The sequence below is a fragment of the Micromonospora fiedleri genome (genome assembly GCF_016774385.1).
Taxonomy (GTDB): Bacteria; Actinomycetota; Actinomycetes; order Mycobacteriales; family Micromonosporaceae; genus Micromonospora; species Micromonospora gifhornensis.
In genome coordinates, this window is record NZ_JAETXL010000005.1 from 1 (window position 1) to 56,484 (window position 56,484).

At 70.5% G+C, this 56,484-nt stretch carries 55 protein-coding genes and 2 tRNA genes (1 of these 57 only partly in view); 16 read left to right on the forward strand and 41 right to left on the reverse strand.

What is annotated here, in order from left to right; genetic code table 11:
- Positions 1-682: 682 nt before the first annotated feature.
- Positions 683-910: a hypothetical protein gene (locus JMF97_RS14080; RefSeq protein WP_043721719.1), complete on the forward strand. Its 228-nt coding sequence runs from the start codon at positions 683-685 to the stop codon at positions 908-910.
- A gap of 6 nt (positions 911-916) precedes the next feature.
- Here the strand turns inward: JMF97_RS14080 and JMF97_RS14085 are convergent, their stop codons facing one another.
- The 6 genes from JMF97_RS14085 to JMF97_RS14110 all read right to left on the reverse strand — a co-directional run bounded on the left by JMF97_RS14085 (position 917) and on the right by JMF97_RS14110 (position 6,345).
- Positions 917-1,714 (reverse strand): carbon-nitrogen hydrolase family protein, encoded by a 798-nt coding sequence (locus JMF97_RS14085; protein ID WP_203222012.1) that lies wholly within the window; start codon positions 1,712-1,714, stop codon positions 917-919.
- 59 nt (positions 1,715-1,773) lie between these two features.
- Complete coding sequence (clpX, locus tag JMF97_RS14090; RefSeq protein WP_102660822.1) at positions 1,774-3,069, reverse strand: ATP-dependent Clp protease ATP-binding subunit ClpX; 1,296 nt, start codon at positions 3,067-3,069, stop codon at positions 1,774-1,776.
- 208 nt (positions 3,070-3,277) lie between these two features.
- The gene (locus JMF97_RS14095) at positions 3,278-3,940 is read right to left on the reverse strand and encodes an ATP-dependent Clp protease proteolytic subunit (protein WP_013735441.1); all 663 of its coding nucleotides are present in this window, start codon (positions 3,938-3,940) and stop codon (positions 3,278-3,280) included.
- A gap of 14 nt (positions 3,941-3,954) precedes the next feature.
- Complete coding sequence (locus tag JMF97_RS14100) at positions 3,955-4,593, reverse strand: ATP-dependent Clp protease proteolytic subunit (protein ID WP_013735442.1); 639 nt, start codon at positions 4,591-4,593, stop codon at positions 3,955-3,957.
- Between the two features lie 172 nt (positions 4,594-4,765).
- Positions 4,766-6,112 (reverse strand): trigger factor, encoded by a 1,347-nt coding sequence (gene tig / locus JMF97_RS14105; protein ID WP_203222013.1) that lies wholly within the window; start codon positions 6,110-6,112, stop codon positions 4,766-4,768.
- Positions 6,113-6,271: 159 nt separating this feature from the next.
- Positions 6,272-6,345: transfer RNA gene (locus tag JMF97_RS14110), tRNA-Pro, on the reverse strand.
- 290 nt (positions 6,346-6,635) lie between these two features.
- On the opposite strand from JMF97_RS14110, the gene JMF97_RS14115 reads away from it, so the two are divergent.
- A tRNA-Gly gene (locus JMF97_RS14115) sits at positions 6,636-6,709 on the forward strand.
- A gap of 108 nt (positions 6,710-6,817) precedes the next feature.
- On the opposite strand, the gene JMF97_RS14120 is transcribed toward JMF97_RS14115, so the two are convergent.
- The 3 genes from JMF97_RS14120 to JMF97_RS14130 form a co-directional block, all read right to left on the reverse strand.
- Positions 6,818-7,033, reverse strand: a complete 216-nt coding sequence (locus JMF97_RS14120) for a hypothetical protein (protein WP_238359419.1) — start codon at positions 7,031-7,033, stop codon at positions 6,818-6,820.
- A gap of 135 nt (positions 7,034-7,168) precedes the next feature.
- Positions 7,169-7,450 carry a PIN domain-containing protein gene (locus tag JMF97_RS14125; protein ID WP_238359420.1) on the reverse strand — a complete coding sequence of 94 codons (282 nt, stop codon included), beginning with the start codon at positions 7,448-7,450 and terminating at the stop codon, positions 7,169-7,171.
- 118 nt (positions 7,451-7,568) lie between these two features.
- Positions 7,569-7,769: a hypothetical protein gene (locus JMF97_RS14130; RefSeq protein ID WP_238359421.1), complete on the reverse strand. Its 201-nt coding sequence runs from the start codon at positions 7,767-7,769 to the stop codon at positions 7,569-7,571.
- Positions 7,770-7,929: 160 nt separating this feature from the next.
- Between JMF97_RS14130 and JMF97_RS14135 the strand changes: the two genes are divergently transcribed.
- Complete coding sequence (locus JMF97_RS14135) at positions 7,930-8,793, forward strand: alpha/beta fold hydrolase (RefSeq protein ID WP_203222015.1); 864 nt, start codon at positions 7,930-7,932, stop codon at positions 8,791-8,793.
- A gap of 173 nt (positions 8,794-8,966) precedes the next feature.
- Here JMF97_RS14135 and JMF97_RS14140 read toward each other — a convergent pair whose 3' ends face one another.
- The 3 genes from JMF97_RS14140 to JMF97_RS14150 form a co-directional block, all read right to left on the reverse strand.
- Positions 8,967-9,584, reverse strand: coding sequence for a hypothetical protein (locus tag JMF97_RS14140; RefSeq protein ID WP_203222016.1), 618 nt, complete (start codon positions 9,582-9,584; stop codon positions 8,967-8,969).
- A gap of 136 nt (positions 9,585-9,720) precedes the next feature.
- Positions 9,721-10,104, reverse strand: coding sequence for a hypothetical protein (locus JMF97_RS14145; RefSeq protein WP_203222017.1), 384 nt, complete (start codon positions 10,102-10,104; stop codon positions 9,721-9,723).
- Between the two features lie 8 nt (positions 10,105-10,112).
- Positions 10,113-10,799, reverse strand: coding sequence for an MOSC domain-containing protein (locus JMF97_RS14150; RefSeq protein WP_203222018.1), 687 nt, complete (start codon positions 10,797-10,799; stop codon positions 10,113-10,115).
- Positions 10,800-11,047: 248 nt separating this feature from the next.
- Between JMF97_RS14150 and JMF97_RS14155 the strand changes: the two genes are divergently transcribed.
- Positions 11,048-12,262, forward strand: a complete 1,215-nt coding sequence (locus JMF97_RS14155; RefSeq protein ID WP_203222019.1) for a S8 family peptidase — start codon at positions 11,048-11,050, stop codon at positions 12,260-12,262.
- An 8-nt stretch (positions 12,263-12,270) separates the two neighbouring features.
- Here JMF97_RS14155 and JMF97_RS14160 read toward each other — a convergent pair whose 3' ends face one another.
- The 6 genes from JMF97_RS14160 to JMF97_RS14185 all read right to left on the reverse strand — a co-directional run bounded on the left by JMF97_RS14160 (position 12,271) and on the right by JMF97_RS14185 (position 17,689).
- Complete coding sequence (locus JMF97_RS14160; RefSeq protein ID WP_203222020.1) at positions 12,271-14,088, reverse strand: ABC transporter ATP-binding protein; 1,818 nt, start codon at positions 14,086-14,088, stop codon at positions 12,271-12,273.
- Complete coding sequence (locus JMF97_RS14165) at positions 14,085-15,107, reverse strand: peroxiredoxin family protein (protein ID WP_203222021.1); 1,023 nt, start codon at positions 15,105-15,107, stop codon at positions 14,085-14,087. Before JMF97_RS14165 ends, JMF97_RS14160 begins: the two co-directional genes overlap by 4 nt.
- A 1-nt stretch (position 15,108) precedes the next feature.
- Positions 15,109-16,125, reverse strand: coding sequence for an MvdC/MvdD family ATP grasp protein (locus JMF97_RS14170; RefSeq protein WP_203222022.1), 1,017 nt, complete (start codon positions 16,123-16,125; stop codon positions 15,109-15,111).
- A 9-nt stretch (positions 16,126-16,134) separates the two neighbouring features.
- Complete coding sequence (locus JMF97_RS14175) at positions 16,135-16,425, reverse strand: hypothetical protein (protein WP_013735452.1); 291 nt, start codon at positions 16,423-16,425, stop codon at positions 16,135-16,137.
- Entirely contained in the window at positions 16,422-16,784 is a 363-nt protein-coding gene (locus JMF97_RS14180; RefSeq protein ID WP_203222023.1) for a hypothetical protein, read from the reverse strand. Before JMF97_RS14180 ends, JMF97_RS14175 begins: the two co-directional genes overlap by 4 nt.
- A 365-nt stretch (positions 16,785-17,149) precedes the next feature.
- On the reverse strand, positions 17,150-17,689 hold the full coding sequence (locus JMF97_RS14185; protein ID WP_013735455.1) for a hypothetical protein: 540 nt from the start codon (positions 17,687-17,689) through the stop codon (positions 17,150-17,152).
- A gap of 114 nt (positions 17,690-17,803) precedes the next feature.
- Between JMF97_RS14185 and JMF97_RS14190 the strand changes: the two genes are divergently transcribed.
- Both JMF97_RS14190 and JMF97_RS32020 read left to right on the forward strand, forming a co-directional pair.
- On the forward strand, positions 17,804-19,036 hold the full coding sequence (locus JMF97_RS14190; protein ID WP_203222024.1) for a GNAT family N-acetyltransferase: 1,233 nt from the start codon (positions 17,804-17,806) through the stop codon (positions 19,034-19,036).
- Between the two features lie 350 nt (positions 19,037-19,386).
- Positions 19,387-19,710, forward strand: a complete 324-nt coding sequence (locus tag JMF97_RS32020; protein ID WP_203222025.1) for a hypothetical protein — start codon at positions 19,387-19,389, stop codon at positions 19,708-19,710.
- Positions 19,711-19,906: 196 nt separating this feature from the next.
- Here the strand turns inward: JMF97_RS32020 and JMF97_RS14200 are convergent, their stop codons facing one another.
- The 3 genes from JMF97_RS14200 to JMF97_RS14210 form a co-directional block, all read right to left on the reverse strand.
- Positions 19,907-20,374 (reverse strand): ribose-5-phosphate isomerase, encoded by a 468-nt coding sequence (locus JMF97_RS14200; protein WP_102660837.1) that lies wholly within the window; start codon positions 20,372-20,374, stop codon positions 19,907-19,909.
- A gap of 159 nt (positions 20,375-20,533) precedes the next feature.
- The gene (locus tag JMF97_RS14205) at positions 20,534-21,739 is read right to left on the reverse strand and encodes a DUF1015 family protein (RefSeq protein ID WP_203222026.1); all 1,206 of its coding nucleotides are present in this window, start codon (positions 21,737-21,739) and stop codon (positions 20,534-20,536) included.
- Positions 21,740-22,518: 779 nt separating this feature from the next.
- A complete protein-coding gene (locus tag JMF97_RS14210; protein ID WP_203222027.1) occupies positions 22,519-23,142 on the reverse strand; it encodes a mycothiol-dependent nitroreductase Rv2466c family protein in 624 nt (207 codons plus the stop codon).
- Positions 23,143-23,358: 216 nt separating this feature from the next.
- Between JMF97_RS14210 and pepN the strand changes: the two genes are divergently transcribed.
- A complete protein-coding gene (gene pepN / locus JMF97_RS14215; RefSeq protein WP_203222413.1) occupies positions 23,359-25,908 on the forward strand; it encodes an aminopeptidase N in 2,550 nt (849 codons plus the stop codon).
- A 67-nt stretch (positions 25,909-25,975) separates the two neighbouring features.
- Here the strand turns inward: pepN and JMF97_RS14220 are convergent, their stop codons facing one another.
- From JMF97_RS14220 to JMF97_RS14285, 14 genes are all read right to left on the reverse strand, one after another.
- A complete protein-coding gene (locus JMF97_RS14220; protein WP_203222028.1) occupies positions 25,976-26,389 on the reverse strand; it encodes a DUF5130 family protein in 414 nt (137 codons plus the stop codon).
- Complete coding sequence (gene ctaJ / locus JMF97_RS14225; RefSeq protein WP_438803755.1) at positions 26,376-26,687, reverse strand: aa3-type cytochrome oxidase subunit CtaJ; 312 nt, start codon at positions 26,685-26,687, stop codon at positions 26,376-26,378. Before ctaJ ends, JMF97_RS14220 begins: the two co-directional genes overlap by 14 nt.
- Positions 26,688-26,733: 46 nt before the next feature.
- Entirely contained in the window at positions 26,734-28,197 is a 1,464-nt protein-coding gene (locus JMF97_RS14230; protein WP_203222029.1) for an amidase, read from the reverse strand.
- 109 nt (positions 28,198-28,306) lie between these two features.
- On the reverse strand, positions 28,307-29,308 hold the full coding sequence (locus tag JMF97_RS14235; RefSeq protein WP_203222414.1) for an amidohydrolase family protein: 1,002 nt from the start codon (positions 29,306-29,308) through the stop codon (positions 28,307-28,309).
- Between the two features lie 11 nt (positions 29,309-29,319).
- Positions 29,320-29,844, reverse strand: coding sequence for a 3-hydroxyanthranilate 3,4-dioxygenase (locus JMF97_RS14240; protein WP_102660843.1), 525 nt, complete (start codon positions 29,842-29,844; stop codon positions 29,320-29,322).
- Positions 29,841-30,272 carry a RidA family protein gene (locus tag JMF97_RS14245; RefSeq protein ID WP_013735467.1) on the reverse strand — a complete coding sequence of 144 codons (432 nt, stop codon included), beginning with the start codon at positions 30,270-30,272 and terminating at the stop codon, positions 29,841-29,843. Before JMF97_RS14245 ends, JMF97_RS14240 begins: the two co-directional genes overlap by 4 nt.
- Positions 30,269-31,042 (reverse strand): 2-keto-4-pentenoate hydratase, encoded by a 774-nt coding sequence (locus JMF97_RS14250; RefSeq protein WP_203222030.1) that lies wholly within the window; start codon positions 31,040-31,042, stop codon positions 30,269-30,271. The genes JMF97_RS14245 and JMF97_RS14250 overlap by 4 nt, the downstream gene beginning before the upstream one ends.
- Positions 31,039-32,157, reverse strand: coding sequence for a 4-hydroxy-2-oxovalerate aldolase (gene dmpG / locus JMF97_RS14255; protein WP_203222031.1), 1,119 nt, complete (start codon positions 32,155-32,157; stop codon positions 31,039-31,041). The genes JMF97_RS14250 and dmpG overlap by 4 nt, the downstream gene beginning before the upstream one ends.
- The gene (locus JMF97_RS14260; RefSeq protein WP_203222032.1) at positions 32,154-33,083 is read right to left on the reverse strand and encodes an acetaldehyde dehydrogenase (acetylating); all 930 of its coding nucleotides are present in this window, start codon (positions 33,081-33,083) and stop codon (positions 32,154-32,156) included. The genes dmpG and JMF97_RS14260 overlap by 4 nt, the downstream gene beginning before the upstream one ends.
- A 58-nt stretch (positions 33,084-33,141) precedes the next feature.
- Positions 33,142-33,933 (reverse strand): 2-keto-4-pentenoate hydratase, encoded by a 792-nt coding sequence (locus tag JMF97_RS14265; RefSeq protein ID WP_203222033.1) that lies wholly within the window; start codon positions 33,931-33,933, stop codon positions 33,142-33,144.
- Entirely contained in the window at positions 33,930-35,411 is a 1,482-nt protein-coding gene (locus tag JMF97_RS14270) for a 2-hydroxymuconic semialdehyde dehydrogenase (RefSeq protein WP_203222415.1), read from the reverse strand. The genes JMF97_RS14265 and JMF97_RS14270 overlap by 4 nt, the downstream gene beginning before the upstream one ends.
- Before the next feature lie 20 nt (positions 35,412-35,431).
- Positions 35,432-36,766, reverse strand: a complete 1,335-nt coding sequence (locus tag JMF97_RS14275; RefSeq protein WP_203222034.1) for an FAD-dependent oxidoreductase — start codon at positions 36,764-36,766, stop codon at positions 35,432-35,434.
- Complete coding sequence (kynU, locus tag JMF97_RS14280; protein ID WP_203222416.1) at positions 36,763-38,040, reverse strand: kynureninase; 1,278 nt, start codon at positions 38,038-38,040, stop codon at positions 36,763-36,765. The genes JMF97_RS14275 and kynU overlap by 4 nt, the downstream gene beginning before the upstream one ends.
- A 25-nt stretch (positions 38,041-38,065) precedes the next feature.
- A complete protein-coding gene (locus tag JMF97_RS14285; protein ID WP_203222035.1) occupies positions 38,066-38,965 on the reverse strand; it encodes a tryptophan 2,3-dioxygenase in 900 nt (299 codons plus the stop codon).
- A 148-nt stretch (positions 38,966-39,113) separates the two neighbouring features.
- On the opposite strand from JMF97_RS14285, the gene JMF97_RS14290 reads away from it, so the two are divergent.
- The 3 genes from JMF97_RS14290 (at position 39,114) to JMF97_RS14300 (ending at position 41,097) form a co-directional block, all read left to right on the forward strand.
- Positions 39,114-39,593 (forward strand): Lrp/AsnC family transcriptional regulator, encoded by a 480-nt coding sequence (locus tag JMF97_RS14290; protein ID WP_203222036.1) that lies wholly within the window; start codon positions 39,114-39,116, stop codon positions 39,591-39,593.
- Positions 39,594-39,780: 187 nt separating this feature from the next.
- Complete coding sequence (locus tag JMF97_RS14295; protein WP_043725536.1) at positions 39,781-40,245, forward strand: hypothetical protein; 465 nt, start codon at positions 39,781-39,783, stop codon at positions 40,243-40,245.
- 15 nt (positions 40,246-40,260) lie between these two features.
- Positions 40,261-41,097: a class F sortase gene (locus JMF97_RS14300; RefSeq protein ID WP_203222037.1), complete on the forward strand. Its 837-nt coding sequence runs from the start codon at positions 40,261-40,263 to the stop codon at positions 41,095-41,097.
- A gap of 15 nt (positions 41,098-41,112) precedes the next feature.
- Here the strand turns inward: JMF97_RS14300 and JMF97_RS14305 are convergent, their stop codons facing one another.
- Positions 41,113-41,646: an HNH endonuclease gene (locus tag JMF97_RS14305; protein ID WP_043725542.1), complete on the reverse strand. Its 534-nt coding sequence runs from the start codon at positions 41,644-41,646 to the stop codon at positions 41,113-41,115.
- 268 nt (positions 41,647-41,914) lie between these two features.
- Here JMF97_RS14305 and JMF97_RS14310 point away from each other — a divergent pair, with 268 nt between their 5' ends.
- The 3 genes from JMF97_RS14310 to JMF97_RS14320 all read left to right on the forward strand — a co-directional run bounded on the left by JMF97_RS14310 (position 41,915) and on the right by JMF97_RS14320 (position 45,007).
- Complete coding sequence (locus JMF97_RS14310; RefSeq protein WP_203222038.1) at positions 41,915-42,952, forward strand: mechanosensitive ion channel family protein; 1,038 nt, start codon at positions 41,915-41,917, stop codon at positions 42,950-42,952.
- Positions 42,953-43,176: 224 nt separating this feature from the next.
- Positions 43,177-44,517, forward strand: coding sequence for an MFS transporter (locus JMF97_RS14315; RefSeq protein WP_203222039.1), 1,341 nt, complete (start codon positions 43,177-43,179; stop codon positions 44,515-44,517).
- A gap of 61 nt (positions 44,518-44,578) precedes the next feature.
- Positions 44,579-45,007 carry a globin gene (locus tag JMF97_RS14320; RefSeq protein ID WP_203222040.1) on the forward strand — a complete coding sequence of 143 codons (429 nt, stop codon included), beginning with the start codon at positions 44,579-44,581 and terminating at the stop codon, positions 45,005-45,007.
- 24 nt (positions 45,008-45,031) lie between these two features.
- Here the strand turns inward: JMF97_RS14320 and JMF97_RS14325 are convergent, their stop codons facing one another.
- From JMF97_RS14325 to ettA, 4 genes are all read right to left on the reverse strand, one after another.
- On the reverse strand, positions 45,032-45,616 hold the full coding sequence (locus tag JMF97_RS14325; protein ID WP_043721735.1) for a type III secretion system chaperone family protein: 585 nt from the start codon (positions 45,614-45,616) through the stop codon (positions 45,032-45,034).
- Positions 45,617-45,747: 131 nt separating this feature from the next.
- The gene (locus tag JMF97_RS14330) at positions 45,748-46,470 is read right to left on the reverse strand and encodes a DUF8185 domain-containing protein (RefSeq protein WP_203222041.1); all 723 of its coding nucleotides are present in this window, start codon (positions 46,468-46,470) and stop codon (positions 45,748-45,750) included.
- Entirely contained in the window at positions 46,467-46,913 is a 447-nt protein-coding gene (locus JMF97_RS14335) for an acyl-CoA thioesterase (protein ID WP_013735485.1), read from the reverse strand. Before JMF97_RS14335 ends, JMF97_RS14330 begins: the two co-directional genes overlap by 4 nt.
- 4 nt (positions 46,914-46,917) lie before the next feature.
- On the reverse strand, positions 46,918-48,594 hold the full coding sequence (gene ettA / locus JMF97_RS14340) for an energy-dependent translational throttle protein EttA (protein WP_203222042.1): 1,677 nt from the start codon (positions 48,592-48,594) through the stop codon (positions 46,918-46,920).
- Between the two features lie 333 nt (positions 48,595-48,927).
- Between ettA and JMF97_RS14345 the strand changes: the two genes are divergently transcribed.
- The 3 genes from JMF97_RS14345 (at position 48,928) to JMF97_RS14355 (ending at position 54,931) form a co-directional block, all read left to right on the forward strand.
- Positions 48,928-50,328, forward strand: coding sequence for an alpha,alpha-trehalose-phosphate synthase (UDP-forming) (locus JMF97_RS14345; RefSeq protein ID WP_013735487.1), 1,401 nt, complete (start codon positions 48,928-48,930; stop codon positions 50,326-50,328).
- A 23-nt stretch (positions 50,329-50,351) separates the two neighbouring features.
- Entirely contained in the window at positions 50,352-52,931 is a 2,580-nt protein-coding gene (otsB, locus tag JMF97_RS14350; RefSeq protein ID WP_203222417.1) for a trehalose-phosphatase, read from the forward strand.
- 1,415 nt (positions 52,932-54,346) lie between these two features.
- Positions 54,347-54,931, forward strand: coding sequence for a hypothetical protein (locus JMF97_RS14355; RefSeq protein WP_203222043.1), 585 nt, complete (start codon positions 54,347-54,349; stop codon positions 54,929-54,931).
- A gap of 504 nt (positions 54,932-55,435) precedes the next feature.
- Here JMF97_RS14355 and cobA read toward each other — a convergent pair.
- A protein-coding gene (gene cobA, locus JMF97_RS14360; protein WP_203222044.1) for a uroporphyrinogen-III C-methyltransferase crosses the window boundary here: on the reverse strand, positions 55,436-56,484 show its 3' portion. It continues 193 nt past the right edge of the window; only the last 1,049 of its 1,242 coding nucleotides appear in the window; its start codon lies beyond the right edge, outside the window; its stop codon occupies positions 55,436-55,438.

Genomic DNA, 56,484 nt, shown 5'->3' on the forward strand with positions numbered 1-56,484 from the left:
CAAAATGTTGCCAAAGGAATCCCAACCAGACCAGACCACAAAGGCCCAACCCAGTCCGGGGTATCAAACTACTTGGCACTGGCTTATCAAGCACCCTGTTGAGTTCTCAAAGAACAACCACACACCAAACCCCGGCCTCAATCAGAAACCGTGTCTGGGGCAACCGCTCCAAACTATCCGAATCACGCTCAGCAGATCAACCTGATGATCAGGAAGGATCCTTGAGGATCATTCGGGGCCCACGTTGGCGCACGCCTTTCGGCGGTCGCTTCTTCCGTGGAGAACCGCAGACCGGCCAGTCACTCTCAGAGGACTCGCCCGGCTCCTGCCGGCTCCAGAACTCTACCCGGTCGGCTTCGCAATCGCAACTCCAACTTTCGGAGCCTCGCACCGCCCAGTCTCGGCCTTGCGACCACCTTCATCGCAGGACCGGCGCCCGTTCTCGGCCGGTTTGCCCGGCCTCCCTCGTGCAGAGAGAAAGTTACGCGTACGCACCGCAGAAGGCAAATCAGCGACTGTCGATGATGCTCTTCCGAGCCGGAACTCCGTCATCGGGGTAGGGGCGAGGTGAGCAGTAGCGAGTGGCGGCGCACCACGTGACCGACGACTCAGGTCGGCATCTTGGCGGCTTCGTACTCGCGCCGACATCCGAGGAGGGCATCGGCGTGCCAGAGTGTCTGGCATGGATGACGTGTCCCGGCCAACCAGCCCGGTCCTCGCCGAGGACGCGCTGCTCGGCCTCTTACTCCCGTTCTGGCAACTGATCATCGGAGCGTTCGTGCTCTTCGCCGTAGTGGTGTCGATCGGACGGCTGGTCCGGCGCGGCCCGTCACGGATGAGCACCGCGCTCCTCGTGACCGCTGCTGCCATCGCCGGCTTCGCGGTGGTGGGCGTACTGCTTCAGGGGTAGCGGAGCTCAGAGTCGGCGGTTGGCCAGGCTGGGCAGTTCCGCACGGATGCGGGTCAGCCGGTCCAGGTCGACGTCGGCGATCGCGAACCCGGGGCCGTCCGCCACCTGGGAAAGCACCGTCCCCCACGGGTCGACGACCATGCTGCGGCCGTAGCAGGTCCGGCCCGGTTCGTGGTCACCGGTCTGTCCGGCGGCCGCGACGAAGCACTGGTTCTCGATCGCCCGGGCGCGCAGCAGGACCTCCCAGTGGTCACGCCCGGTGTGCATCATGAACGCCGCAGGCACCACGAGCAGGTGGGCGCCGCCGTCGGTGGCAAGTCGGCGGTACAGCTCGGGGAAGCGCAGGTCGTAACAGATCGACAAGCCCACCCGCAGCCCTTCGATCTCCACCACCACCGGCTGGTCGCCCGGGGCCACCGTGGCGGACTCCTGGTACGAGACCCGGCCCGGGATCTCCACGTCGTACAGATGGATCTTGCGGTAGCTGGCGGCGAGCGCGCCGACGCGGTCGAAGACCAGCATGGTGTTCCAGGTGTGCTCGGGGTCGGGGCCGGCCTCGTGGAACGAACCGGCGATCACCCAGATCCCCCGTCGACGCGCGACCGCCGCGAAGAACTGCCCGACCTCACCATCGATCGGCTCCGGCGCGGGCATCCCGGCACCGGGCCCCAGATAGTCGACGTACTCGGGCAGGAGCACCAGGTCCGCGCCGGCGTCGGCCGCGCGGTCGATCAGGGCCTCCGCGGCGACCAGGTTCGCCTTCCGGTCGTCGCGGGAGTTCAGCTGGCAGACGGCGACGCGCATGATCCCAGCGTACGGGCGAACTGCCGCACGCGGCAGGGCGAAAAGGCCGCCCCGGTGGATCAGGCGGACTTCTCCTCGCGCTCACGCCGGGCCCGGCGGCCGGTGAACTCGCGCGGAACGATTGTCGGGTTGACGTTCTCCAGGACCACCTCACGGGTGATGAGCACCCGGGCGGCGTCGGGGTTGCTGGGCACCTCGTACATCACGGAGAGCAGGACCTCTTCCATGATGGCGCGAAGACCACGGGCACCGGTGCCGCGCAGCATGGCCTGGTCGGCGATGGCCTCCAGGGCCGGCCGCTCGAACTCCAGCTCCACGCCGTCGAGCTCGAAGAGACGCTGGTACTGCCGGACCAGGGCGTTGCGCGGCTCGGTGAGGATGCGCACCAGAGCCGACCGGTCGAGGCTGCGGACGCTGGTGATCACCGGCAGCCGGCCGATGAACTCCGGGATCAGCCCGAACTTGAGCATGTCCTCCGGCATCACCTGGCTGAAGATGTCGTCGGTGGAACGCTCGGAGACGGCCCGCAGCCGGGCACCGAAGCCGGTGCCGCCGTGGCCCGTACGCGCCTCGATGATCTGGTCCAGGCCGGCGAAGGCGCCACCACAGATGAACAGCACGTTCGTGGTGTCGATCTGGATGAACTCCTGGTGCGGGTGTTTGCGGCCGCCCTGCGGTGGCACGTTCGCCACGGTGCCTTCGAGCATCTTCAGCAGGGCCTGCTGGACGCCCTCACCGGAGACGTCGCGGGTGATCGACGGGTTCTCCGACTTACGGGCGATCTTGTCGACCTCGTCGATGTAGATGATGCCGGTCTCGGCGCGCTTGATGTCGTAGTCAGCGGCCTGGATCAGCTTGAGGAGGATGTTCTCCACGTCCTCGCCGACGTAGCCGGCCTCGGTGAGTGCGGTGGCGTCGGCGATGGCGAACGGCACGTTGAGCATCCGCGCCAGGGTCTGCGCCAGGTGGGTCTTGCCACACCCGGTCGGGCCCAGCAGCAGGATGTTCGACTTGGCCAGCTCGACGCCGTCGTTACCGGCGCCCGGCGCGTTGGCCGCCTCGGCCTGGATCCGCTTGTAGTGGTTGTAGACCGCGACGGCGAGCGCCTTCTTGGCCTGCTCCTGCCCCACCACGTAGGTGTCGAGGAACTGGCAGATCTCCATCGGCTTGGGAAGCTCTTCCCACTTCACCTCGCCGGTCTCGGCCAACTCCTCTTCGATGATCTCGTTACAGAGATCGATGCACTCGTCGCAGATGTAGACCCCGGGGCCCGCGATGAGCTTCTTGACCTGCTTCTGCGACTTGCCGCAGAAGGAGCATTTGAGTAGGTCGCCGCCGTCACCGATCCGTGCCACCTACGTTCTCCCTGCACTCATCGGCCGGAGCCCCGGCCACGACCTGCGGACGCTACGCTCCGCCCGTCTCTACCCCCACCGCGCCGGTCGCCCGACGAAGCGGTACGGACCCGACGTTACCCGCTGCGGGAGCATTCTCCGACCCCCAAAACGGGTGTGTCAGAGGCCGGCGGACAACAGGCCCGTCCGGCCTCTGACTCCGTGCCGGTCAGCTGGCCGCGTTGGCGGCCAGCAGTCCCTTCTTGCGGCTGCTGAGGATCGTGTCGACCAACCCGTACTCGCGGGACTCCTCGGCCGTCATGATCTTGTCCCGGTCGATGTCCTTGCGAACCTTCTCGATCGGCCGGTTGCAGTGCCGGGAAAGCATCTCCTCCAGCTGGGTCCGCATCCGCAGGATCTCCCGGGCCTGGATCTCGATGTCCGAGCCCTGCCCGTAACCGCCCTCGGTGGCCGGCTGGTGGATGATGATCCGCGAGTTCGGCAGCGCCATCCGCTTGCCCGGCGTGCCCGCCGCCAGCAGCACCGCCGCAGCGGAGGCCGCCTGGCCCAGGCAGACGGTCTGGATGTCCGGCCGGACGTACTGCATGGTGTCGTAGATCGCCGTCATGGCGGTGAACGAACCACCCGGCGAGTTGATGTACATGATGATGTCCCGGTCGGGGTCCGTCCCCTCCAGGGTGAGCAGCTGGGCCATCACGTCGTTGGCCGAGGCGTCGTCGACCTGGACACCGAGGAAGATGATCCGGTCCTCGAAGAGCTTGTTGTACGGGTTGGATTCCTTGACCCCGTACGACGTGCGCTCGACGAACGACGGCAGGACGTAGCGGTTGTGCACGGCCGCGAACTGGGGCGGCAGGCTGAGGTCGGTCATCGTCTGCTCCTCGATCAGCTCAGGGTCCCGGCGCCCTCGGGAACCTGAGCGGCCCCGATGATCACCTTGTCGATGAAGCCGTAGTCCATGGCCTCCTGGGCGGTGAACCAGCGGTCGCGGTCCGAGTCCGCCTCGATCTGCGCCTGGGACTGACCGGTGTGGTGCGCGACCCGCTCCTGGAACATCCGCTTGGTGTAGAGCATCTGCTCGGCCTGGATCGCGATGTCCGACGCGGTGCCGCCGAGGCCACCCGAGGGCTGGTGCATCATGATCCGCGCGTGCGGCAGGGCGTACCGCTTGCCCTTGGTGCCCGCGCAGAGCAGCAGCTGGCCCATCGAGGCCGCCATGCCCATCGCCACGGTCGACACGTCGTTGTCGATGTACTGCATGGTGTCGTAGATCGCCATGCCGGAGTAGACCGAGCCACCCGGCGAGTTGATCCAGAGGAAGATGTCCCGGTCCGGGTCCTCCGCCGCGAGCAGCAGCAGCTGCGCGCAGATGCGGTTGGCCACCTGGTCGTTGACCTCGCTGCCGAGGAAGATGATGCGTTCCTTGAGCAACCGGTTGTAGACCGAGTCGTCGAGGTTGCCAATTGAGTCGCCGCCTCGGGCGTCGAGCGCCCGCGGCTTCGCTGGGATGTGCATGTCGGTCATGGCAGCCCTTCGCTCTCCGTACCGTCCTGTCCGACACTAACCGCTCAGCCGGGCGGCAGAGTCCCGCTCCGGGCACTGTTCGCTCTCAGCGCAGGGGCCCCGGGACTCGTACCCGGAAAAGGGGTCGGGCCACCACCCACCGCAACCGGCGGATGGTGGCCCCACCCGACGATCAGTGCTCGTGCCCGTGCTCCGCCTCGCTGGCCTCGCGCAGCGCGTCCAGGCTGATCTCGTTGCCGGCGGTGTCCTTGATCGTGATGCGCTCCATGACCGAGGCGAGCGCCTTGCCCCGGCGGACGTCGCCGAAGACCGCGCCGGCCGCGCCGGAACGAACCAGCTGGTCGTAGTACTGCTGCGGGGCCATGCCGGCCCGCTGGGCGCGGTGGACGATCTCGTGGCCGAACTCGTCGTCGGAGACCTGCACGTCCTCGACGTCGGCGAGGGTGTCGAGCAGCAGCTGGACCTTGACGCCCTGAGTGGCGGCCTCGGTCAGCTCGGCGTCGATCTGCTCCTCGGTCTTCTCCTCGGCGGCGAGGTAGTCCTCCATCGAGGCGCCGATGCGCTCCAGCTGGTCGACCATCGCCTGCTTGCGGCTCTCCACCTCGTCGCGGATGACGCCTTCCGGCGCCGGCACCTCGGCGGCCTCGACGAGCTGCTCCAGGGCCTTGTCCCGGGCGGCGTAGATCTGCTCGACCCGCTTGCCCCGGGTGACCCGCTCACGCAGGTCGTTGCGCAGCTCCTCGATGGTGTCGAACTCGCTGGCCAGCTGCGCGAACTCGTCGTTCAGCTCGGGCAGCTCCTTCTCCTTGACCGTACGCACGGTCACCAGGACCTCGGCGTCGCGGCCGGCGAAGTCGCCGCCGACGAGCTGGGTGGTGAAGGTGACGTCCTCACCGGCGGCGAGGCCGACCACGGCCTCGTCCAGGCCCGGCAGCAGCTGCTTGCTGCCCACCTCGTGGGAGATGTTGCTGGCCGAGCCGCCCGGCACCTCCTCGCCGTCGACGGTGGCCCGCAGGTCGATCTGGACGTAGTCGCCCTCGGCCGCGGCCCGCTCGACCGTCTTGAGGGTGGCGAACCGCTCGCGCAGGTTCTTCACCTGCTCGTCGATCTCGCTGTCGTCGACCTGCAGCTCGTCGACCACGACCTCGAGGGAGGCCAGGTCGGGCACGGTGATCTCCGGCCGGACGTCCACCTCGGCGGTGAAGCTCAGCGAGTCACCGTCGTTGAACTCGGTGATGTCGACCTCGGGACGACCGAGGGTCTTCAGGTCGTGCTCGCGGACCGCAGCGAGGATGTTCTGCGGGATGGCCTCCTGCACCGCCTCGTTGAGCACGGTGCCCCGACCCACCCGCTGGTCGATGATCGCCGGCGGGACCTTCCCCTTACGGAAGCCGGGGATCTGGATCTGCTGGCCGATCTCCCGGTACGCCTTCTTGAGGCTCGGCTCGAGCTCGACGAACGGCACCTCGATGGCGAGCCGCACGCGCGTCGGGCTCAGAGTCTCGACGGTGCTCTTCACAGGCGTACTCCTTGACGGATCTCGGTTGATTCTGGGCGCACTTCGGCCCATCGAGTGTAGGCGAACCGGCGTGGCCGACCGGCAGCGCCCAGGGACCCCGGCGGCGAAGCATCCCGCTCGCCCACCGTCCCGGGTGCACCGGCCCCACGCTGGAGGCAGTCGGGGTGGCGGGATTTGAACCCACGGCCCCTCGCTCCCAAAGCGAGTGCGCTACCAAGCTGCGCCACACCCCGTGGCGACGAGCAGTCTATGCCTTCCGCACGACACCCGGATGCCGGGGCGTCCCCCAACGCGCCGAACATGCCGCTTCCCCAACCGGGCCGCGCCGTAGTCGCGCCGATGTTGCGGCATCCGCCCGCTGGGTGGCAGCGGTTTCGCTGATGTTGCGGCATCGGTGGGGGCCGGATACCCCCAGATCCCCGAACCGGCGGGATCGATGGAGCGGCGCGGCGGCGGGATACGGCCGCGCGCTCGCCGCAGGCATTGGGTAGGCTGTCGGGCGCGTCCGGTTTTCCGGGCGTACGCGGGCGTAGCTCAATGGCAGAGCTTCAGTCTTCCAAACTGACGGTGCGGGTTCGATTCCCGTCGCCCGCTCCACATCCCCCGGCCCAGGTCAGCGGCGCAATCGCCGAGCCTGGGCCGTTTCCGTTCTAGCCCTCTTTGATCTTGCGGCCATTGGTGCCCGCCGTGCCGTCCGATGCCGCCTCACCAACCGCCCGTCCGGTCGTCCTGCCCTTGGCCGGCTTCCGCTTCGTCGGCTCGTTCTCTGATCGCGGCTTCGATGCGCAAGCCGATCCCGGTGGCGACGAGGAAACCCGCCAGGACGTGTGGCTCGGCCGACCCGGCGTCGCTCGACAGCGTGATGACGGAGACCAGCAGTCCGGCGGCCAGGGCGACGTTGCCGATGATGCGAACGGTCAAGGTGCGCCTCCCAGCAGGGTTCATCCGGCGGACCGCCCCGGAGGCTCACCCGCAGCGCTGTCCTGATTTGTACTCCACGGCGCGGAGGCACGATCGCGGTGGTGGTCGGCCGCCGCCGGAGTCAGGGCGGTGGAGCTACGAGACGTCGAACAGGCGTAGACCGTCGTACTCGGCGAAGTCGGCGTAGTCCTTGCCGTTGAAGGTCGCCAGCGGCAGCCGGTCGACCAGGCAGCAGGCCGGGATCCAGGAGTCATTCGTCGGTCGGGGACGGCCCCGATGCTGCGCCCGCGCCTGGAGATGCCCCCATGTGGTCGCCACCGACTCATCGAAGGGCAGAACCACCACGCCGGATCGCCACTGTGCGAGGTCGGCCAGCTTGCGTGGCCCACAGTCCCGCAGCGCCGTCCACTTGGTCAACTCCCCGAGCGTGACGAACGTGATGCACAGGTCTTGCCCGCCAACCGGGCACGAAGCCGGTCATGCAGCCAACCCCTCAGGATCGCCGACGCAACGTCGGTGTCCAGGACGACCGGGCTCACGCCGCGCTGGCCCGCCGAGCGGCGTACAGGTCGGTCAGGAATTCGTCCAACTCGTCGTCGGACTCGAACAGGTCCGGCCGAGCCAGGTCGTCGACGGAGGCAACCGGCCGCACACCCTGACGACGGGTCAACTCCTCCACCGGCACGTGTTCAGCGGTCGGCCACTCGGGCATCCGCTCCGCATTGCTCGACATCATGACTCACCTCCTCCATCACACCGCCACTCATTGTCACACCGTCAGCACCAACACCATCCTTGCTCCGACGCGCTGCCGTGTCACTAACCCGTGTCCCAGGCGGTCAACAGCGGTCATGAGAGGACGTTTGTCCGACAAGCCGTCTGGACACCTCTCCGCCATGTTCGATGACTTCACGGACGAGCGGATCGACGTCGGGGAGGTGGAGCTACGGGTTCGGCATGCCGGGCGAGGCCTCCCGGTTCTTCTCGTTCACGGACATCCGCGTACCGGATCGACGTGGCATCGGGTCGCTCCGCAGCTGGTTGAACGCGGGTTCACCGTCGTCTGTCCGGACATGCGGGGCTACGGGCAGTCGGGGAAAGCGCGCATCCTTCCCGGCCACTCACAGCAGTCCAAGCGTGCAGTGGCAGCGGATCTCGTCCGGCTGATGGACGCGCTGGGTCATTCGAGGTTCGCCGTGGTCGGGCACGACCGCGGTTCCTACGTTGCGCTACGCCTGGCGCTGGATCATCCTGACGCCGTCAGCCACCTGGTCGTACTTGACGGCGTGCCGATCAGTGAGGCCCTCGCCCGGTGTGACGCCGCGTTCGCCCGCGACTGGTACCACTGGTTCTTCTTCGCTCAGCCCGACACGCCAGAACGGGTGATCAATGCCGATCCCGACGCCTGGTACGCCAGTAAGGCACGGCCCGAGAGCATGGGAGCCGAGAACTACCAGGAATTCCGGCAGGCCATTCACGACCCGTCCACGGTGCGGGCGATGCTGGAGGACTACCGCGCCGGCCTCGGAGTCGACCGGGAGCACGAGGAAGCCGACCGGCGCGCTGGTCGTACCGTCGGCTGCCCGACGCTCTTCCTCTGGTCGACGCGGGACGACATGGAGAGCCTGTACGGTGACCCGCTCGCTGTCTGGGCCGCGTGGGCCGACGATCTCCGTGGCCATCCGATCGAGTCCGGCCACCACGTCGCCGAGGAGAATCCCGACGACCTGACGGCAGCCCTGCACGCCTTTCTCGCCTGACAGTTCCGCTCCGCCCATCGTCCGCTCACGCCGCAGCCAGCGCGCGGAGGTGCCGCAGCCAGTTGGCGGACGAGTGCCACGCACCAGACGACGGATCACACTGCCGGAGCCCATGGCTCTATCGCCAGGAACCTCACCACCTGGCTGGCCTGCCACCACCACCCCCGCCGTACCTAGCCTTGGAGTCGCTGCGCCCAGTACACCTGGCCGTCCTCACCCATGTAGACCAGGGCCAGCAGCAGGTCGGACATCGCCACCGGCGCGGTTGCCCTCGGAAGCTCCGGATCCGGCTCCTCGACGTACGGAAAGAGCGCGACGAAGGTGAGCGGTGTGGCCTTCTGGTCTGCCACGTGGAGTCTGTTGCCGTTGCTCTGGTACCCGTCGTCCCCGAAGGTGGCGTCACCCGCGCCGCGGAGCCAGGAGTAGCGCTCGGCGATCCGGTTGTCGGTGCCCGCGCTCCCGATGCCGACTGCCGCCTGTGGGGCGGCCACGCTGAAGACCTCCGGCTTGTGGTTGGTCCGCGTATCGATGAGGAAGATCGCGAAGTAGCCGCCGTCGAATGGCTCGGGCGGGGCGTGCCAGGAGACCCGGCCGAGCACCAACTGATCGCGGTCGTAGGTGACCGGGGCATGTGCCGTCCCGCCGAGCGCAGCCTCAGCCTCGTCGTAGCTCACGAAACGGAGCGATGACGTGACGGCCAGCGCTTCCGGACCGTACGGCGGATGGTTGTGCCACCACCGCCAGCCCACCACGGAGAGGGCCGCCAGGATGACGGCCGAGGTGGCTGCCATCAGCCGGATCCTCCGCGGCGTCATGCTCCACAGTGAACCATGCAAGCACCGGATGCCGGAGTGGCCGAACCGACAGTCGGATGTGCGATCCGTAGCGGCGACACCACGTTTCGTTTGCCTGTCTGACGGCGAAGGCCTACCGGGGTCGCTTGTCCTCGACGTGTACGACGTCGAGCTCATGGCCGTCCCGGTCCCGCTTGCGGCGTCCGTACAGGCCGATGGCCAGGTCGCTGCTGTCCGAGATCTCGTCGGGTCCCACGTAGGTCAGCACGTCGTCGTGGTGGCCGTAGACCACCCAGCCGGGATCGGGGTCGAGGGTGACGGTGCCGAAGTCTGCAGCAGGTGTGCCGGCGTGGACGGGGCCGTACTCGCGGAGGATGTCGACGGCCTGCGCGGCGAGGTCGACGCCGGGTTCGGGTTCCGGCAGCACGACGCAGGTGCCGTGGGCGAACACCACCCAGGACTTGCCGTCCCCTTCGATGATGCGACGCCAGGTTCCGGCCAGATCGTGCTCCGACATGAGGGGGATCATTCCGGAGCCGGTGGATCGGCGCTACCCGCGGCGGGGGCCCGGGGTGTGCGCCGGCGGACCGTGTCCCGGGCCTCCTCGGGCAGGGCCTCGGCGGCCAGCAGTTGCGGCAGCAGGTCCGGTTCGAGGGTCAGGGCACGGAAGGCGAGTTCGATGGTCACCTGGTGGTCGGGCCGGTGCACGATCTCGATCGGGTCGCCGCCGCGAAGCTCGCCCGGTTCGATCACCCGCAGGTACGCCCCGGGCACGGCGGCCTGGGTGAACCGCTTGATCCAGCCGCGCTGTTGCAGCCAGTGCTGGAACGTCGAGCAGGGGATCCGTGGCGAGGACACCTCCAATACGACGTCGGAACCGATCCGCCAGCGTTCCCCGATCAGGGCGGCGTTGACGTCGAGGCCGGCGGTGGTCAGGTTCTCTCCGAATCCGCCGTTGTCGAGCGGGACGTCCAACTCGGCCGCCCAGCGGTCCAGGTCCTCCCGGGCGTAGGCGTACACGGCCTGGTCGGTGCCGCCGTGGTGCTTGACGTCGTAGACGCGGTCGCCCGCCAGACCGACCTCGCCGGTGCCCTTGGGGCCTGGCGCTGCGACGGCGACCGGGCCGTCGACCGGCCGCTTGTCGATGCCGGTCAGCCCACCCTTGGCCGGGTTGGGTCGGGGCCGGCCCACGTTGACGGAAAGCACTCGCATCCGCTGACAGTACGACGGGTCAGCCGCGCGCGACGATTCGTTTCCACCTCGGTGAGGCCGGTGGGCATGTCGTGTCGACGCTGACCGCCGAGCGTCCGGTCCGCTGGCCTATCACCATGGCACGGCGCCAGGACGGCCACCCGGAGCCAAGTATATTCATCACGGTAAATCTGTCGGTACCATCCCGGCATCCATCGAGGTCCTGCCGAGGGCTACCGCCCAATCAGGGCCGCCAGGAGGAGGAACCGATGCCACTGCCCCGTCTGTACCAGCGAGGGCCGGTCGCCACCCGCGGGCCGCTCGCCGCACTGCTCACCGCCGCCGTCCTGGTCGCCCTGACCGGCGGCCCGGCCGCCGCCGCGCCGGCCACCGGCGAGATCCGGTATGCCGACGCACCGACCGCGCTCGCCGGCAGCTACGTCGTGGTGCTCCGCGACGACGCCACCGGCAGCCGGGCCACGGCCGACCGGCTCGCCACCCGGTACGGCGGCCACGTCGACCAGGTGTTCACCGACGCGCTGCGCGGATTCGAGGTACGCCTGACCGAGCGCGCCGCCCGACGGATGGCCGCCGACCCGGCGGTCGCCTACGTCGAGCAGAACCGGACCGTGACGCTGACGGTGCCCGGGGTGCAGTTCAACCCGCCGTCGTGGGGGCTGGACCGGATCGACCAGCGCCACCTGCCCCTCGACGGCCGGTACGCGTACCCGAACACCGCGCCGAACGTCAATGCGTACGTGATCGACACGGGTGTGCGGGGCAGCCACGGTGACTTCGGCGGCCGGGTCGGCACCGGTGTGGACCTGGTCGACGCCCTGCCGGCGGCCGACTGCAACGGGCACGGCACCCACCTGGCCGGCACCGTCGGCGGTGCCCTGCACGGGGTGGCCAAGCGGGTACGGCTGCACCCGGTACGGGTGCTCAACTGCGCCGGCAGCGGCAGCGTCGCTCAGGTGATCGCCGGAGTGGACTGGGTGCGGGCCAACGCGGTCCGCCCGGCGGTGGCGCTGATGGCCCTCGGCGGCACCGCGAGCGCCGCACTGGACGCGGCGGTGACCAACTCGATCAACGCGGGCGTCAGCTACGTGGTGGTCGCCGGCAGCTCGAACGGAGACGCCTGCAGCGGCTCCCCCGCCCGGGTTCCGGCCGCGCTCACCGTCGCCGGCACCACGCAGACCGACGCCCGGATGCCCTCCGGGAACTACGGATCCTGCCTGGACCTGTACGCGCCGGGTGCGAACATCACCTCGACCTGGCACACCACCGACACGGCGACAACGACCCTGAGCGGCGGCTCGATGGCCGCCGCGCACGTCGCCGGCTGTGTCGCGCTCGCCCTGCAGACCAACCCCAGCTGGACCCCGGCCCAGGTCGCCGCGTACCTGATCGGTCGGGCCACCGTCGGGGTGGTCTCCGGAGTGCCCAGCACCACCGCCAACCGTCTGCTCTACTGCGGCCCCTGACCGCCGGGTCAGGTCGCGGGTTGCGGATCCTGGTAGCCGGCGGCCTGACGGCGGAACAGTCGGGCGTACGTGCCGTCCAGGTCGATCAGCTCCTGGTGGTTGCCGCGTTCGGTGATCGTGCCGTCGGAGAGTACGACGATCAGGTCGGCGTCGCGGACGGTGTTCATCCGGTGTGAGATCAGCAGGCTGGTCCGGCCGGCGCGGTGTGCGGCGAGGCGTCGGCTGATCTCGTACTCGGCCTCGGCGTCGAGGCCGGCGCTGGGTTCGTCGAGCACGAGCAGGTCGGCGTCCTCGCGCATCAGGGCCCGGGCCAGCGCGACCCGCTGCCACTGCCCGCCGGAGAGCACCACTCCCGTGGTGGGGTCGTCGCGGTCCTCGGCGTTCATGTAGACCCGGGTGAGCAGGGTGTCGTAGCCGCGGGGCAGCGTCGACAGGATGTCGTCGACGCCGGCCAGTTGGGCCGCCGCCCGGATCCGGGCCGGTTCGTCGAGGGCGGCCACCTCGCCGAGGCCGATGTTGTCGGCGGCACTGAGGTCGTACGCCATGAAGTCCTGGAACAGCACGCCGATCCGCGCCCGCAGCTCGGCCGGGGGCAGGTCACGCAGGTCCACCCCGTCCCAGCGGATGCTGCCGCGGGTCGGGTCGTAGAACCGGCACAGCAGTTTGACCAGGGAACTCTTGCCGGCGCCGTTGCGCCCGACCAGGGCGACCGACGAGCCGGCGGGGATGTGCAGGCTCACCCCGCGCAGCACCCAGGGCAGGTCGTCGCCGTAGCGGAACCACACGTCGTCGAACTCGATGCCGTGCCGCAGTGGTGGCACCGCCGGTAGCGCCGTGGCGCGGGCGGGCAGGTCGGGTGGGGCCTCCACGACGAAGCGGTAGTGCCCGAACAGCAGCATCGCCTCGTGCAGCCGGCCGGCGTTGACGAAGGCGGTGCTCAGCCCGCCCTGCACGCCGGCGACGGCGGCCACGAAGACGGACACATCGCCGATGGTGAGCGCGCCGGACCGGGCGGCGGCGACCGCCCAGATCAGCCCGAGCCCGGCCACCACCGCGCCGAGCAGCCCCTGCACGGACTGCACGAGCAGCTCGCGCCGGTCCATCCGGCGTTGGCCGGCCTGGATGCCGCGCAGTTCGGTGAGCATCCGGGCGCCGAACAGCCCGCCGAGGCCATACAGGCGGACCTCCTTCGCGGCGGTGACGCTTGTCATCAGCTGGGCGTAGAAGAACTCCCGCCGGGCGGCGTGCCCGTACTCCCAGAGCAGCGCGGCGCGCTGCCGGCCGAGCCGCAGCTCCGCCCGCAGGGTGGGTACGGCGGCGACCGCCACCACCAGCACCATCCACGGGTTGATCGCGGCCAGGGTGGTGAGGAAGGCGAGCATGGTGATGAGCCCCTGTGCGGCGCCGAGGAAGCCGCTGACCACCTCCGGTGGCCCGGCGGGGCCGGTCTCCGCGGCAATGCTGAGCCGGTCGTGGAAGGCCGGGTCCTCGAACCGGCGCAGCCCGAGCATCCGGCCGACGGCAGCGAACAGCCGATGCCGTGCGGCCAGCCCGACCGACCGTTGCAGCTCGGCGTCGACGTAGCGGCCCAGTTCGGGCAGGAGCACGGCGGCGGCGCCCGCGCCGGCCAGCAGCAGCACCGGTCCGGTGAGCCGGTCGTCGCCGGCGGCCAGCCGGTCCAGTACGACCTTCATCAGCCAGGCGACGGCAATGGGCACCATGCCCCCGACGACGGTGAGCAGCACCCGGGCGATGAGCCAGCGGCGGGATGCGGCCCACGCCATCCGGGTCGCCTCGATCAGCGAGCCGCCTGCTTGTCTGATCACGGGGCGCTGGTGGCGGGCACCCGGTCGAGCACGAAGTGGCTGGCGATCACGGTGTCGTCGGAGAGCAGACCGAAAGCGGGGTAGCCGTCCACTCCGAAGGCGCGGGCCACGGGACCACGTTCGGGCTCGTTGACCACGCGGGCCACCGGCGTGAGTCGTTCGCAGAGTTGGGTGGCGGCCTCGCCGGCGCCCAACACGACGGCCAGCGCCTGTGCCCGCCCGCCGGGGATCGCCTCGGCCCGGGCGACGAAGCCGGGCAGGCTCTCCGCGCACGCCGGGCAGCTCGGCGAGAGGAACGCCACTAGGGTTTCGCCCCGCAGCCCGGCCCGGGACACCGGCGTGCCGTCGACCGTGGTGGCGGTGAAGTCGCCGATCGTGGCACCGGCGGTGAGCATGATCGGCTCGGGGTTCTCCACCCCCTCGATGCTGACCTTCAGCAGGGTGGACTGCCGCCGCAACTGCGCGAGCACGACCAGCAGGACGGTGGTGTTGACCAGACACAGCACCGTGACCACCAGCAGCAGGACGGTCGTGAGGGTCATGTCACCTCCGGTCGGGTCAGCGGTGAGGGTGGGTGGTGACGGTGGCCGGACGCCGCCGAAGGCCAGCGCCGCCCCGCCGAGGGCGACCGCCGTCAGCAGCAGGTTGCGGATGACGTGGGCGGGGCCGGGGGGGCGTTCGGTGACGCCGAAGCAGCGGCAGGGCTCGCGGACGCCCCGGCGGACCATCCCGGCCACGGCCACGGTGAAGGCGGCGAACAGGCCGGTGGCCAGCGCGAAGGCCGTCGGCGCGAGGGCCGGCACGGTGACGGCGGCGAGCAGCGCCGCGACGGTCAGCGCCTCGGCCGCCAGCACCGCCACGGCGAGCGCGCCCGCCCGTGCCGCCGGCACCCCGACGGTACGGGGCAGCGAGGCGCGGAAGGTCGCGAAGGCGGCCCGGTTGCGCACCTTGCCGGCCAGCGCCCAGCCGAGCGTGCCGCCCAGGGCCAACTGGGCGGCAAGCAGCAGCGCCCCGGTCATCTCAGTAGCCGACCTGGGTGACCTCGCCCCGCCGGAAGGGGCCGCCGGCCAGCAGCAGGTCGGCGATGGTCTCGTCCATCGGCAGACCCAGATCGTGCTGCAGCCACATGAACTGGCCGCCCGGGTTCACCTCCAGGAAGACGTACTCCCCGTCGGGGGTGACGATGAAGTCGATGGCCGCGTAGACGAGGCCGAGGTGGTCGAGCAGGCGTTGGGTCTTCGCCACCACCTCGTCGGGCAGCGGCTTGTACGGCCCGTACGGCAGGTGGTTCTCGCCCCGCCAGTCCACCGAGGTGGTGGGCAGCGCCTGCGAGTCGATGACCACCGGGAACCAGGTGTTCCCGACGACGGTCAGTCGGACCTCGTACGCCTTCTCGATGTATTCCTGGAACATGCAGATCGTGTGCTGGACCCGGTCGGCGTTGGCCAGCACCTCATCGCCCACCACCGTGGTGTAGAGGCCGCTCGGGAAGGCGCCCGGGTAGTGGATGACCCCACCGGTGAGTGCCTTGTAGACGACGGGTTTGTCGGCGGCGCCGACCAGGGCGCGTACCTCGTCGGGGTCGTTGGTGAGCAGGGTGCGGGGCACCCGCATGCCGACCTGCTTTGCCAACTGGAGTTGGTAGGGCTTGAGTTCGGCGACGGCGTCGACGTCGGGGCGGTTGACCCAGAGGCAGTCGGTGCTGCGCAGGATGCCGCCGATGCCGTGCAGCGCCTCGTTGCGGGCGAACTGCTGCTCGGCCTCACTCATCTGTTCGTGGAAGCGGAAGGCTGTGGGGCGGCGGTACCACACCCCGGAGAGCCGATCGAGATCGACCTCCCGCCCGCGGTGCAGCAGCCGCCGCCGCTCGCCATCGAAATCCGAGGTGGTGAACGTCAGCGTCTGCGGGAAGTAGCTCAGGTCGACGCGGACGATGTCGGCGCCCCGCGCGGTGAGGGTCCGCACGACGGGGTCGACCGTGGGATCGAAGTCCTGGGTGAAGATCAGGATCCCGCGATCAGATGGCGAGGTGGTCATGCGTCGTCCTTACGCGCAGGCGTCGTCGGTCACGCAGTCCCCGCAGTTGGAGCCGGAGGTGCGGGTCTTGGTGTAGACACCGGCGGTGATGGCGCCGTCCGGGGTGACCCAGACCTGCTGGTCGGCGTCGTAGTAGCCGAGCTCGGTCTCGGTCTCCGCCGGAGTGCCCGGCTCCCAGTTGGCGAAGAGGTAGCCGAAGGGCTGGCGGTCGTGGTCGGCGGGCAGCGGCTGGCTGAAGTCGTGCCCACTGGTCATCGACAGCGAGGTGCGCAGGGGGTTGCGCGTCAGGGTGGCCGTCACGTCTGGTCTCCTTCTTTTCCGACTCTTTCGGCTGGCGGGTTGTCAGCCGACGACAGCGGCTCGGTAAGGCCGATAATCCCGGGGACCTCGGCGGAAAATGACCAGGTCTGGTCACCCGCGTCGTAGTGCCCGGCGTCAAGGATGAGATCGGATTCCAATTCGTCGTGGTCGGCGCGGTCGTAGAGGTATCCCAGTGGTGCGAGGTGGTGCCCGCGACGACGTTCACGCAGCTCGACATCGACGGCCCGCACGACGAGACGGGTGCCATCGAGCTCGGGACGGTCCAGCCGGAGGACGGTGACCGGGACGCTCGTACCCCCCGGAAATCCGTCACCCGTGACCTGTACCCCGTTACTCACAGGGCTCATCCTATAGACGCATTCACGTTTAGGAAGACCTGCGTACATGGAAATTTCACGAGCCGGGGAAGCTTGCGGCTGCAATATCTCACCCGCCAGCCGACCACTTTCCCCTTTGCCGGAAAATATGTCCGCGCAGCCAAAATACGGTGACGGTCATAAATTTGCCAGCAATCCGGACAGGTGCCGTCATGTCCGGAGTGTGGCGGGTCGAGCACGCGCCGTACCCGACCGGGGGATGAACCGGCTCCGTCCGGGTATGCAGCGGCCGTCCTGGTGGAGTGACGACCTTCCGGTCGCGATGCCCGCGACCGGTTCCGTCGGGCGGGTCGGCGCGTCATGCCGACCCGCCCGACGACGCGACCTCAGGTGGTCAGCCAGTTCCAGGCGTCCATGACCCACTGGGTCTGTTGCAGGTAGGCGATGCCCAGTCCGGTCAGGAAGAGCGCGGTGACCAGGTGCGCGCCACGGGCGCTGCGCCGTACCCGACCCAACTGCCGTTCCAGCACCAACCGGCCCAGCAGCCGGGTCAGCGCGAAGAGCCCCGCCGCCACCAGCAGGCTCAGCACGAAGATCAGGAACGGTCCGGCGAGGTCACCCCCGCCGGAGATCGCCCAGATTCCCCAGCACACGAAAGCGAACAGCGCGCCTGCGGCGCTCCACTCGCCACCCTTGCGCAACTGCGCCATGTGCCAGCTCAACGGCCGGCGCGGCGCGGGCTCGCCCGGCCAGCCGGTGCCGGTCGGCACCTGGTCCACCGCCGTGAACGGCTCGGTACGCGCCGCGTTGGCCCCCACCGAGGCCACGCCACGCCGGTACGGATCACGCTGCGGCGGAATGCCGCCACCGGGCTGCGGCGGCACCTCCACGGTCCGCTCCGCCCACGGCTGCGTCTGGTCGGCCATGTCGTTCCCTCCCCCTCGGCTGGCGGCGAACTTGATCACCGCCGGGCCCTGCTTCGAGGGTAGCCAGCCGACAAATAGGTCGCCGCACCCGCACCGATCCGATACACACAATCAGTGACCAGCACTTCCCTGCCGATCAGCAGCGCCCGCGCCGAAGACTTCGACGAGATGGGCCGTTTCCTCAACTTCCTGTTCCACCACGGCCTCGAACCCGAAGCCCACGAGACCGAGCGTGTGATCTTCGAACCGCAACGTGCCCTGCTGGTACGCGACGGTCCCGAAGTGGTCGGCACCACGACCGCGTTCACCCGAGCGCTGGGGGTGCCCGGCGGCGAGGTGGCGGCCGCACACGTCAGCATGGTCGGGGTGGCGCCCACCCATCGGCGGCGAGGTCTGCTCACCGCGCTGATGCGCCGACAACTACGCGAGGTCCATGAGGCCGGCCGGGAACCGGTCACGGTGCTCTGGGCCAGCGAGGGGCGGATCTACCCCCGCTTCGGCTACGGGCTGGCGGCGCAGCGCCTGCAACTCACCGGCGACACCAACGAACTGCGGCTACCGCCGCCGACCGCCGACGAGGGCCGGCTACGCCTGGACCGTCCGGCCAATCGCCTGGCCGACCTCTCCCGGGTGTACGACACCGTACGCGCGGGCCGGCCGGGCTGGTCCGCCCGCGACGACCGGTGGTGGCGCTACGTCCTGCTCGATCCGGAGGCCCACCGGGGCGGCGCCACCGAACGACGGGTGGTGCTGCACGAAGGACCTGACGGCGTCGACGGGTACGGCCTGTTCCGCACCAAGTCCGACTGGGACGGCACCGGCCCGAAGTGCCAGACCAGCGTCGACGAGGTGGTGGCGACCAGTGTCGCCGGGTACCGGGCGATCTGGCGGATGCTGCTCTCGATCGACCTGACCCGCCAGGTGAGCCTCCTCCGGGCTGCCGTGGACGAGCCCTTGCTGCGGCTGGTCGACGAACCACGCCGGCTCAACCCGCGCCTGGTCGACGCCCTGTGGGTACGCGTGGTGGACGTACCGGCCGCGATGGCCGCCCGCCGCTACGCCACCGACGTCGACGTGGTCATCGAGGTGACCGACGACCTGCTGCCGGAGAACACCGGCCGGTGGCGGCTACAGGGTGGCCCGAAGACGGCCAGTTGCGTACCGGCGAACGGTCCGGCCGACCTGGCCTGCGACATCAGCTGCCTGGGCGAACTCTTCCTCGGGGGTAGCACGCTGACCGCCCTGGCCGACGCCGGCCGGGTACGCGAACTGCGGCCCGGTGCGCTGGCCGCCGCCGACCCCGCGTTCATCTGGCACCGCGCCCCCTCGGCCCTGGAAGTCTTCTGACCCCGGGTCCCCCGAGGTCCGCTACCCCTTCTCATGACTCTTGCTGATCCTGATCAGCAAGACTCCGATCACACCGGCCGTCGGGGTCTTGCTGATCATCATGAGCAAGACCCCGATCACATCGACCGCCGGAGTCTTGCTGATCCTGATGAGCAGACCTCGATCACACCGACCGCCGGTCGGGAGCAGGGCCGGTTCCTGACCGGTGGCACAGTGTCGCGTCCGACCCCACGTCGCACCGCTGACAGCGACGATTGCTGTGCCCGTGTGTGCTTTCAGTGTCAAATATCGGGGGTGCGGAAGGCCCCGAGACCGTGATCGACAACCGTCAGCCCAGGTAGGGTCGGGGGGTGGCGGACGAGGCACGACGGCGACGACGACACCGGCACCAGGGCGGAGCACAGGGGACCGCTGATTCCAGCGCCGCAGCGACCACAGCAGGGGCGCACGACAGCGCGGAGCCGCCTCGCGGACGACGCGCCGGCGGGGGCGAGGAAAACGAGCGCGGGCTACGCGGCCTGGTCGGCTCGGGCTCGTCACAGGTGAGCGTGACAGCGGCCATGCGGGCCCGAGACGCCGCCCGCCCCACCGACGAGGACCTCGCCGCCGCCGAAGCCGAGATCGTCATCGTGCGCCGGAACTGGACCCCCCGCGACGAACTCCCCCGCCGCTGACCCCGGCCGACAGCCTGACCGACCAGCCCCACCTGTCCAGACGCCGATGCACCGGGCACCGGGCGGTTCTAGATCGTGCTCGATCCGGGATTGAGTGGTGTCCCGACAACGGGGAGACCACTCGATCCCGGATCGAGGCGCGATGCGACTCCGAGCGGACCCCGACGGATCGAGGCGCAGCGCGGGCGCGGAGAGGTCAGGGCAGGTCGGGCAGTTTGCGGGTCTGCTCGTAGTCGGCGACCTGGGCGATGCGGCGGGCGTGCCGCTCGCTGCCGGAGAAGGCGGTGGTCAGGAACGCCTCGACGATGGCGGTCGCCTCGTCGAGGGTGTGCTGGCGGGCACCGACCGCGACCACGTTGGCGTCGTTGTGCTGCCGGCCGAGCTGGGCCGTCTCGACGCTCCAGGCCAGCGCCGCACGGACCCCGGCGACCTTGTTGGCGGCGATCTGCTCGCCGTTGCCGGAGCCACCGATGACCACACCCAGGCTGCCCGGGTCGGCCACCACGCGGGTGCCGGCGTGCAGGCAGAAGGCCGGGTAGTCGTCGTCCGGGTCGAAGACGTGCGGGCCGACGTCGACCACCTCGTACCCCTGCTTGGCGAGGTGGTTGGCCAGGTGCACCTTCAACTCGAAACCGGCGTGATCGGATCCCAGGTAGACGCGCATACCGGGCAGTCTGTCAGGCCCGCCGGACCGGACACCGCCGGGGCAGGGCCGGGCGCGACAGACGCCACCTTCCGCAGGGTCGGCAGCATCACGTCACACCCGGCCCACCCGGCATCCGTACCGACCGGGATCGGCGTCCCGACCGGGTGGATCGAGGCCTTACGCGGGGTCCGGCAACTCGGCGACCACCAGGCCACCGCGTGCCTTGGGGGTGAACCAGGTGCTCTTGCGCGGCATCTTCTCCCGGGCCAGGTTCACCGCGACGAAGTCGTCCACGGTCACCGGCGCGATGAGGATGGCCAGCTCGGCTCGGCCGGCCTCGACCTCGCCGGTCAGCCAGCTCGCCGGGTAGTCGCCACCGACGTAGGTGATCCGCTTGTCGCCCGGGTCCAGTCCGAGTGCCTCACGCAGCAGCAGCCGCTCGACCAGGGCGTGGTCGAGGTTCTCCAACCGGTTCGCGCCGGTATGCGGCAGCGTCACGTCGTACGCCTGGCCGGGAAGCTGGAGCACGACGCTGCCGCCGGTCGCCGGGACCTGCGCCGGGCCGTCGACGGCGGTGATCTGTGCACCGGCGGCGCGCAGCCGGTCGAGCAGTTCGTCCGGCGTGGTCGGCAGCTCGCTGATCAGGCGGTTGTACGGCTGGATGGCCACCGAGGCGGGCGTGGTGACCACCGCGAGGAAGCGGCGGAATCCGCCGGTCTGGGCGGCGAGGCTGCGATGGTTGCCGTCGGCGACGACCAGTTCGCCACCGCTGGCGAGCGAGGTCAGCTCGTCCTGCTCCGGGCCCGGGCCGAGCAGCCAGATGGCGTGCGTACGCCCGGCCTGGTCGATGTCGGTGGCGGCGGGTGCGCCGGCGGCGTCGGTGGCGGTGGCGAGCGCGGCGTGCAGTTCGTCACCGCGCCCGGTCTGCAGCAGCAGTACGGGCGAGAGCAGGTGACCCAGCGCCTCGGCCAGGGCGACCCGCTCGCGCACCTTGGCGATGAAGACGTCCTCGTTGCGGATGACCAGGCCCGGCTCGTCGGCCCGGGTGGAGATCTGATCGGTGTCGACCATGGCGAAGATGCCGTACGCCGGCTCCTCGCCGGGTGCGGTGATCCGGTACAGCACCACCACCTGCTCGGCGGGGGTGTAGCTGCCGTCGGCCTTCGCCTCGGCGAGCCGGGTCACGGCGTCCGGCAGGGCGTCGCCGAAGGTCTTGCCGAGGCTGTCCGGAGCCCGGTGCGGCATCTCGATGCCGAGGGCGCTGTGCGGATTCGCCTCGATGATCGCGGTGATCTCCGCGTCGTCGGCGAACTCGTCATAGTTCTGCGCTCCGGTGCCGCCAGTGGTGATCCAAGCCCGGGTGATCGGGTGCACGACCGTCATGACCCATGACGCTACCGTCGCCACTTCCCGCCCCGACGCCGGACCCACACCCCGCCCACCAGGTGAAAGGAGGGGCCCCGGCTTAACGCCTCAGGTAGAGCAGGGGGCCCTTGTTAACACTCCGACTCGCCCGCGCGACGATGCCGGCCGGCGGGGGCCGGCAGCACCGCCGGCCGCCGCACCGGACGCGGGCCCTGGTTGCGGATCTCCCGGCCGGGCGGCGTCAATCGTGAGGTGGCTGGAACACGGGCAACGCCCACCACCGGGGTACGACCCAGCACTCCCGCCGCGTTGAGCGGGTGCTCCTGCTGCGGCACCGGCCAGCCGTCGGGACTGTGTGGAGGTGGGCTCGGCCACATCTCGCCGCGCTCCTGCCACAGCCTCGACCAGCCCTCAGCGCGGTCCTGCCGAGGTGCCGACCGGTCATCAGCGCGCTCTTGCCGGGGCGCCGACCAGCTCTCGACGACATCCTGCCGGGGCACCGGCCAGCGCAGGTTCGCCGTGGGAGAGGGCGCGGCGCTGCCAATCCCCTCCCTACGGCTCCGACGGTCATCGACCGGGGCACGGTGTTTGGCCATCTGACGCCTCCACGAGCGGCGGCCGACGGGCACAGGTACGGCCCGCCAGCACTCTGCGGACACCCGGTCAAACGAGTCCGCGAAGGCAGCGGTGACGCCGCACCCGGCACGCGAGGCGGCTTCGGAGGCAAAGTAAGGTGTGGTGTTAACAAGGGGCCCGGGCTATGCACGAGGCGTTAATAAGGTGCCCTTCCTTACACCTCAGTCGAAGATGGGTTCGAGGTCGCGGCTGCGCTTGAGTTCGAAGAAGCCGGGCGTGCCGGAGACCAGCAGCACACCGTCCCAGAGCCGGCCGGCGGCCTCGCCCTTCGGTGCCGGGGTGACCACCGGGCCGAAGAAGGCCACCTGCCGTCCGTCCGGGCCGGGCGCGTGGATGACCGGGGTGCCGACGTCGTAGCCGACCGGCCGCATGCCCTCCTCGTGGCTCTCCCGCAGGGCCGTGTCGAGCGTGCTGTCCTCGGCGGCGGCGGCGAGTTGCGGGTCCAGGCCGGCGTCGGTGAGGGCGGCGGCGAACAACTCCGGGCCGACGCGCTCCTTGCCCAGGTGGATGCGGGTGCCCAGGGCGGTGTAGAGGGCACCGAGCACCGCCGGCCCGTACCGCTGCTGGGCGGCGATGCAGACCCGCACCGGCCCCCACCCGGTACGCATCGCCTCCTGGTACTGCTCGGGCAGTTCGCGGCCCTCGTTGAGCACCGACAGGCTCATCACGTGGAAGCGGACCTCGATGTCGCGGACCTGCTCCACCTCCAGCAGCCAGCGGGAAGTGATCCACGCCCAGGGGCAGATCGGATCGAACCACATGTCGACGCTGCTGCGCTCGTTCATGGTGAGGTCCCTTCGCATCGATGGCACCGTGCCTGCGGTGCACTTCCGATCCTTACTCCCTGCCCGCCCGATCAGGCCGGAAACGGCTGCGTGACCTCGCCCACCACCGGGTGCCCGCGCATGGAAGACTCGGCACCGGACGGGCCGTCACGGGCGGTCCACGACGATGTGGCCGTGGCGTACGGCGAGAACGGGATGGAGACGAACGTGCCGGGAGTGCGCAACCTGACGCAGGTCGAGGCGACCGAGCGGGCTCGCCTGCTCGACGTGACGGGGTACGACATCAATCTGGACCTGTCCAGCGCCGTCCACGCGGCGGGGGGTCGTACCTTCCGGTCGATCACAGAGGTGCACTTCCGCTGCACCGAACCGGGTGCCAGCACCTTCATCGAGGTGGCGGCCGACTCGGTGCGTTCGGCGACGCTGAACGGCACGTCGATCGACCTGGCCGGCTTCTCCGCCGAGAAGGGACTGACGCTGACCGGGCTGGCCGGCGAGAACGTCCTGGTCGTCGACGCGGACTTCGCGTACTCGAACTCGGGGCAGGGGCTGCACCGCAGCGTTGACCCGGTGGACGGGGAGACCTATCTCTACAGCCAGTTCGAGACGGCCGACGCCCAGCGGGTCTTCGCCTGCTTCGACCAGCCGGATCTCAAGAGCGTCTACACCTGGCACGCCACCGTCCCGGAGCACTGGAAGGTGATCTCCAACGCACCGGTGGAGCGCGTCGAACCGGCCGGTGACGACCTCAAGACGGTCCACTTCGCCACCTCGGCGCGGATGAGCACCTACATCACCGCGCTGTGCGCCGGGCCGTACCACGAGGTGCGGGACAGCCACGACGGCATCGACCTGGGCCTGTTCTGCCGGACCTCGATGGCGCAGTACCTGGACAGCGACGACCTGTTCCTGATCACCAAGCAGGGCTTCGACTTCTTCCACGAGCAGTTCGGCGTGCGCTACCCGCTGCCGAAGTACGACCAGTTGTGGGTACCGGACTTCAACGCCGGCGCGATGGAGAACTTCGGCTGTGTCACGCACGCCGAGTCGCACTACCTGTTCCGCTCGCAGGTCACCGACTTCGAGTACGAGCAGCGGGCCAACACGATCCTGCATGAGATGGCCCACATGTGGTTCGGTGACCTGGTCACCATGCGCTGGTGGAACGACCTGTGGCTGAACGAGTCCTTCGCCGAGTGGGCCAGCCACTGGTGCAACACGCACGCCACCCGGTTCACCGAGGCGTGGACGACGTTCCTGTCGATCCGGAAGAACTGGGGCTACCGGCAGGACCAGCTCTCCTCCACCCACCCGGTCTACTGCGAGATGCCCGACCTGGAGGCGGTCGAGGTCAACTTCGACGGCATCACGTACGCCAAGGGCGCCAGCGTGCTCAAGCAGCTGGTCGCGTACGTGGGCCTGGAGTCCTTCCTGGCCGGTCTGCGGGCCTACTTCGCCAAGTACGCCTGGGGTAACGCCACCTTCGACGACCTGCTCTCCGAACTGGAGACCGCCTCCGGTCGCAAACTGCGCACCTTCGCCAGCCAGTGGCTGGAGACCGCGCAGGTCAACACGCTGCGGCCCGAGTTGACCATCGGCCCGGACGGCACGTACCAGCAGGTGCTGGTGCGGCAGGAGGCGTCGGCGGGGTACCCGACCCTGCGTACCCACCGCATCGGCGTCGGGCTCTACGACCTGACCGAGGGCCGGCTGGTCCGCCGGGAGCGTCTGGAGGTCGACATCGACGGTGAGCTGACCGAGCTGCCTCAGCTCGTCGGCGTGCCCGCGGCCGACGTGCTGCTGCTCAACGACGACGACCTCACCTACACCAAGCTGCGGTTGGACGAGCGGTCGATGGCCACTGTGGTGCAGCACATCGCCGGTTTCGACTCGTCGCTGGCGCGGGCGCTGTGCTGGACGGCGGCGTGGGACATGACCCGCGACGCCGAACTGGCCACCCGCGACTACATCGCGCTGGTGCTGGCCGGGCTGCCCGCCGAGACGGACATCAACCTGGTCACCGCCACCCTGCGTCAGGCGAGCAGCGCCCTGACCTTCTACGCCGACCCGGCCTGGGCGCCCACCGGCTGGGCCGACCTGGCCCGTACCGCGCGGACCGCCCTCGCCTCGGCCGAGCCGGGCAGCGGGTTCCAGCTTGCCTGGGCGCGGGCGTACGTCTCGGCGGCCCGCGAGCCGGAGGACCTGGCCGTGCTGCGCGGCTGGCTGGACGGCACGCAGGTGACGCAAGGGCTGACCATCGACACCGAGCTGCGGTGGAGCGTGCTGCAGGCGTTGGTGGCCAACGGGGTGGCCGGCGCGCCGGAGATCGACGCCGAGCTGGCCCGGGACCGGACCTCCAGCGGTGAGCGGGAGGCCGCGTACGCGCACGCGCTGGTGCCGACCGAGGCGAACAAGGCTGCCGTCTGGGCGCAGCTGACCGGTGCCGAGGCGCTGCCGAACTGGCGCAACCGGGCGCTGTTGCAGGGCTTCAGCCACCCGGCGCAGGTCGAGCTGATCACGCCGTACCGGCCGCGGTACTTCGAGGTCGTGGGGCAGGTGTGGGCCAGCCGGGACAGCGAGCCGGCGCAGGAGTTCGCGATGCTGGCCTACCCGGCGTACCTGGTCGAGGAGGACACCGTCGAGGCGACCGACGCCTGGCTGGCACAGCAGGGCAGCCCGGCGCCGCTGCGCCGGTTGGTGGCCGAGGGCCGCGACGGGGTGGTCCGGGCCGTGGCGGCGCGGGCCCGGGACGCGCGCAGCGCCTGAGACGGAAAACCAGAGCCCGGCCTCCGCGTACGTCGCGGGGGCCGGGCTCAGTGGTTGTCGGAAGCGGTCAGCCCTTGCCGGCGTAGCGGGAGAGCTGGTCGAGGCCCTGGATGATGCCGCCGGCCAGGTCGCCGCCGCCGAACGAGGCCACCATCGACAGCGCGGCGATCTTGGCGTACGTGTCGGGGACCCGCTTGCGGGCGTACCGGCCGGTGACGATCTCCAGCTGCCGCTGGTTGGGCGAGACGGCGATCAGCACCGAGCGGTCCGGGTTGGCCAGCTGCCGGTGCAGCCGCTCGGCGTGCTCCCGGATCGGCTCGTCGAGACCGCCGACGAAGACCGAGAAGACCAGTCCGGTCGTCCGGTCGGCCAGCCGCAGCGCCTCGTCGATGCGCAGCAGCTGACGGGTCGAGAACGGCCCGTCGAGCACGTCGGGCCGAGGCTCCGTCCCGGCCTCGGGCTGCATCTCACCAACGGTCACTTGCGCCTCCGGTTCCACCGGCCGGCGTCTCGACGCCGGCCTGCTCCTGCTTGCGGCTGGTCAACGCCGGTGCCTGTGCACCGGCGGCCAGCACCGCGCCGGCCGAGTCGGCCAGCTCGCCCGGCTCACCGAGGAACCAGACCGGCGTGAAGTTGAACGGACGGCCCGGCCGGTAGCGCTTCGCGCCGCCACCGCCGTCTCGGCTGCTGCCCGCGTACACGAGGCCGGCGATCACCAGCACGACGGCTGCCGGGATGCCGACGAAGACCAGCAACGTGTCGGTTACAGACAATCCCAACGCCCCCAGGCGGAAAGAGAGACCTTCGACCGGATCGGGTGACGGATCACCGCGGTGACCTCCCGACTCCGCTGCCACTCACGTTAGCGGAGTCGACGCCCCGCCAGAGCACGGGGTGGCGATCCCAACCGCCACACGAGCGCTCAAGCTGCGCAGCTGTGGCGATCAGTGTCGCGTCGGCACCGTACCGTCCGGTGAGGAGCGCCCCCACCGGCAGCCCTTCGGCGGTCGTGGAGACCGGCAACGAGACGGACGGATCACCCGTGACGTTGAACACCGCACAGTACGGCGAGAAGCGGCGTTGCCGGTCGAAGTCCTCCTCCGGGGTACGCCCCTGCGTGAACCAGCCGACCGGAGCCTGCGGCGCGGACAACGTCGGGCAGAGCAGCAGGTCACAGCCGGCGGTGCGGCGGACACCGGCGCGTACCTGCGCTTGCAGTTCGCCCAGGGTGGTGGTCAGGGTGCCGGCGGAGATGGCGGCACCTCGGGACCGCATGAAGCGGGTCAACGGCAGCAGCAGGTGCTCCCCTTCGGGCGGCACCGGGGTGAGTGCGAGGACGTACCAGAGGGTCTCGAACAGCGGCCAGACCTGCGGCCCGAGCGGCGGTGGCACCTCGACCACCTCGTGGCCGGCGGCGGTGAGCAGCGCGGCGGCCCGGTCCACCGCGGCGACGCAGTCCGGGTGCACGGGCTCGTCGACGAGCATCGCGGCGGTGAACCGGCCGACCCGCAGCCGACCCGGCGCGGCGGCGCGGGCCGCACCCAGGTAGCCCCCGGCCGGCGGGGCCGGCGGCAGGTACGGCTCGCCCGGCACGGCAGCGGCCATCACGTCGAGCAACGCGGCCACGTCGGCGACCGTCCGCCCGATCGGCCCGTTGCTCGGCAGACCGTAGGCGCCGAAGCCGAGCGGACCGCTGGAGACCAGGCCACGGCTGGGTTTGTAGCCGATCAGGCCACACAGGGAGGCCGGGATGCGCACCGAGCCACCACCGTCGGAACCCTGCGCGACCGGCACCAGGCCCGCGGCCACCGCCGCCGCCGCGCCCCCGCTGGACCCACCCGCGGTGTACGACAGGTCCCACGGGTTACGGGCCGGCGGGGCCACCAAACCCTCCGAGTAGAGCGAGCAGCCCAGCTCGGAGGTGGTGGTCTTGCCGAGGCTGACCAGTCCGGCCGCCTTGATGAACCGCACCACGTCGGCGTCGACCGGCGGGACGAAGTCGGCGAAGGCGGCCGAGCCGAAGGTGGTGCGTACCCCGGCGGTCAACGTCAGGTCCTTGATCGCGGTCGGTACGCCGTGCAACGGCCCGCGTTCGCCGGGCGGTGTCGCGTCGGCGGCGCGGGCGGCCTCGCGGGCCTGGTCGGCGGTGACCGTGACGAATGCGCCGACGGTGTCGCCGAGCGCGTCGACGCGGCGCAGGTGGTGCTCGACCACCTCCAGGCTGGACAACTCACCACGGGCGATCGCCTCGGCCTGCTCCAACGCGGTCAGGTCGTGCGGCTCGGCCATACCGCCATCCTGCCCTGCCCGTCAGCCTGTTGCGGTCGGCACGCGCCGATCACGATGACCGATTTCAGCCACTTCGCACCGCACGCGGCGGACCAGGGGCGGGGTCGGGTCAGCCGTACAGGAAGCGTCGGGCGTTGCCGCCCAGCAGCCGTGCGCGCTGGTCCTCGGTGAGGAAGTCGGCGTCGTGGATCACCTGGCCGACCGGGCGTTCCCCCAGTGGGTACGGGTAGTCGCTGCCGAGCAGCACCTGGTCGACGCCCATGGTGTCCACCAGCAGGCGCAGCGCCGGTGGCGCGAAGACCACCGAGTCGACGAAGAAGCGGTCGACGTACGAGCTGGGCGGGGCGGCGGAGGCACCGCGTACCAGGTCGCCGCGGCGGTGCCAGGCGTTGTCGGCACGCCCCAGCCAGAACGGGAAGCTGCCGCCGCCGTGCGCGAAGCAGATCCGCAGGCTGGGCGGCACCTTGTCGAAGACCCCGCCGAGGATCATCGACAGCACCGACAGGTGGGTCTCGGCCGGCATCCCGGTGAGCCAGCGGGCCATCCAGCGGTCGAGGCGAGGGCCGCCCGGCATGTCCCAGGGGTGGACGAAGACCGGGGCGCCGACCTCGGCGCAGTGGGTCAGGAACGTCACGATCCCGGCGTCGTCCAGGTCCCGGTCGCCGACGTGGTTGCCGATCTCCACGCCGACGTGGCCGGCCGCCAGGCAGCGGTCCAACTCGGCGCAGGCCGCCTCCGGGTCCTGCAACGGCACCTGGCAGAACGGCAGCAGGCGGTCGCCACCGGCCGCAGTGACCTCCAGGGTCAGGTCGTTGAAGATGCGGGCCACCTTCACCGCCTGGTCGGCCGGGCGTTCGTAGCTGAAGAAGACCGGAGTCGGCGAGACGACCTGCACGTCGACCCCGTCTTCGGTCATGTCGGCGAGTCGGGTCGGCGCGTCCCAGCACTGCGCGCCGATCGGGCGGAACTCGGTCTCCCCGACCATGATCATGGCGGCGCGTTCCGAGTCGACCCGCAGCCAGGGCCAGCCGGACCCGCCGCAGGCCGCGGCGAGGTCCGGCCACCCCTTCGGTACGACGTGCGAGTGCACGTCCACCACCGGGTGGGTCAGCGGCTGGGCCATCAGCCCTTGCCCGGGTGCAGGGTGCCGCAGTTGTCGCAGGTGCGCGCCGTCTCGTCGGCGTAGAACGCGCCGAACACCGGGGGCAGGTCGGCGGCGATGTCGCGGACCTGCAACTCGACCTCGTGCACCTTGTGCCCGCACTCGGGGCAGTACCACTGGAACTTCTCCAGCGTGCCCTCCGGGCGGACCCGCTCCACCACCACGCCGATCGAGCCGGGCTCCGGGCGCTGCGGCGAGTGCGGGACGTTGCGCGGCAGCATCCACATCTGACCCTCGCGCACGTGCACCGTACGCGGCCCCTCCGGGGTCATCAGGTTGATGTGCATGTTGCCCTTGACCTGGTAGAAGAACTCCTCGTACGGGTCGACATGGAAGTCGGTGCGCTGGTTGGGCCCACCCACCACCATCACGATGAAGTCGTCGGACCCGGGGAACATCTCCTTGTTGCCCACCGGCGGCTTGAGCAGGTGCTGGTTCTCGGCGATCCAGCCCGGAAAGCTGAACGGCTCGGCGATCTCACTCACGACTGACCTCCTTGGGGCAGCACGGCCACGGCTTGCATCTCGATCAGCAGGTGCGGATGCGGCAACTGGTGCACGGCCACGGTCGTCCGGGTCGGCCCGGTGGCGTCGAAGAACTCCGCCCACACCTCGTTGTACCCGCCGAAATCGTTCATGTTGACCAGGTACGACGTCACCTGCACCAGGTCGGACAGCTCGGCGCCGACGGAACGCAGCAGGTCACCGATGTTCTCGATGACCGCGCGGGTCTGCACCCGGATGTCCAGGTCCGTCGTACCGAACTCGTCGACCGACACCCCGGCGAAGCTGTTGTCCGGCCGCCGCGACGACGTACCCGACACGAAGACGAACCCGTTCGCCACCTTGACGTGCGGGAACGCACCACGGGGTACGGCCTTCCCGGCGACGACCCGCGCCCCGTCCGCGCTCATGACGCGGCCTTCAGGGTGGCGGTGCCGAGCTTCTCGACGACTGCCCGGACCTGAGCGCCGGGCCGCAGCGGGACGGCGGCGGTGGCCGCGCCGGCCAGGAACACCCAGCCCTCGCGCAGCCGTACCCCGTGCCGCCCGGCCAGGCGGACGCCCTCGTCGAGGGCCCGACGCGGGTCGCCGAGGATCGCCGCGGTCGAGCCAACCTGCGCCACCCGGCCGTCGATCTCCAGCAGCACCCCGAGGTTGTCCAGTCCGTCCGGCACCGGCGACCAGGGGCCGATCACGAAGGCGGCGGCCGAGGTGTTGTCGGCGATCACGTCCGGCAGGGAGAAGGTGAAGTTCGCGTACCGGGAGTCGATCAGCTCGATCGCCGGGGCGACCGCGCGGACGGCGTCGGTGAACGCGCCGAGCGGCTCGCCGGGCTCGGGCAGGCGGTCCAGCAGGAACGCCACCTCCGGCTCGACCCGGGGGTGGATGTAGGTCGACACGTCGACGCTGCCGCCGTCGGGCACCCACATCGCGTCGGTGAGCCGCCCCCAGATCACCTCGTCGACGCCGACCTGGGCCATCTTCGCCTTGCTGGTCAGCCCCATCTTCAGGCCGACCAGCCGCTCGCCCCGGTCGAGGCGACGCTGGACGAGGGCGGTCTGCACCCCGTACGCGGCGTCGACGTCGAGGCCGACCTCGGCGGCCAGTTGCGGGATCGCGGTGGCGGTGGTGGCGGCCTTGTCCAACTGCTCGGCGATGCCGGCCGGGTCCAGCCCGCTCATGCCTGCTCCTCGGTTCGTGCTTGCGTGACTGCCGGCTCCCCGGCACCGTCGCGGGCCAGGTCACCGGCGCCGTCGCGGGCCAGGTCCAGCGCCACGTCGACGATCATGTCCTCCTGGCCGCCGACCATCCGCCGCCGTCCCAGCTCGACCAGGATCGAGCGGACGTCGACGCCGTACCGGGCCGAGGCGCGTTCGGCGTGCCGCAGGAAGCTGGAGTAGACCCCCGCGTACCCGAGGGAGAGGGTTTCCCGGTCGACCTGGACCGGACGGTCCTGCAACGGGCGGACGATGTCGTCGGCGGCGTCCATCAGCGCGAACACGTCACAGCCGTGCTTCCAGCCGTGCAGTTCGGCGACCGCGACGAAGACCTCCAGCGGGGCGTTGCCGGCCCCGGCGCCCATCCCGGCCAGCGAGGCGTCCACCCGGACGGTACGCCCGGCCGGCGACCCGAGCGGCCCGTCACCGACGATGCGGCCGTGCTCCACGGCGACCACGCTGTTGGCCACCCCGAGCGACAGGTTGTGGTGAGCGTGAATGCCGATCTGCGTGGTCGGTTCGAGGACCTGACGGTACGCGTCGACCCGCTGCGCCACGTCGGACATCAGCAGCCGGCCACCGGAGTCGGTGACGTAGACGCAGTGCGCCCCGTACGACTCCATCAGCTTGGCCTGCGCGGCCAGCCCGGCCGGGTCGTTCATGTGCGACATCATCAGGAACCCGGCGACGTCCATGCCGTTCTCCCGCGCCCAGGAGATGTGCTGGGCGGAGATGTCCGCCTCGGTGCAGTGCGTGGCGATCCGCACACTTGTCACCCCGAGGGCCTTGGCCGCCCTCAGATCGGCGATCGTGCCGATACCGGGCAGCAGCAGGGTGGTCAGCTTCGCGTTCGTCATCACCTCGGCCGCCGCCGCGATCCACTCGGCGTCACTCGCCGCACCGTGGCCATAGTTCACACTCGACCCGGCCAACCCGTCACCGTGCGCCACCTCGATCGCGGCCACCCCCGCGGCGTCCAACGCCGCCGCGATGCTCCGCACCTGGTCCACGGTGTACTGATGCCCGATGGCGTGCATGCCATCGCGCAGCGTCACGTCCTGGATGTACAGCTCGTTCATGCGCTCACCGTCCCGTCCAGCGCGACCAGCCGCTCGGCGGTACGCAGCGCGGCCGAGGTCATGATGTCCAGGTTCCCGGCGTACGCGGGCAGGTAGTGCCCGGCACCGGAGACCTCCAGGAAGACCGAGACCTGCAGGCCGGTCAGCTGCCGCCCGAGCGACGGCACGTAGGTGTCCACCCGGTCGAACTGCACGTCCTGCTTGAGCCGGTAACCGGGGACGTACTCCTGCACACCGGCGACCATCTCGGCGACCGAGGCGGCGATGGCGGCCTGGTCGGCGTCCGGATCGGGGCAGAGGCAGTAGACGGTGTCGCGCATCAGCAGCGGCGGCTCGGCCGGGTTGAGCACGATGATCGCCTTGCCCCGGTCGGCGCCGCCGACCACCTCGATGGCCCGCGCGGTGGTCTCGGTGAACTCGTCGATGTTGGCGCGGGTGCCCGGACCGGCCGAACGGGAGGAGATCGAGGCGACGATCTCGCCGTACGCCACCGGGGTGACCCGGCGTACCGCGGCGACGATCGGCACTGTCGCCTGACCGCCGCAGGTGACCATGTTGACGTTCGGCTCGGCCAGGTGTTCGTCCAGGTTGACCGGCGGCACCACGTACGGGCCGATGGCGGCCGGGGTCAGGTCGACGACCCGGCGGCCGTGGGCGCGCAGCACGGCGTCGTTGTGCCGGTGCGCCCCGGCGGAGGTGGCGTCGAAGACCAGTTCGACGTCGGCGAACTCGGGCATCTTCACCAGGCCGTCCACGCCTTCGGCGGTGGTCGCCACGCCGAGGCGGCGGGCCCGCGCCAGACCGTCGGAGTCCGGGTCGATGCCGACCATCGCCACCATCCGCAGCGACTCCGACAGCCGCAGCACCTTGATCATCAGGTCGGTGCCGATGTTGCCCGACCCGATCACCGCCACACCGACGCTCATGACGAGCCACCTTTCGTTCCCGACTGCGGGGCTCGCAAGATCGGCTCACTCCTCGCGCTCACGACGCCTCCCGGGAGAAACAGGTCCGCACCGAGCCGAGGCCGGAGATCCGGGCCTCGTACGCCGCGCCGGGGGCGACCGCCACCATCGGGCCGAGGGCGCCGGAGAGCACCACGTCACCGGCGCGCAGCGGCTCACCGGCGCGGGCCATCGTGGTGGCCAACCAGGCCACCGCGTGCAGCGGGTTGCCGAGGCAGGCCGCGCCGGCCCCGACCGACACCGGTTCCCCGGCGTGCTCCAGCACCATGCCGCACAGCCGCAGGTCCACGTCGGCGAGCCGGCGCGGCGCGGTGCCGAGCACGAACAGCCCGCTGGACGCGTTGTCCGCGACGGTGTCCACGATGGAGATGTCCCAGCCGGCGACCCGCGAGTCGACGATCTCGATGGCCGGCAGCAGGTGGTCGACGGCGCGGATGACGTCGACGCTGGTGACCCGCTCGTCGGGCAGGTCGGCGCCGAGCACGAAGGCGATCTCCGCCTCCACCCGCGGCTGCAGCAGCCGCTCGATCGGCACCTCGGCGCCGTCGGGTACGGCCATGACGTCGGTGAGGACGCCGAAGTCCGGCTCGTACACGCCGAGGTTCTCCTGCACCGCCCGGGAGGTCAGGCCGATCTTCGCGCCCACCCGACGCTGCCCGGCGGCCAGCCACTGGCGTACCTGGTGCTGCTGCACCTTGTACGCCGCGGCCACGTCGCCCTCGGGCAGCAGCCGCCCACGCAGGGGTGGGCAGGGCTTGCCACTGGTCCGGGCCTCGGTCAGTTCCTCGGCCGCTCGCTGAAGGTCGCTCATGACAGGTCCACGCAGACGTTTGTGAGTTCGGAGTAGAAGTCGAGCGAGTGCACGCCGCCCTCGCGGCCGATGCCGGAGGCCTTCACCCCACCGAACGGGGTGCGCAGGTCCCGCAGGAACCAGGTGTTGACCCAGACGATGCCGGCGTCCAGCCGCTGCCCGGCCCGGTGCGCCCGACCCACGTCGCGGGTCCAGACCGCCGCCGCCAGGCCGTACTCGGTGCCGTTGGCCAGCGCGTACGCCTCGTCCTCGTCGTCGAAGGGTGCCACGTGCACCACCGGGCCGAAGATCTCCTCGGTGTTGGTACGGGCCTGCGGGCCGAGCCCGGTCAGCACCGTCGGCTGCACGTACGCGCCGCCGTCGCGGGCGTCACCGAAGCGCGGCACTCCCCCACCGGCCAGCACCTGCGCGCCCTCGGTCCGGGCCAGGTCGTAGTAGCCGAGCACCTTGTCGCGGTGCCCGTGCGAGATCAGCGGCATGTTCACCGTCGCCTCGTCGGCCGGCCAGCCGTACGCCAACTCCTCGGCGCGCTCGGCCAGTCGGGCGGTGAACTCCTCGAACACCGGCCGCTGCACGTAGATCCGTTCGGTGCACAGGCACACCTGACCGCCGTTGGTGAAGCTGGACCGCACCGATCCGGCCACCGCGGCGTCCAGGTCGGCGTCGGCGAAGACCAGCCCGGCGTTCTTGCCGCCCAACTCGAAGCTGACCGCCTTCACCCCGTCGGCGGCGGCCCGCATGATGGCCCCGCCGGTGGACGATTCGCCGGTGAAGGTGATCGCGTCAACGCCGGGGTGCCGGGTGAGGAACTCACCGGCGGAGTCCGGGCCGAAGCCGTGCACCAGGTTGAACACCCCGTCGGGTACGCCGGCGGCGGCCATCACCTCGGCCAGCAGGGTGGCCGAGGCGGGGGTCTCCTCGCTGGGCTTGACCACGACGGCGTTGCCGCAGGCCAGTGCCGGGGCGACCTTCCAGGTGAGCAGCAGCAGCGGCAGGTTCCACGGCACGATGACGGCCACCACGCCTACCGGTTTGCGGACCGCGTAGTTCAGCGCCCGGCCGCCGGTCGGGGTGACCGTGGTGAACGACTCGGTGGGCGCGGTCGCCACGATCTCGGCGAAGGCGCGGAAGTTGGCCGCACCGCGCGGGATGTCCAGGGTCCGGGCCTGGGAGATGGCCTTGCCGGTGTCGGCGACCTCGGCGGCGACCAGGTCGTCGAAGCGCCGCTCCAACTCGTCGGCGATCCGGCGCAGCACCTCGGCGCGTTCCCGCTCCCCCGTCCGGCCCCGCGGCCCGCGCAGCGCAGCCCGGGCCGCGGTTACCGCGTCGTCCACTGTGGATCGGCTGGCCTCGACCACCTCGAAGACCGGCTCGCCGGTCACCGGGGAGCGCTTGGTGAACCGCTCACCGGTCGAGACGAACTCGCCGCCGACGAAGTTGCGCAGCAGTCCGGGGCCGTCCGGCGCGTGGCCGGTCATCCGCCGGGGATCCCAGAGCGTCATCCGCGCCTCCGGCGTCCGAGGGCGAGCACCGCGCCGGCCAGCACCGCCACCGCACCGGCCGCCACCGCACCGAGCACCTGGTACTGCCGGCGGACCCGGCGGCGCACCTGGGCGTACGGGACGGTGGTGAAGGAGACCAGTTCGTACTGGGAGACGTAGCGGCCCGGCAGCGCCCGCTCCAGGGCGTGCTCGACCTTCTTGCGGGTCTGGTACACCGGCGAGGCGACCTTGTCGCGCATCTCCACGAAGTTGGCCAGCGCCATCTGGGCGATCGCCTCGGCGTTGTCCTGCCGGCGCTGCTGGTACAGCGGCAGGGCCGCGGCCCAGTCGTCGCCGCACTCGTCGAGGCAGTTGTCCAGCTCCACCACGTCCTCGAAGGCGCAGTTCGCGCCCTGGCCGTAGAACGGCACGATGGCGTGCGCGGCGTCACCGAGCAGGCCCACCCGCCCGTCGAACTGCCACGGGTCGCACCGCACGGTGCCGAGCACGCCGACCGGGTTGTGCTGGTAGTCGTCGACCAGGTTCGGGGCCAGCGGCGGCAGGTCCGGGTAGTGCTGGGCGAAGTACCGCTCGATCGCCGCCTTGCTGCCCAACGAGGAGAAGCTGGCGGTGCCGTGGTTGGGCCAGAACAGGGTGCAGGTGAAGGAGCGGTCCGGGTTGGGCAGGGCGATCATCATCGAGGTGCCGCGCGGCCAGATGTGCAGCGCACCCGGGTCGAGGGCGAAGTCGCCACCCAGCGGCGGGATGGTGAGTTCCTTGTAGCCGTAGTCGAGAAAGTCGACGCTCTCGGTGAGCAGGCCGTGTTCGAGCAGCTGTCCGCGTACGGCCGAACCGGCGCCGTCGGCGCCGAGCACGACCGTGGCGTTCGCGGTGACCGTGCCCTGCGGGGTTTCGAAGGTCATCTGCGCGGTGGCCGGGTCGAGCCCGACCAGCCGGTGGTCGAAGGCGACCCGCACCTGCGGCAGCTTGGCGGCGGCGTCCAGCAGGGCGTTGTTCAACGCGCCCCGGCTGATCGAGTTGATCGCCCGGTCACCCTCGGCGCTGTACGACTGGAAGTCGGGCTCGCCCACCACCGGGTGCACCATCCGACCGCGCATCGGCAACGCGTCGGCCATCACCTCCTCGTCGAGGCCGATGCGGCGCAGCGCGTCCAGACCCCGCTCGGAGAGCGCCAGGTTGATCGAGCGTCCCCGCTCGGGGGTGCCGACCCGGGGATCGGGTCGCCGCTCGTAGAGCGTGACCGAGTGACCTCGCCGGGCGAGGTAGCAGGCCAACAGGCAGCCGGCCAGGCCGGCGCCCACCACTGCGATCTCGTCCTGCCGGGTGTTCACGCGTTGGCCTCCACCGTTGCGGCCAGCGCGTCGGCGACCCGCCAGCAGTCGTGATAGGTCGAGTAGAGCGGCACCGGGGCGAACCGCACCACGTCCGGCTGCCGGGCGTCGGCGATCACCCCGTGCTCGTGGCGCAGCCGCTTGGTCAGTTCGTTGGCGGTGCCCACGCCGATGCGGACCGACAGCTGGCAGCCGCGCCGGTTCGGGTCACGCGGGGTGACCACGGTCAACGGCCGGTCGGCGACCACCTCGTCGAGCAGCCGCTCCAGGTAGCCGGTGAGCCGCAGGCTGCGCTCGCGCAGCGCCGGCATGCCGACCGAGTCGAACAACTCCAGCGAGGTACGCACCGGGCCCATCGCGAAGATCGGCGGGTTGGAGATCTGCCACGCCTCGACGGTGGCCGGTGGCCGGCTCACCGGGGTCATCTCGAACCGGGTGGCCGCCGCCGTGCTCCACCAGCCCTCGAACCGGTGCAGCGCAGGGTCGCCGTGGTGGCGCTCGTGCACGAAGACGCCGCCGAGCGCACCCGGCCCGGAGTTGAGGTACTTGTACGAGCACCAGGCCGCGAAGTCGACGTCCCAGTCGTGCAGCGACAGCGGCACGTTGCCCGCCGCATGCGCCAGGTCCCAGCCCACCACGGCACCGGCGGCCCGGCCGGCGGCGGTGACGGTGGGGATGTCCATCAGCTCGCCGGTGAGGTAGTTGACCCCGCCGAGCAGCACCAGCGCGACGGTGTGCCCCTCCGCCGCCAGGAACGCGGTCACGTCCTCGGTACGCAGGTTCTCCTCACCGGGGCGCGGCGTGAGCCGGACCACCGTGGTGTCCGGGTCCAGCCCGTGGAACCGGGCCTGGCTGCGCACCGCGTAGCTGTCCGAGGGGAAGGCGGAGTCCTCGATGACGATCCGGGTCCGCTCACCGGCCGGCCGGTAGAAGCTGACCATCAGCAGGTGCAGGTTGACCGTCAGCGAGTTCATCACCACGGTCTCGCTGGGCAGCGCGCCGACCAGCCGGGCCGCCGGCGCGGTCAGCAACTCGTGGTACGGCAACCAGGGGCGCTCCGCCTCCAGGTGGCCCTCGACGCCGAGCCGGCTCCAGGCCTCCAGGTCGGCCAGCAACTCCGTACGGGTGGCCTTCGGTTGCAGGCCGAGCGAGTTGCCCGCCAGGTACGCGGTCTCCGGGTAGCGCCCGCCGTCGGCCGGGGGCACGTGGAACAGGTGCCGGTGGCCCGGCTCGGCGGCGTCCAGGCGCAACGCCTCGGCCTCACCGGCACTCATGGTCTCGTTCTCGTTCATTCTCGCCTCACATCGCCGTCCGGGCCGACCACAGCTCCGGGAAGACCACCCGGGCCATGCTCCGTTGCAGCCACGCCAGCCCGGCCGAACCGCCGCTGCCGACCTTGGCACCCATGGTGCGCTGCACCGCCTTGACGTGGTGGTGCCGCCAGTCGCCGAACTGCTCGGCCACCTCGGTCAGCGCCTCGCCGAGCATCCGCAGGTGGTTGTCCGGACCGCTGTCACCGTAGACGCGGACCCAGGCCGCCTCCACCGCGGCGTGCGGCTGGTGCTCGTCGCGGATGTCCCGGTCGAGCAGGTCGGCGGGGATCTCGTGGCCGTGCCGGGCGAGCAGGGCGACCACCTCATCCCAGACGCTGGGGGTGGCCAGGGTCTCGTTCAGCTCGGCGTACACCTCGGTCTGCCGGCGGAACGGGCGGATCAGCGCCGCGTCCCGCAGGCCGAGCAGGAACTCCAGGTGGCGGTACATGGCCGACTGGAAGCCGGAGCCCTCGCCGAGCAGGTTGCGGAAGCGGTTGAAGTCGGCCGGGGTCATCCAGCGCAACCCGTGCCAGGCCGCGTTGAGGGCCTCCAGGTGCAGCGCGGCGCGGCGCAGCGGGGCCAGCGCCTCCCAGACCCGGTCGGAACGCAGCAGCCGGGAGGTCTCCCGAAGCTCGTGGCAGGTCAGCCCGAAGTACAGCTCCATGATCTGGCTGACCATCAGGAAGGACATCTCGCCGGGGTCGTCACTCAGCGGCTGCTGCAACTTGTGCAGCGTGCTGGCCTGCACATAGGCGTCGTACGGCACCCGCTCGGCGAACTCCAGGGTCGGCTCGCCGCCGTTGCGGGCGGCACGGGCCGCCCGCTGCTTGCCCGTCACCGGACGCACCGCCGTCCGGGTTCCCGGGCGCAGCTCGGTCTGCTCCATCCGTCCACTCCTTCCTGGCTGGCGATTCCAGTCATGATCTCTCGGCGTCACCCCCCGATGGAATGCCTGTTCAACGGCGCTATGCCCGGCCGACCTGTCGAACGTGAGGCGCTGGCCGCATTCGACTTGTCAGACGTAAGGTCTACGAGTGGACGAGATGGACTGGGCCCTGCTGCGCGAGTTGCAGGCCGACGCACGGTTGTCGTTCAGCGAGCTGTCCCGGCGGGTGCACCTGTCCCCACCTGCGGTGGCCGAGCGGGTACGCCGGTTGGAGGAGAGCGGGGTGATCACCGGCTACCACGCGCACGTCGACCTGACCCGAGCCGGGCGGACGGTGGTCGCGTTGATCCGGATGTCCTGCTACGGCGCCCGCTGCATCCTGCACGACCCGGACGTCGCCACCTGGCCGGAGATCCTGGAGATCCACCGGATCACCGGCGACGCGTGCAGTGTGCTGAAGGTCGCGGCCGGGTCGATCGGGGAGTTCGAGGGGGTCATCGACCGACTCGCCCCGTACGGGCAGCCGTCGAGCACCATGGTGCTCTCCTCCCCCCTCAACTGGCAGCCGCTGACCAGATGCCCGGACGTGCCCCCGGTCAACGCCCCCGGCAGGGGACGCCCTGCTTGACCCCCGCTGACCCCGTGTTCCGGGTCAGCGGTTGCGCACGCCGGGTTAGCAGCGGGAGCAGGGGGAAAGCACCGCGGGTCACCCCAGCAGGACCGGTGCGCCGGTGCCGGAAGGGAGGATCATGCGGGGTCTGCGATCGTACGGAGGAGTGCTGCACGCCTCCTCGACCATCGTCCGACTTCTCGGAGTGTTCGCGCTGATCGGGGCGTTCGTCCTGGTCGGTGCCGGACCCGCCCGGGCGGGTGAGAACACCTTCATCGAGGTGACCCCGAACAGTGTGCAGGCCGGATCCCGGGTGCACCTGCGGGCCAGCTGCGACAACGCCAACAACCGGCAGGCCGAGGTCGACTCGGAGGCGTTCAACCGGGTCTTCCTCCGACCGGACAACGGCTTCCTCACCGGCGACGTCACGGTGCCGAGCAACAAGGCCGCCGGGGACTATCCGGTAAACCTGCGCTGCAACAACGGCCAGACGGCCAGCACCACGCTGACCGTACTGAACATGCAGCAACCCACCAAGGGTCCGGCGACCGGTGGCGGTGGCACCGCCGGACCGGGCACCGGTTCGACGCTGCTGCTCGGCGGCGCCGCCGTGGTGGCCGCGGCGGTGGTCTTCGGGCTGATCAGCAGCCGACGCCGGACCGGTTCCTGACCACAGGCGGGTGCCATGATCGGCCACCGTGTTCCGGTGCCCGAACCGCGTCCCGCCCCGCCCCGGACCGTCACCCGCCGCAGCTACCGACTCTGGCGGACGGTGACGGCCGTGGCGGGCCGGCTCGGCCGGGTCACCGCCCAGATGGGTTCGGCCAGCATCGCCACACCTGACCCGTCGGCCGCACCCGTGCCACCACGACCGCGTCGCGCCTGGCCGGCAGCGGCCCGACGCAGCCTCCGCGCCAGCCCTGGACTGCCCGTCCTGGTGATCGGCAGCCTGATGTTGTTGATCATCACGATGCTCGGGGTCGAACGGATGACCGGTACGAACCTGCTGCCGGACCGCTTCATCGCCGGTCTGGCGCCGCCGCCGAAGAAATTTCCACTGCTGCCGGCGAGCCAACCGGTCGGCATCGAGATCAACAAGATCGACCTGGCCGCGCCGGTGCACAACGTGGGCGTCGCCGCGGACGGCAGCATCGCCGCGCCGACCGCGGAACGCGCCCAGGAGGCCGGCTGGTACGACCAGGGCCCCACCCCGGGTCAGTACGGCCCCGCCGTCATCGTCGGACACGTCGACACCAGCACCGGGCCGGCGGTCTTCCAGGACCTGCGGCAACTGCGGGCCGGCGACCGGGTCGAGGTGGCCCGCACCGACGGTACGGTCGCGGTCTTCGAGGTCGACCGGGTCGGCCGGTATGACAAGGAGGCGCTGCCCGCCGACGAGGTCTTCGGCGACTTCAGCCGGCCGCAGCTACGGCTGATCACCTGCGGTGGACGCTGGGTCGGCGGCGAGACGGGCTACGCGGACAACGTGATCGTGTTCGCTTCGCTGGTGGAGGCGCGGTGAGCCGTCGGCCGGAGGTCAGGCGGCTTCGGGTTCGCGGAGGTCGAGCCAGTCGGCCCAGCGGGGGTCGGGTGCGCGGTGACCGAGCACCCGCCAGGCGATCCCCTTCGGTGCGGCGGGCAGCGAGTGCAGTCGCCAGCCCAGCTCGGCGGGAGTCTTGTCGCCCTTGGTGTGGTTGCACCGGGCGCAGGCGGCGACCACGTTCTCCCAGGCGTGCGGGCCACCCCGGCTGCGCGGGAAGACGTGGTCGATGGTCTCGGCGGGCCCTCGGCAGTAGGCGCAGCGCCAGCCGTCCCGGGCGAAGATCGCCCGGCGGGACAGGCCGACGTGGGTACGGTAGGGCACCCGTACGAACCGGGTGAGTCGGACCACCGACGGCACCGGTAACGCGCTGCGGGCGCTGTGCAGCACGCCCTCACCGTCGGCGACACAGACCGCCTTGGCGGACAGCACGAGGATCGCGGCGCGGCGCACCGACACGACACACAGCGGCTCATAGGTGGCGTTGAGGACCAGCGCGCCGGAGCCCACCGTGGGTCGTATGTCAGGCATCGCGTCACCCTCCCGGTCAAGCGGCTTTCCACTCGCCACCGCCGACCGGCGCAGGCCGCAGCCATACACCACGTCGACGCCGGCCGGTTCACCGACGTCCGTTGCGCCAATCGTCCCTGATCGGACCGGCGAATGCACGCACTAATCCTGGGTACCTGGCGGAGCTTTCACGACAGATCCGGCAGCGAACGCGCCTCGGGTCACCCGGCGGTGGGTCGGTCACGGGTCGACCGGATGCTTGCGGTACGAAAACAGGGTGACCGTCAGCATGCTCAGCCCCGTCCCCGGTACGCCCACCCCCGGCCCGGAGGACACCCCCAGTCCCGAGTGCCTGGACGAGGTCGTCTGCAAGTGGGTCTGGACATACTCCGACTCGGTGTGGTTCGCCGAGGGCAGCTACTGGATCCTGGTCAAGCCGCTGCGGATCATCCTGATCCTGTTGCTGGCGATCGCCGCTCGTTGGCTGGTGCACCGGACCATCCGCCGGCTGGTGCGCACCACCACCGATGCAGGCGTACCGACCATGCTCCGGCCGCTGCGCGAGCGCATCCCGAGCGCCGCGGCCGCGCCCGGCGAGTTCGTCCCGGAGCGACGCCGCCAGCGGGCCGAGGCGATCGGATCGGTGCTGCGCAGCCTGAGTACGGCGTTCATCTTCGGCATCGCCGTCCTGATGGTGCTCAAGGAGTTCAGCTTCGACCTGGCCCCGTTGCTGGCCAGCGCCGGCATCGCCGGTGTGGCGCTCGGCTTCGGTGCGCAGAGTCTGGTCAAGGACCTGATCGCCGGCCTGTTCATGTTGATCGAGGACCAGTACGGGGTCGGCGACAACGTCGACCTCGGCGAGGCGAGCGGCGTGGTCGAGGCGGTCGGTCTGCGAGTCACCACCGTTCGTGACGGGCGGGGGGTGCTCTGGTACATCCGCAACGGCGAGATCGTCCGGGTGGGCAACAAGAGTCAGGGTTGGGCGCTGGTGGTGGTCGACCTGCCGATCGGCTTCGCCGGCACCGAGGAGGCCACGGCGGTGCTGCGTACCGCAGCCGCTTCGGTCGCGGTGGACCCGGAGTTGGCGGCCTCCATCGTCGAGCCCCCCGAGGTGCTCGGGGTGGAACAGGTGACGGTGGACGGCACGGTCATCCGCACGGTGGTCAAGACCACCGCCGACGGGCAGGCCGCCGTGGGCCGCGAGTTGCGCCGTCGACTCGCGGAGGCACTGGAGAATTCCGGGATCACCGCCCGGATCGCAGCCGTCCGGGCCGTACCCGCCTACCTACGGGACGACAACGAGACTGGTCAGGGCGGGGCCACCTGAGCGGAACGGTAGGTACTCGCGGCCGAGCAGCCCCTCGGGTATCGTCCGTTCGTTCAGTCAGAGATGCGACGATCAAGCCGTTCGCCCTAGCCAGTTGTCAGACGATCGGGCAGAATCCGGTGCACGCGCTCCCCGAGCGTGGTCACGTCCTCGCTGATCCGTAGATCTGACGATGGCCTCGGGGCCGGCCATCACGAGTGGCCTGTCACCGGCCGATGGAGGCGATGGTGTCGGACGAGCGGCCTCCTCCGGAAGGTCCGGCCACTTTCCGTGAGGTCTTCGCCCAGGGTGAGTATCGAGCCATCTTCCTGGCCAACACCCTGACCTGGATCGGTGACTACGTCGCCAAGGCAGCGGTCACCCTGCTCGTCTACAAGGAGACCGACTCCGTCGCGCTCTCGGCGGCTGCCTTCGCGGTCAGCTACCTGCCCTGGCTGATCGGCGGCCCACTGCTGGCCACGATCGCCGAACGGCACCGCTATCGCCAGATCATGGTGATCTGCGACCTCATCCGGATGGCCTTGATGCTGCTCATCGCCATCCCCGGGATGCCGGTGCCGCTGATCCTGGCCCTGCTGTTCGCCACCACCCTGGCCAATCCACCGAGCCAGGCGGCACGTTCCGCGCTGATGCCGCTGATCCTGCCCGGCGACCGACTCGTCGTCGGGCTCTCGATCAACGCCAGCGTCGGGCAGGCCGCCCAGGTCGTCGGCTACCTGCTCGGTGCGGCGGTGGCCACCGTGAACACCACCGCCGCGTTGCTGATGAACGCGACGGCCTTCGCCGTCTCGGCGGTGCTCGTCCGCTTCGGGACCCGGGACCGGGCACCGGCCATTGCCAGCGAGCAACGCCGTCACCTGCTCCGGGAAACCGCCGAGGGGTTCCGGCTGGTGTTCCGTACCCCGGTGCTGCGGGCCATCGCGATCCTCGTCTTCGGCGCGATGCTCTGCTCGATCGTGCCCGAAGGGTTGGCCGCGGCCTGGGCCAACGAACGCGCGGACGGCGGGATGAACGCGGGAATGGCGCAGGCACTGATCATGGCGTCGAGCCCGGTCGGGTTCATTCTCGGTGGGCTGATGATGGGCCGGGCGGTCGCGCCGTCGCGGCGCATCGCCCTGCTCCGGCCACTGGCGGTCATCGCCCCGTTGATGTTGGTCCCCTCGTTGCTCGACCCGCCACCGGCGGTGGTGGCGCTGCTCGCCGCCGCCTGCGGGTTCGCGGTCGCCGGCATCATGCCGGTGGCGAACGGCCTCTTCGTCCAGGCCCTGCCGCACGGTTACCGGGCCCGGGCGTTCGGCGTGATGGCCACCGGGGTCCAGGTCATCCAGGGTGCCGCGGTCCTGGCGACCGGCCTGCTCGCCGAGCACTACCCGATCCCGATCGTGGTCGGGCTGTGGAGTGCCGCCGGGGTGGTGCTGATGGCGTTCGTCGCCCGACGCTGGCCCGACGCGCAGACGGTGGAGGCCACGGTGGAGGCGGCACGGGCCTCCTCCGCCGGCTCGGCCACCCCGTCGGAGGAGCCGGGCCAGGGCAACGTCGACCGGCCACGGCACGCGGTGACCTGAACCACGGCGTCGGCAGGTCCCGGTACGCTCACCGGCCGGCAACGCCTGGCAGGATGGAAGGGTGAATCCCGCAGGTGAGTCCGAGCCCCGCGGCGGAGCCGTGACGCTGTACGACGCCGTCGGCGGCGAGCCCACGTTCCGCAAGCTGGTCGATGAGTTCTACGCCGGCATCGCCAGCGATCCGTTGCTGCGCCCCATGTACCCGGAGGAGGACCTGGGGCCGGCCGCCGATCGGATGCGGCTGTTCCTCATGCAGTACTGGGGCGGGCCGAACACGTACTCCGCCCAACGGGGGCACCCCCGGCTGCGGATGCGGCACGCACCCTTCCGGATCGGCGCGGCCGAACGCGACGCCTGGCTACGCCACATGCGCCGCGCGGTCGACAGCCTCGACCTGCCGGAGGCGACCGCCACCGAACTCTGGAACTACCTGGAGCGGGCGGCCTACTTCATGGTCAACACGATGGAGGACCCGGCCGCCTCGGGGTGACCCCCGCAGCGGCGCCGTCCCCCGTCAGAGCAGGGCGCCCTCGTCGTGCAGCCAGTCGACGAAGCTCGTGGCCACGGCCGCGCCGCAGTCGAGCAGCTCGACCAGGAGCGCGTCGTGGGCACCTGCGGCGAGCGGCACCTGCAGCTCGGCGTAGATCGGCAACTGCCCCCGTTCGGTGGCGTCGCCCACGTACGCCTTGCAGAAGCGGCGCGTGTGGTTCCACTCGTTGACCACCCGGTAGGCCCGGTCCGCCCAGTCCGGCGGCACGGTCGCGTGCGGGCGGGCCCGGAGCACCAGGATCTCGTCCTCGGGGCCCTCCAGGGTGACCAGCACGGCGTGCCGCTCCCACATGGCCAGCAGGTTGCCGTCGCCGTCGGCTAGGTAGCGCACGTCGAGCAGGTCCAACGCGTCGCAGATGCGGCGCAGGGTGACCGGTTCGACGGTGGCTGACATGTCGGCGATCAACGGGTGTTCCCCGCCCGGGCAGTCGTCCCCGGGTTGACGGGGCGTCGGCGGGCCGACTCTGACGGCCTCCTCCACCGTGACACTGCTTCGAGTTTCCGGGTCGCCGCCACTGGCGGGACCGGGGCGCCATGACCACCACGGCATCGCTCGCGCACCTCACTCCCCAGCGGATCCAGTTGCATACGGTGGGTGGGATCCGAGGATGGACGGTACCCGGACAGTCGGAGCGAAGCATCCCCCCAACGCCAGCCCCAAACCAGAAGGTTGACCCGAGGTCATACTTTCGGACGAGGGTCAAGCAGCCGCACGGCAAGATCCGTAGCCTTCTGCGACCACACAGCTCCGTACGGTCCCACCAGGGCGACCCAACGGCCAGCGATGCGTACCCGGACCTCGTCGGGGCCCGACGATCCGCCGGCCACCCCCAGGAAACCCATCCTGATCAGACCCTGCACCAGGCGCTGGGTCACCTCCACCGGACGGTCAGGTGCGTCGTCCGGCGTCACCACCACCGCGACATGGTCCAGCAGGGCGTCACGCAGCGTCCGCTGCCCCACCGCCCGGCCGGCGACGCCGTTCGCCGCCGCCTCACGCAGGGTGCCGGCGGCGGCCTCGGCGAGTCGGCGTACGTCCTCGCCCGGCAGGCTCTCCACCGGCCGGCTGGCCGCCGGCGGCAGCGGCCAGCGCCACTGGGCGTCACGCCGGGCGGGCAGCCCCGCCCGCCCCGCCGCCAGCTCGGCGAGCAACTGCCCGGCCGAGACGGTGACGTCCCCGGCGCCGGGGCCGGACACCGTCCGCACGGCCAGCACCCCCCACGGCAGACGCCCCCAGAGGGCCGTACGCCCCGGTGTGCCGGTCGGGCGTAGCCGCACCAGGGCCGCCGGTTCCAACCGGACCAGCCGGGCCAGGAAGGCCCCTGCGTCGGCGACCCCGTCGAGGCCGTGCCGCGACTCGGCGGTATCGGATCCCGGCCGGGGTGTGACGCCGCCCGCGCTCATGCCTCGCCACCGTCCGGGGCGTACCCGAGCAGGAAGGAGTGTTCCCGGTCGGTGAGCCGCCGGGGCACCTGCCGGGCCAGGTCGAACGGAACCAGCACCGACTGTGCCCGGCTGACCAGCAGCTCACCGTCGTACATCTCGTAGCTGACGGTGAAGGAGGCGGCGCGGATCCGCCCCACCCACATCTCGATCCGTACGGTCGGGGCCGCGTCGGCGGTGGCCCGCCCCAGGGCGTAGTCAACCGGGCGCAGGTAGTCGACCTCGTGCCGACGGATGACCACTCCGTCGGCGAACGAGTCGATGCCCTGCGCCCGCGCGCCGACGAACATCAACGCCACCCGGGCCTCCTCGTAGAGGGTGAGGAAGCGGGCGTTGTTGACGTGGCCGTACGCGTCCAGGTCGGACCACCGCAGGGTGCAGTGGTAGACAAACCGATCAGCCACGACGTCAGTCGCGGGTCAGCTTGCGGTAGGTCACCCGGTGCGGGCGGGCCGCCTCCGCGCCGAGCCGTTCGATCTTGTTCTTCTCGTACGCCTCGAAGTTGCCCTCGAACCAGAACCACTTGGCCGGGTTCTCGTCGTCGCCCTCCCAGGCCAGGATGTGCGTGGCGACCCGGTCCAGGAACATCCGGTCGTGGGAGATCACCACGGCGCAGCCGGGGAACTCCAGCAGCGCGTTCTCCAGGCTGGACAGGGTCTCCACGTCCAGGTCGTTGGTCGGCTCGTCGAGCAGGATCACGTTCCCGCCGATCTTCAGAGTCAACGCCAGGTTGAGCCGGTTGCGCTCGCCGCCGGAGAGCACCTTGGTCGGCTTCTGCTGGTCGGGGCCCTTGAACCCGAAGGCCGCGATGTACGCCCGCGACGGCATCTCGACCTTGCCCACCATGAGGTGGTCCAGCCCGTCGGAGACGACCTCCCAGACGGTCTTGTCGCCGTCGAGGCCCTGCCGGTTCTGGTCGACGTACGACAGCGAGACGGTTTCGCCGACCTTGACCGAGCCGCTGGTCGGCTGCTCCAACCCGACGATGGTCTTGAACAGCGTGGTCTTGCCGACGCCGTTCGGGCCGATGATGCCGACGATGCCGTTGCGCGGCAGCGAGAACGACAGGTTCTCGATCAGGATCCGGTCGCCGAAGCCCTTGGTCAGGTTGTGCGCCTCGATGACGGTGTTGCCCAGGCGCGGACCCGGCGGGATCTGGATCTCCTCGAAGTCCAGCTTGCGGGTCTTCTCCGCCTCGGCGGCCATCTCGTCGTACCGGTCGAGCCGGGCCTTGGACTTGGTCTGCCGCGCCTTGGCGTTCGAGCGGACCCACTCCAGTTCCTCGGAGAGGCGCTTCTTCATCTTGGCGTCGCGGCGCCCCTCGACGGAGAGCCGGGCGGCCTTCTTCTCCAGGTAGGTGGAGTAGTTGCCCTCGTACCCGATGGCCCGGCCGCGGTCCAGCTCCAGGATCCAGCCGGCCACGTTGTCCAGGAAGTACCGGTCGTGGGTGATCGCCAGGACGGTGCCCGCGTACTTGGCCAGGTGCTGCTCCAGCCACTGCACGCTCTCCGCGTCCAGGTGGTTGGTGGGCTCGTCGAGCAGCAGCAGGTCCGGCGCCTCCAGCAGCAGCTTGCACAGCGCCACCCGGCGGCGCTCACCACCGGAGAGGGTGGTCACGTCGGCGTCCGGCGGCGGGCAGCGCAGCGCGTCCATGGCCAGTTCGAGCTTCGAGTCGATGTCCCACGCGTCGGCGTTGTCCAACTCCTCCTGCAGCCGGCCCATCTCCTCCATCAGCTCGTCGGAGTAGTCCGTGGCCATCTGCTCGGCGATCGCGTTGAACCGCTCCAGCTTGGCCTTGGTCTCGGCGACCGCCTCCTCCACGTTGCCGAGGACGGTCTTCTCCTCGTTGAGCGGCGGCTCCTGGGCGAGCAGCCCCACGGTGTAGCCGGGCATGAGCCGGGCCTCGCCGTTGCTGGGCCGGTCGAGCCCTGCCATGATCTTGAGGAGGCTGGACTTACCAGCACCGTTCGGGCCGACCACACCGATCTTGGCCCCAGGCAGGAAGTTCAGCGTCACGTTGTCGAGCACGACCTTGTCGCCGTGCGCCTTGCGCGCCTTCTCCAGGACGTAGATGAACTGGGCCACGGTGCGGGCTACCTCCGTCAGGACTGAATCGTCGATTTGCGTGGTGCGGGGCAGGCGCGGGACGTGGGACGCGCCGTCACCCGCCGCCACGACCGTTGCCCGGCCGCGCGCACGCCATCGTCAATCCTGACAGGTCCGCCGGGCTCCGCCCACATCGCCCCGCCCGTCGGACCCGGTTGCGCGGAGGGCGGCCGACGGCCTGTCAACATGATCACGTGCAAGGTTCGGCCGGTCTGGGACGGGTACGTCACTCCGGCACTGAGCAACAGACGCCGCAGATACGCTCAGTACGCTCATCGCGGTGGACCCGTCAGCACCCGGAGGTGGCCGATCGTGACCGTCCGTAGCTCCTTTGTCGTTGTGGCAAACCGCCTACCGGTCGACGAGGTGAGCACACCCGAGGGCCGGCAGTGGCGGCGCAGCCCTGGCGGCCTGGTCACCGCCCTGCACCCCGTCCTCGCCGAGCATCAGGGCACCTGGGTCGGGTGGGCCGGTGGCACCGGCGCCGCTCCCGAGCCGTTCGACCTGGAGGGCATCCGACTGCACCCGGTGCCGTTGAGTGCCGAGGAACTCGAGCGCTACTACGAGGGCCAGTCCAACGCCACGATCTGGCCGCTCTATCACGACGCCGTGGAGACGCCCGCCTACAAGCGTCGCTGGCGGGAGGCGTACCGGCTGGTCAACGCCCGGTTCGCGGAGGCCGCCGCCGAGGTCGCGGCCGACGGGGCCACGGTCTGGGTCCAGGACTACCAGCTTCAACTGGTGCCGGCGATGCTCCGGGAACTGCGTCCCGACCTGCGGATCGGCTTCTTCCTGCACATCCCGTTCCCGCCGATCGAGCTGTTCATGCAGATGCCGTTCCGCACCGAGATCCTGCGCGGGCTGCTCGGCGCCGACCTGGTCGGGTTCCAGCAGCGGCTGGCCGCACAGAACTTCGTCCGGCTCGCCCGTCACCTGCTCGGCCTGCGCTACGAGGGGCAGATGATCCAGGTCGACGGGCGGCAGGTGAAGGCCGGCGCCTTCCCCATCTCGATCGACACCAAGGAGATGGAACGGCTGGCCGCGGACCCGGCGATCCAGGCGCGGGCCAAGGAGATCCGCGAGGAGTTGGGCAACCCGCGCACCATCATCCTCGGCGTCGACCGCCTCGACTACACCAAGGGCATCGAGTTGCGACTCAAGGCCTTCCGGGAGTTGTTGGCTGACGGAAAGTTGACAGTCCCCGACGCTGTTATGGTGCAGGTAGCCACGCCGAGCCGCGAACGCGTCGAGCACTACCAGGCACTTCGTGTCAAGGTCGAACGCGAGGTCGGTCGGATTAATGGCGAATTCGGCCGGGTCGGTGTGCCCGCCGTGCATTATCTGCATCAGTCGTACAGTCGGACCGAACTTGCTGCGATGTACGCCGCCGCCGACGTGATGATGGTGACCCCGCTGCGAGACGGTATGAATCTGGTGGCCAAGGAGTACGTCGCATCAAGGGCGGACCACGGGGGCGCACTCGTACTCAGTGAGTTCGCCGGCGCGGCCACCGAGCTGCGTCAGGCGTTCCTGTGCAACCCGCACGACCCGGACGCAGTCAAGGATGCCCTGCTCCGGGCCGTGCACGTGGAGAAGCCGGAGGCTCGTCGCCGTATGCGGACTATGCAACGCCATTTGCGCACCCATGACGTGGGGCACTGGGCGAAGTCCTTCCTCACCGAACTCGGTGTGCCTGACATGGAGGCGGCGTGAGCGCCCCCTCCAGTGAAATCATCATGCCCACGGCGGGCACGATGGACCGGGAGCTGGCCTCCGCCATCGGGCGGATCGCCCGGGTGCCCCAGCTGCTGATCGCCTGCGACTACGACGGCACGCTCGCGCCGATCGTCGAGGACCCGAGCAAGGCCGTACCCCTGCCGGAGTCCGTTGCCGCGGTGCGCGCCCTGGCCGCGCTGCCGCAGACCACCGTCGCGGTCGTCTCCGGCCGGGCGCTTCGTGACCTGGCCGCGCTCTCCCGGCTGCCCAGCGAGGTGCACCTGGTCGGCAGCCACGGCTCTGAATTCGACATCGGCTTCGTCGAACGGCTCTCCCCCGAGCTGATCGAGGTGCGCAAGCGACTGCGGGACGCGCTGCGCGAGATCGCCGCGGCCCACCCGGGCGTACGGCTGGAACGCAAGCCGGCGAGCGTCGCCGTACACACCCGGGGCGTCGAACCGCAGGTCGCCGCCGCCGCCATCGAGGCGGTCCGCAGCGGCCCCGCCACCTGGCCGGACGTCACCGTCACCCAGGGCAAGGAAGTCATCGAGCTGTCCGTGGTGGCCACCCACAAGGGCACCGCGGTCGACCAGTTGCGCACGCAGCTCTCGGCCAGCGCAGTCCTGTTCATCGGCGACGACGTCACCGACGAGAACGCCTTCGGCAACCTCAGCGGCCCGGACGTCGGCATCAAGATCGGCCCCGGCGAGACCAAGGCCGACCACCGGGTGGCCGAGCCGATCGAGGCCGCCCGGGTGCTCGGGCTGCTGCTGGAGACCCGCCGGCACTGGCTGTTCGGCGAGCGCGCGGTGCCGATCGAGCGGCACTCGATGCTGGCCAACGGGCGTACGGTCGCACTGCTCACGCCCGACGCCAAGGTGACCTGGCTGTGCAACCCCAAGCCCGACTCGGCGGCGATCTTCGCCGACCTGGTCGGTGGCAGCCCGGCCGGGCACTTCAGCGTCGCCCCGGAACGCGGCGGCATCCCGCTGGGCCAGCGCTACCGCTCGGGCACCATGACCGTGGAGACCCGCTGGTCGGGGCTGACCGTCACCGACTGGCTCGACAAGCCCGACCCGCGGACCACCCCCGACGGACCGGCGATCATCTCCGGCGACTCCACCCTGATCCGGGTGCTCACCGGCACCGGACGGGCCCGGCTGGAGTTCGCGCCCCGACCGGAGTTCGCGCAGGTCGCCGTGCAGCTCCAGCCGCTCGCCGACGGCCTGCTGGTGCTCGGCTCCAACGAGCCGATCGCGCTCTACTCCCCCGGTGTGCAGTGGGAGGTCGGCAACGACGGCGGCTACGAGAGCGCCAAGGCGGTGGTGGACCTGTCCGCCCTCGGCGGGCAGGTGGTGCTGGAGCTGCGCTTCGGCACGCACAGCCTGGAACACCACCGGCTGCCCATCCACGAGCGACAGGCCGCGGCGGAACGCCCCTGGAAGGACTGGGTGGCCTCACTGCGGCTGCCCACCACCGCCCGGGACCTGGTCGCCCGCAGCGCGTTGACGCTGCGCGGCCTCTGCCACGAGGCGACCGGCTCGATCCTGGCCGCCGCGACCACCTCGCTGCCGGAGGAACTCGGCGGCGTCCGCAACTGGGACTACCGCTACTGCTGGCTGCGCGACGCCGCGATGACCGCCCGCGCCCTGGTCGACCTGGGGTCGATCGCCGAGGCCGAGGCGTTCCTGCGCTGGGTCGACGGCTGTGTGGAGCGCACCGGCGGGCACCCCGAACGGCTGCACCCGCTCTACACCGTGGACGGCTACGAACTGGGTGCCGAGGCGGTCATCGACACCCTGCCCGGCTACGCCGGCTCCCGCCCCGTACGCGTCGGCAACCTCGCCAACCACCAGCTCCAGCTGGACGTCTTCGGCCCGATCGCCGACCTCATCGCCGCCACCGCCGACGTACGCGGCTCGGTGCGCGCCGAGGAGTGGCGGGTCCTGGAGAACATGGTCGAGGCGGTCCGCCGCCGCTGGCACGAGCCCGACCACGGCATCTGGGAGGCCCGCCTGCCACCCCGGCACCACATCTTCTCCAAGGTGATGTGCTGGATGACCGTGGACCGCGCCCTGCACGTGGTCCGCCAGCACGGTGGCGAGGACCGCCCCGAGTGGGTGGAACTGCGCGACCGGATCGGCGCCAACGTGCTGGAGTACGGCTGGCACGAGGAGGCCGAGGCGTACAGCGTCGCGTACGGCGACGAGGACATGGACGCCTCCTCGCTGTGGATCGGCCTGTCCGGTCTGCTGTCCGGGGACGACCCACGGTTCCTGTCCACCGTGCTGAAGATCGAGGCGGATCTGCGCAGCGGGCCGGTCGTCTACCGCTACCACTGGGACGACGGACTGCCCGGCCGGGAAGGCGGCTTCCACATCTGCACGGCGTGGCTGATCGAGGCGTACCTGCGCACCGGTCGGCGTACCGACGCCGAGGAGCTGTTCCTCCAGATGATCGACACCGCCGGCCCGACCGGCCTGCTGCCCGAGCAGTACGACCCGCTGGCCGAGCGCGGCCTGGGCAACCACCCGCAGGCGTACAGCCACCTCGGGGTGATCCGCTGCGCCCTGCTGCTGGACAACATGCTCAAGCAGTAACCCCGTCCCTCGTTTCTCAAGCGGCCGGAGACCAGGTGTCTCCGGCCGCTCACATCTCCCCATCCGCCCCTCGCCCCGGTCCGCGAGGCCCAGCGAGTCCCTGCCAGATCGCCACGTCGCACGCCCGGACGGGACGCCTGGGCGACTATCGGACAAACCACTCCGCAAGTGCGCGGCGTTGGGCTGGGAGGCCTCACCGTTACGCCGGAATGGCGGGGTTCAGGGCGGCGGGACACCGCCGTTACGGCGCAACGGAGTCGATCACCCCGTCCGGCCCCGCCCGGCCCGGTCCGGTCAGCGGGTCATCCGCCAGGACGGACGCCGACCGGCTGAGGCCATCCGCTCCGTGCGGCCCCGGTCACGCGGCCTGGGCCGCCGGAAACCCGACCAGCGAGGCGCGGCTGGTCCGCCCCAAACCGGCTAGCGAGGCCATCTGATTGCCCGACCCCCCTCAGTCAGCGAGGCCAACCGGGCTTAGCCGGGCCAACGGGGCAGGCCGGCGCAGACAGCGAGCCGGCGCAGACAGTGAACCGGCGCAGACAGTGAACCGCCGGGCTTAGCCAGGCCAACGGGGCAGTGGGCCAGCGCAAGCAGTGCGCCAGCGGGGCGGCGAGCCGGCGCGGACAGCCGGGCTTAGCCAGGGCCAGCGGGGCTTAGCCCCCGGACCAGCGGGCTTAGCCGGGCCAACCGCGCCAACGGGGCCAGCGGCCAGCGGGCCCAACGGGGCCGACGGGGCCAGTCAGCAGATACGCGCCGATCCTTCTGCTCAGCAAGGCCAGCGGGTTTGCCCAGATCGCCAGGTGGCCGGACCGGACCGAAAAGGATGTCCGGGCATCTACCGGGCATAACCCCGGGACTCTTCGCCGGGATGGCGGTGTGGCCGGGTCGCCCATCACCGTTACGCCGTAATGGCGGGGTCCACGGGGGCGGGATACCGCCATTACGGCGCAACGGAGTCGATCAGCCCTGGCGGGACCGAGTCATCCCGGACAACCAGGTCCCCGGGCGCTTGGGTCACGGGGGCCACCGCGATCACCTGGTCGGCGGGAATCCTGGATGCCTGCGGGTCGTTGAACACGTCTGAACGACCGAGGAAGGCGCCGGGCTTGAGCCTGGCGGGTGCGGGCCGGAATGTGGGGCCGCCGGTTGGCGTTATATCGGGTGGCTGACCAAGCAGGGCCCGCCCGTGACCGCCTGTGGTCGGGTGTGATCCGCCCTCCGGGAATCACCGCCCTCGGTCAGTGGTTGTACATGGTCCCGGCGCCGCGAAGGGGTCCCCGCCCCGCGATGTGCTTGATGGGTTCCCCCGCCCCGCGAGTGAGCGCCGGTGAACCTTCCCCCCTTTTCAGCGCCTGACGGCGTTCGCATGCACCCGTCCCCCGAGGTGTGTGTCTACCCCCGAATGGAGCTTCGTCATGAACTCGATCTTCCGTAAGAGCATGCTCGGTGTTGCTGGTCTGGCTTTCGCCGGTGGCGTGTTCGCCGGCCCGGTGGCCGCCCACGCCGACACTCCGGTGAAGACCACCCCCGTCGCCACGGTGCAGGCGGAGAAGCCGGATGCGGGCAGGTTGATCCCGCATGGTGTGCAGGGCAGTCAGTCGCGTATCGATCTGAACGATGAGCAGGTCGCGAACACGAAGGCGATCATCGCGGCGACGAAGAAGGCTGGTATGGACGAGCGTGCCGCGGTGGTGTCGATCGCGACCGCGTTGCAGGAGTCGAAGTTGGAGAACCTTGGCCATCTCGGTGACCGTAACGACCACGACTCGCAGGGCTTGTTCCAGCAGCGTCCGTCCAGTGGTTGGGGCACGGTGGAGCAGATCACCGACCCCGAGTACTCGACCACCGCGTTCCTGAAGGGCCTCAAGCAGGTTGACGGCTGGAAGGACATGCCGCTGACCAAGGCCGCGCAGACGGTGCAGGTGTCGGCGTACCCGGACCACTACGCCCAGTGGGAACAGCAGGCCGCTGACCTGGTCGCCAAGTACTGGAACAGCTGACCGCCAGCACCAGACAAACCCGGAACGGCTGCCCAGCACCGGAGCTGACCGGCACCACAACAGCTAACCGACACTGAAACAGTTGACCGCTAGACATTCCTCCGCAGGGGGAGCAAGAAACCGTTTGGCCGGCACCCGGAACCAGGGTGCCGGCCAAACGGCGTCTACACCCATCCGCGAGCCCAACACCCACAAGTCCGACGACACTGACAAGCGCCGCCATCAAGCGACGACACTGACGAGCACCATCGTCAAGCAAGAGCGGCCCCGCTTGTCCGCCGCAGCCGCCAAGGTGCCGTGCCCTCTTGTTTCGAGGCGCGGGTGGTGTGCCGAGGACGCCTACAAGGCCGTCACATGCCCGACGGGATGGACGAAGGCCGACCGGGTCGGGCTGGGGCGACCGTGCCCGGCGTAGGGATCAAGCCTGACCGCCCGAAGCCGGGCACGGTCGCCCCAGCCCGACCCGCAACCACCCCCAAACCGAAGCACGGTCAAAGCAAGGCATCAAAGGCTGGGAAGAACCCCGACCACATCCCCCACCACCACAACCGCCGGCGGACGTACCCCCGCAGCCGCCACATCCCCGGCCACCTCACCCAGCGTGGAACGGAGGATCCGCTGCGCCCCGGTGGTGGCCTCCTGGACTACAGCCGCAGGAGTGTCCGCAGGTCGACCGTGCTCAAGCAGGGTGGCAGTGATCGCCGGCAGGTTCTTCAGCCCCATCAGGATCACCAGTGTGCCGCGCAGCGCCGCCAGCGCGTCCCAGCGCACCAGCGAGGCCGCCGAGTCGGGTGCGACGTGGCCGGAGACCACGGTGAACTCGTGCGCCACCGCTCGATGGGTGACCGGGATACCAGCTGCCGCCGGGGCGGCTATGGAGCTGGTGACGCCGGGCACCACGGTCACCGGTACGCCGGCTGCCGCGCAGGCCAGCAGCTCTTCGCCGCCGCGCCCGAAGACGTACGGGTCACCGCCCTTGAGGCGGACCACGAAGGCACCGGCCAGCGCACGGTCGACCAGGATGCGGTTGATCTCCTCCTGGGTGCGGGCCGGGCCGTACGGGATCTTCGAGGCGTCCACCAGTTCCACGCCGGTACGCAGTTCGTCGAGGAGCAGGCCGGGCACCAGCCGGTCGGCGACCACCACGTCGGCTTCGGTGAGCAGCCGCCAACCACGGACTGTGATCAGCTCCGGGTCGCCCGGCCCGGCACCCACCAGGGCGACTCGGCCGGTTGAGCCGGTCGGAGTGTTAACAGGGGTCCCCTGCTCTACCGAATCCGTTAACAGGGGGCCCTTCCTTTCATGCAGGAGGGTGCGGACGGCGTCGCGGACGGTCATCGCGCGGCGGGGGTCGCCGCCGCCGAGGACGGCCACGGTGACCGGGCCGTGCCGGGTCACCGCCGGGGTCCAGGCGGTCGCCGCCTCGCGATCGTCGGCGCGTACGCAGAAGATGCGGCGCTGTGCGGCGGCGGCGCTGACGGTGGCGGCGGCGTCCGGGTCATCGATCGCGACGTGGACGAGCCAGGCGTCGTCCAGGTCGTCGGGGGCGAACC

What these genes read in the sequence shown, in the direction of transcription:
- kynU (WP_203222416.1), bottom strand. Translation starts at nt 38,040, where the DNA reads ATGAGTGCCGGTGAGGCCGAGGCGTTGCGCCTGGACGCCGCCGAGCCG.
- JMF97_RS14150 (WP_203222018.1), bottom strand. Translation starts at nt 10,799, where the DNA reads ATGCGAGTGCTTTCCGTCAACGTGGGCCGGCCCCGACCCAACCCGGCC.
- JMF97_RS14330 (WP_203222041.1), bottom strand. Translation starts at nt 46,470, where the DNA reads ATGAGCGCGGGCGGCGTCACACCCCGGCCGGGATCCGATACCGCCGAG.
- dmpG (WP_203222031.1), bottom strand. Translation starts at nt 32,157, where the DNA reads ATGAACGAGCTGTACATCCAGGACGTGACGCTGCGCGATGGCATGCAC.
- JMF97_RS14305 (WP_043725542.1), bottom strand. Translation starts at nt 41,646, where the DNA reads ATGCCTGACATACGACCCACGGTGGGCTCCGGCGCGCTGGTCCTCAAC.
- JMF97_RS14080 (WP_043721719.1), top strand. Translation starts at nt 683, where the DNA reads ATGGATGACGTGTCCCGGCCAACCAGCCCGGTCCTCGCCGAGGACGCG.
- JMF97_RS14245 (WP_013735467.1), bottom strand. Translation starts at nt 30,272, where the DNA reads ATGAGCGCGGACGGGGCGCGGGTCGTCGCCGGGAAGGCCGTACCCCGT.
- JMF97_RS14260 (WP_203222032.1), bottom strand. Translation starts at nt 33,083, where the DNA reads ATGAGCGTCGGTGTGGCGGTGATCGGGTCGGGCAACATCGGCACCGAC.
- JMF97_RS14145 (WP_203222017.1), bottom strand. Translation starts at nt 10,104, where the DNA reads ATGTCGGAGCACGATCTGGCCGGAACCTGGCGTCGCATCATCGAAGGG.
- JMF97_RS14250 (WP_203222030.1), bottom strand. Translation starts at nt 31,042, where the DNA reads ATGAGCGGGCTGGACCCGGCCGGCATCGCCGAGCAGTTGGACAAGGCC.
- JMF97_RS14315 (WP_203222039.1), top strand. Translation starts at nt 43,177, where the DNA reads ATGGTGTCGGACGAGCGGCCTCCTCCGGAAGGTCCGGCCACTTTCCGT.
- JMF97_RS14185 (WP_013735455.1), bottom strand. Translation starts at nt 17,689, where the DNA reads ATGGCCGACCAGACGCAGCCGTGGGCGGAGCGGACCGTGGAGGTGCCG.
- JMF97_RS14200 (WP_102660837.1), bottom strand. Translation starts at nt 20,374, where the DNA reads ATGCGCGTCTACCTGGGATCCGATCACGCCGGTTTCGAGTTGAAGGTG.
- JMF97_RS14165 (WP_203222021.1), bottom strand. Translation starts at nt 15,107, where the DNA reads ATGACCGGGGCGCTGCTGCTTGCCGCCCAGTTGGCCCTGGGCGGCACG.
- JMF97_RS14310 (WP_203222038.1), top strand. Translation starts at nt 41,915, where the DNA reads ATGCTCAGCCCCGTCCCCGGTACGCCCACCCCCGGCCCGGAGGACACC.
- JMF97_RS14135 (WP_203222015.1), top strand. Translation starts at nt 7,930, where the DNA reads ATGTTCGATGACTTCACGGACGAGCGGATCGACGTCGGGGAGGTGGAG.
- JMF97_RS14230 (WP_203222029.1), bottom strand. Translation starts at nt 28,197, where the DNA reads ATGGCCGAGCCGCACGACCTGACCGCGTTGGAGCAGGCCGAGGCGATC.
- JMF97_RS14265 (WP_203222033.1), bottom strand. Translation starts at nt 33,933, where the DNA reads ATGAGCGACCTTCAGCGAGCGGCCGAGGAACTGACCGAGGCCCGGACC.
- JMF97_RS14285 (WP_203222035.1), bottom strand. Translation starts at nt 38,965, where the DNA reads ATGGAGCAGACCGAGCTGCGCCCGGGAACCCGGACGGCGGTGCGTCCG.
- otsB (WP_203222417.1), top strand. Translation starts at nt 50,352, where the DNA reads ATGCCCACGGCGGGCACGATGGACCGGGAGCTGGCCTCCGCCATCGGG.
- JMF97_RS14085 (WP_203222012.1), bottom strand. Translation starts at nt 1,714, where the DNA reads ATGCGCGTCGCCGTCTGCCAGCTGAACTCCCGCGACGACCGGAAGGCG.
- JMF97_RS14130 (WP_238359421.1), bottom strand. Translation starts at nt 7,769, where the DNA reads ATGATGTCGAGCAATGCGGAGCGGATGCCCGAGTGGCCGACCGCTGAA.
- JMF97_RS14095 (WP_013735441.1), bottom strand. Translation starts at nt 3,940, where the DNA reads ATGACCGACCTCAGCCTGCCGCCCCAGTTCGCGGCCGTGCACAACCGC.
- JMF97_RS14155 (WP_203222019.1), top strand. Translation starts at nt 11,048, where the DNA reads ATGCCACTGCCCCGTCTGTACCAGCGAGGGCCGGTCGCCACCCGCGGG.
- JMF97_RS14325 (WP_043721735.1), bottom strand. Translation starts at nt 45,616, where the DNA reads ATGCCGTGGTGGTCATGGCGCCCCGGTCCCGCCAGTGGCGGCGACCCG.
- JMF97_RS14270 (WP_203222415.1), bottom strand. Translation starts at nt 35,411, where the DNA reads ATGACCGGCCACGCGCCGGACGGCCCCGGACTGCTGCGCAACTTCGTC.
- JMF97_RS14205 (WP_203222026.1), bottom strand. Translation starts at nt 21,739, where the DNA reads ATGACGGTCGTGCACCCGATCACCCGGGCTTGGATCACCACTGGCGGC.
- JMF97_RS14355 (WP_203222043.1), top strand. Translation starts at nt 54,347, where the DNA reads ATGAACTCGATCTTCCGTAAGAGCATGCTCGGTGTTGCTGGTCTGGCT.
- JMF97_RS14170 (WP_203222022.1), bottom strand. Translation starts at nt 16,125, where the DNA reads ATGACCACCTCGCCATCTGATCGCGGGATCCTGATCTTCACCCAGGAC.
- JMF97_RS14210 (WP_203222027.1), bottom strand. Translation starts at nt 23,142, where the DNA reads ATGAACGAGCGCAGCAGCGTCGACATGTGGTTCGATCCGATCTGCCCC.
- JMF97_RS14300 (WP_203222037.1), top strand. Translation starts at nt 40,261, where the DNA reads ATGATCGGCCACCGTGTTCCGGTGCCCGAACCGCGTCCCGCCCCGCCC.
- JMF97_RS14140 (WP_203222016.1), bottom strand. Translation starts at nt 9,584, where the DNA reads ATGGCAGCCACCTCGGCCGTCATCCTGGCGGCCCTCTCCGTGGTGGGC.
- JMF97_RS14100 (WP_013735442.1), bottom strand. Translation starts at nt 4,593, where the DNA reads ATGACCGACATGCACATCCCAGCGAAGCCGCGGGCGCTCGACGCCCGA.